Consider the following 57671-nt stretch of genomic DNA (forward strand, 5'->3'; position numbering starts at 1 on the left):
TATATAAGCAGCGTTTCAATAACCGCCCACCGCCGCCATTTCCCCACCCACAATTGCAACCCCCGAACTGCTGCCCAAACGCGTAGCCCCGGCCTCAATCATCTTCACCGCCGTCGGATAATCACGCACGCCACCGGAGGCCTTGACCCCAACCCCAGCGCCTACTGTCTTGCGCATCAGGGCCACGTCTTCAAGCGTGGCACCACTGCGGCTGAACCCGGTGGACGTCTTGACGAACGCCACGCCCAAATCCCGGCAGATTTCGCAGGCCTGGATCTTTTGTTCGTCGCTGAGCAGGCAGGTTTCCAGGATTACCTTCAATGGCACGGCGCCGCAGGCTTTATGCACCATGGCTATGTCTTCGCGCACGGCCTCAAGCAGGCCTTCCTTCAGCCAGCCGATATTGAGCACCATGTCGATCTCCCCTGCCCCGGCGGCTATCGCCCGTTCGGCTTCGAAGGCCTTGGTGTCGCTCAGGCCGGCGCCCAATGGGAAGCCCACCACCGCACAGATCACCACGCGATCGTCGGTCAGGCAGGACGCGGCGTAAGGCACCTGCCCCGAGTTCAGGCATACGGAATAAAAGCCGTGCGCCTGTGCTTCTTCGCACAAGGTGCGAATCTGTTCACGGGTGGCATCGGGGGCCAGCAAGGTGTGATCGATGTACTTGGCCAATGCTGCGGGTTGAAGCGTATTCATATAACGTGCCCTTGCCTGTATGTTGCCAATGGTGGTGTGCCGCGTGTTGCGGTGCTCACATTAAGCGTTACAATATTCACAATTAATGTTACTTAGTTAACACAAACAATCAAGCCCTGGAATGCCCGTGGACAGTAAAAAAGCCGAGCGACTCAAGCTTATCCAGCAAGCCCTGCAGGACCAGAGCGCCATTCACCTGCGGGAAATGGCGGCGCTGCTGGATGTTTCCGAGATGACCCTGCGCCGCGACCTCAGCCACTTCAGCGAGCATTTGCGCCTGCTCGGTGGCTACATCACACGGGTCGGCAGTGAGGCCGGTGATTACCGGGTCGCCGACCAAGGCACGCGTCACGTCGAAGAAAAACGCCGCATCGGCAAACTCGCTGCGCGGTTGATACAGCCCGGCGACACGGTATTTTTTGACTGCGGTACCACCTCGCCGTTTGTGATTGATTTCATCCCCGACGAGTTGGAGTTCACCGCGGTGTGCAGCTCGTTGAACGTGTTGCTCAAGCTGCAGAACAAGCCCAACTGCCATATCGTGCTGTGCGGCGGCACCTTTCACCGCAAGAACCAGGTGTTTGAAAGCAGCGCCGAAAGCAGCATTCTCGACAGCGTGCGCCTCACGTGGGCCTTTGTGACGGCGGCGGGCGTCAGCCAGGAATTTGGCGTGACCTGCTTCAACTTCAATGAAGTCGAGGTCAAGCAAAAGGTCCTGCGCCAAGCCCAGCAGCGCGTGCTGCTGGCGGACTTCAGCAAGTTCGACACGGTGCGCACTGCGCACTTTGCCAGCCTTGCAGACTTTCAATACGTGGTCAGCGACAAGAAAATCCCCCAAGCGTACAAAGAAGCCATCCAGGCCAGCGGCGCGCAATTGCTGGTTTAACCCAGCAACGTTTGGCGCTCCCGCGCATTCAAGTAGCCGGTGGTCACGCTGAACGAAGCGCTGGCCCCGGCCGCCAGCACACGCACATGACCTTTGGCTTTTTCGGCGTTATAACCTTCGGGTTCACAGGTTGACGGCAGTACGAACGCCGCCACTTGCTGGTCCGGTGAGTGCAGGATCCAGCGTGCGGCGTGCTCGAACTCCTTGGGGCGATAACGGGTGTAAAACGCCGCACCATTCGGGTGGTCCAGCAGAAAATGTGCATGGCCGCTGGCGTCTGTGCCCACGTCGTCGAAGAAAAACACGATTTCAGGGTCGTACAACGCCGGTGTGTCGAGACACGCCAACTGCGCCGGATGCTCGGCCAGTTGCGCCATATAGGCGCTCCAGTCCGGCGTGGGCTTGACGTGGTCCGGCACGCTGGTGCGCAGGCGCAGGCGCTGCATGCCCAGCGGCTCGACAAACCGCGCGCCGGCCACATAGGCGTAGTTCATATGGGCCATGTACATCAGTTCCATGGGCTTGCCGGCCAGGTTGGTGACGTCCATATCGATATCGAACAGGGCTGAATCCGCGCGCAGTGTCACGCTTGGGGTTGCCCTGTAGCGATCGCCAAAGCCCTTGGCATATTGGTAAGTGCCACCCAGGCGCAGGACGCCCTCGCCTATTTCCAGCCAAGCTGTGTCCATGGGCGCGCAGGGCATTTCGCCGTGCAAGGCATGGGTGTCATCCGGCGCCGGGCAACCGTTGCGCAGCAGGCCACTGTGAAACATAAAGCAGCCATAAGTATCAATGACGGTCGGGCTGGGCCTTGGCTGCTCGAACAGGTTGGTCATGGTCAGGTCGCAGCCGTCGAACACCGCCGACCAGATCATCTGCCCTTGATAAGGCAACACCACCAGGCGTCCACGGCTGTTCTCCAGGCCCACGGCCAGCACGCCGGACGGGTAAACCCAGGCGCTGACCTTGAAGTCTTCGGACTGTAGCAAGACCTTTTCCTGCTCGCTGAACAGCACCGGATACAACGGGATACGCGTGTTCATGAGGCCACCGCCGCCGCACCCGACGGCACGCTGTCCGACTGGCGCATGCACTTGAGCGCATACATCACGATCACGATAAAGCACAGCAACGGCACACTGTAGGCCAACTGCATGTTGCCACCGCTGGCGTCAGACAACAGGCCCTGGAAGATCGGAATCACCCCGCCACCGACGATGCTCATCACCAGTAATGAACCGCCGACACCGGTGTCCTCACCCAGGCCATCGATGGTCAGGCCGTAGATGGTTGGCCAGCACGGGCCGAGAAAAATGCTCACGCCAACTGCCGCATATACCGCGGAAATGTTCGGCACCAGGATGGTGTAGGCCAGCAGCACAATGCACAGCACGCCATAAATCGCCAATACCCGGGCCGGGTGCAGGCGGCGCATCAGCAGGTTGGCGATCATCTTGCCGACAAAGTAGGCGGCAAACGTGGTCAGCAAAAACCATGAAGCGCTGCGCTCATTCATGCCGCCCATCTGCATGGCCAGGCGAATGGTGAAACTCCATACGCCGACTTGCGCACCCACATACAGAAACTGCGCGAGTACACCAAAGGTAAAACGCGGGTTGCGCCACAGGCGGCCCAGGCTTTGGCGCAGGCTGCCGGATTTATTGTCGACGGGGTTATTGCCCTTGCAGGCCGGAAACCGGGTAATGGCGATCAGGATGAACATCAGCACCAGTACGGCGATCATCCATTTGTAGGGCAACAGCGTGGACTGGATCATCTGCAACTGCTGCACCGCCGCCTCGGAGGCGCTCATCTGCGTCAGTTGCTCGGTGGTGGCATCGGTGTCCTTGAACATCACAAAGCTGCCCACGTACACCCCGGCCATGGCGCCGAACGGGTGAAAGGTTTGCGAGATATTCAAGCGCCGCGTCCCGGTTTCCCGTGGACCCATCAGGGTTGAATAGGTATTGCACGCTGTTTCCAGGAACGACAGACCGGCGGCAATCACAAACAGGGCCAGCAGGAACATGCCGTACTTGGCGGTGGACGCCGCAGGAAAAAACAACAGGCAGCCCAGCATGTACAGCAACAGGCCGATCAGAATGGTGCTTTTGTAGCTTAAGCGGCGCACCACCATCGCGGCCGGAATCGCCACGAAAAAGTACCCCAGGTAAAACGCCGACTGCACAAAGGCGGTTTGGAAATCGCTGAGCAGGAAGGCTTTCTTGAAGTGCGCGATCAGCACGTCGTTCATGCTCGCCGCTGCAGCCCACAATGCAAAAATGCTGCACAGCAGGATAAACGCGAACCAGGGCGTGCGGTTCAGATAGAAGCCATCGGGTGTCTGTTGCAGCGCAGGTTTGTTCATTATTGTTCTCCGGGCTGGGTTGAGAGTCTTACCGCTGTTGCTGGAAACGGGCGAACGCTTCGGCGTCGGGATAGGAGGTCTGTGTACCCAGCTCTGTGACCGAACAGGCGGAATACGCCACCGCTTGCTCCATGGCCTGGCGAATAGCGCCGTCGCGGCTCCAGTGCTGGATGAAACAACCGATAAACGCATCACCGGCGCCAGTAGTGTCGCGGGCCACCACCCGCTGGCCGGGCACCTGGAACTCGCCCTCCGCGCCCACGTACAGCGCGCCGTGCTCGCCAAGGGTCACGATCACGTGGCGAATGCCGCTGGCCACCAACGTACGCGCGGCGCTGCGGGCCGAGTCCGGCGAGTCCACGACGCGACCGGTGATCAACGCCAGTTCCGATTCGTTGGGAATCAGGAAATCCAACTGCGCCAGGTGCTCGGCACTCAAGTCGGCCAGGGCCGGCGCCGGGTTGAGCAGCACCGTAATGCCATGGCGGCGGGCAAATTCGATGGCGTAGTAGACCGTGTCCAGGTTGATCTCCAGTTGCAGCACGATCAGCGTGCATTCACGCAGGTCGGCAGCGGCCGTCTCGATGTCCGCTGGCAACAAATGCGCATTGGCACCTTTGACGATCAAAATGCTGTTATGGGAATCGGCCCGCACAAAAATCGGCGCCACGCCGCTGGAGACGCCCGGCACACGCTGCACGTAACGGGTGTCGATACCAAAACGCTGGAAGTTGGCCAGGGTGTTGTCGGCGAACATGTCATCACCGACTTTACTCAGCATCAGCACCTGCGCGCCAAGCTTGGCCGCCGCCACCGCCTGGTTGGCGCCTTTGCCGCCACACCCCAGGGCAAAGCCCGGCGCTTCCAGGGTTTCGCCCTGGTCCGGCATGCGGTCGATGTAGGTAATCAAATCCACCATGTTGCTGCCGATGACTGCGATCTTACCCATTGCTATCTCACCTTGTTGCGGCACGACCAGGCGGGTCGTAGCGCTCTTGTTTTGTTATTTAAATAACATTAAGTGTGATTATTCAATCTTTATTTTATGAAGATCAGTCAAGCCGCAGGAAAATGTAGCGTCTGTGTAAGCATCATCTTGTGTGCCCAGGTACAGCTCACTAAGCTGGCCGATCTTTTGCTGTGACCCGGAACCCCCATGTCTCGAAGTATTGCCCACCTCGCCTTGTTGCTCGGGTTGATCACCGCCATCGGCCCTTTCGCCATCGACAGCTATCTGCCTGCGCTACCCACCCTGGGTGCCAGCCTGCAGGCGTCGCCGGCGGCCGTGCAGATGAGCTTGACGGTGTTCTTCATGATCATTGGCGTGTGCCAGTTGTTTTACGGGCCGATCAGCGATGTGTACGGTCGCAAGCCGCCGATTTACGCGGGCCTGGCGATTTTTGCGGTGGCCAGCGTCGGCTGTGCGCTGGCGCCGACGATTGAAGTGCTGATTGGTTTTCGTGCCCTGCAAGCCTTTGGCGCATGCGCCGGCATGGTGATCCCGCGGGCGGTGGTGCGTGACCTGTACACCGGCCACGAAGCCGCACGGTTGATGGCCCTGCTGATGCTGGTGATGAGTGTTTCGCCGATCCTCGCGCCCTTGGCCGGCAGCGTGGTGATTTCACTCTGGAGCTGGCGTGAAGTGTTCGTGGTGCTCGCAGTGGTTTCGCTGTTGTGCCTGGTGATGACCTTTGTGCAACTGCCCGAAACCCATCCTGCCGAACGCCGCCTGGGCAAGACCCTGGGCAGTGCGATCGGCAGCTACGGCGCCTTGCTGCGCGACCCGGTATTCACCGGCCTGTCGGTGGTGTGCGGGTTTGGCTTGGCGACGTTCTTTGTGTTTATCGGCAGCGCGCCGTTCGTGTACATCGAGTATTTCGGCCTGACGCCTACGCAATTCAGCCTGTGTTTTGCAGTAAACGCCGCGTCCTTCTTCGCCATGAGCCAACTGACCGCACGCCTGAGCGCGCGTTTTGGCCTGGCGCCGCTGATTCGCGGGTCGGTGATCGGCGTGGCGGTGGTTATGAGCGCGCTGGCCGTCACCACCTTGTGGAGTGACAACCTCGCCTTGATGATGGCACTGCTGTTTATCGGCTTCGGTTTTCTCGGCCTGTTATTGCCAGCCGCGGGGGTGTTGTCCATGGAAGATCACGGCGCAGTGGCAGGTTCTGCCTCGGCGCTGCTCGGTGCTATCCAGATGATCACGGCGGCCGTGTCCATGACGCTGGTTGGCGTGTTTGCCGACCATACGCCTGCGCCCATGCTGGTCGGCATCGCGCTGTGTGCGGTGGCGGCGATGCTGGTGACCTTATGGACCCTGCGTCGTTTGCCGGCTCACCTGGCGCGTGATTGACGCCATCCGTCGGGGGCGTAGCCCATCCATTACAACTATCGCGGGCGGCAAAACACCTAACTCCATAGCACCTTTGACGTTCTATGGAGTTAGACATGACTGACTACCCTCGCCCACCCTTCGCGCCCCAAGCCCAGTCCGTACCGGGCACCCAGAAGAAAATGGACCCGTACCCCGACTGCGGCGAGAAGAGCTACAAAGGCTCCGGCCGGTTGGCCAACAAGATCGCCCTGATCACCGGCGCCGACAGCGGTATCGGCCGCGCGGTGGCGATCGCCTTTGCCCGTGAGGGCGCCGACGTAGCCATCGCGTACCTGGATGAGCATGAAGACGCCCAGGAAACCGCACGCTGGGTCGAAGAAGCGGGCCGTCAATGCCTGTTGTTGCCGGGCGATATCGCGCAAAAAACCAACTGCCAGGCGCTGGTGGACAAGACCGTCGAGCAGTTTGGCCGCATCGATGTGCTGGTCAACAACGCCGCGTTCCAGATGACCCACGAAACCCTCGAAGAGATCGAGGATGAAGAATGGGTCAAGACCTTCGATATCAACATCACCGCGATGTTTCGGATCTGCAAGGCGGCCCTGCCGCATATGAAAGCCGGCAGCTCGATCATCAACACCAGTTCGGTCAATTCCGATATGCCCAAGCCAACCCTGTTGGCCTACGCCGCCACCAAAGGCGCGATTGCCAACTTCACCGGTGGCCTGGCGCAGTTGCTGGGTGACAAGGGTATTCGCGTCAACAGCGTGGCACCAGGGCCGATCTGGACGCCGCTGATTGTAGCGACCATGCCCGACAAGGATGTGCAGAGCTTTGGCAGCGAAACACCGCTCGGGCGGCCAGGCCAGCCTGTAGAGGTGGCACCGATCTATGTGCTGCTGGCCTCGGACGAAGCCAGCTATATCTCCGGCTCACGGTACGCGGTCACTGGCGGCAAACCGATTCTCTAAACCTCACATAGCCCTAATGTGGGAGCGGGCTTGCCCGCGATTGCGGTGTATCAGGCAGTCAATCTGTCACTGACACACCGCAATCGCGAGCAAGCTCGCTCCCACAGTTTTAATCAGTGTCTGACCTGGAAACTACAAATCAAACCTGTCCACCGCCCGGCGCCGCTCGTTGTCATCGCGCACGTCATAACTGGCGGTGGTCTGGATATTGGTGTGATGCGCCAGTTTCTGCGCAATCGACAGGTCGTGTTCTTCAATCACCCGCGTGATGAACGAGCGTCGGAAGTCATGGGGCATGATCTTCACGCCCACCTGCTCACCGCGTTGACGGGCGATGTAGTAAATCGCGTGCTTGGTGATGCGTTCACGGGTGATATGGCTGCCACGGCGAATACGATTGAACAGGAAGCTATCGTCCTGCTCACCTTCCTTGAGCTGCTCGCGACGAAACGCCAGCCAGGCCTGCAATTTGTCGAACGCCCAGGCTGGGGCGTACTTGATCAGTTCTTTGTTGCCTTTGCCAATCACACGCAAGCTGCGTTCATCGAAGTTGATCTGCGCCAGGTCCAGGTTGACCGACTCCGACTTGCGCATGCCTGAACCATACAAAATGCCGATCACGGCGGCATCCCGCAGGCCTTGAGGGCGTGGGTCGGCGGCACAGACTTCCATCATTTCGCGGATCAGGGTGCGGCGCAGGTTACGGCCCTGGCTGAGGCGTGTGCCCGGCGTGGCCTTGACCGAGCGCATCTTCAACAGGTGGTCCTGGCTGATCAGGCTCATTCGCCAGGCCTCGTTCATCACCCCGCGTACCGCATTCACATACAGCGAAGAAGTGTTCGGCGCGCAGCCGTCCTCGCGCAATGCGCCGACCAGCGCAATCACCTGTTCGGGTTGCAGCAGGTGCCAGTCGATCTCTTCCAGGTTGATATCTTCATAGCCCAGGCGGTCGGCGGCATCTTGCAGCACGTAGCGCATGGTCAGTTGGCTGGAGGGCGCCAAGCGGGTGAGGTAAAGGGTCAGTGGGTTGCGGATAGACTCAGTCAAGGTAGATCAGCCTTTGGATTAAATACCTCATTCAAGCCTTTGTTTAATCGAGGTATTTAGTGAATTGGCGGAGGTCGAGTCTAACTCAGGACCGGGCTTGGCACCAAATCACGGCACAACATCACGGCGCCGATTCGTCGTCCTCGGTCGGGTTTTCAGCCTGAGGTTGCGCCTGGGATTGGCTCCAGTCGGCATCCTGTTTGTGCATCAGTGCAAACCAGTGCTGACGCATGAACGCCAGGTAGCTGTCCGGCGCTTTGGCAAAGTCGCTTTCATCGCCATAACAGCCCGGCAGCGGCAACTCGGTGCCCTGCTCCTTGTACTGGCTGACCAGTGCCTGCTGTGCGGCAACGCTGCAGTCAGTAGGCAGCGGCATACCTCGCAGGGCACCGGCATCCTCGTCCCACCAGCTTGCACCGACGCGATCGACACCGCGCAGGCGGTACTTCTGGGACTTGCCGACATGCATGATCAGCTTGAACTCACGCGGGCTGACATCGCTGGTGCAGGTGCGCGAGTAACCCACCGTGGCCTGGGTAATGCCATCGCCGGCAAGGTCAGTGACCTTGGTTGCCGCCATATCAAAACGCAGCCCTGCATCGAATTCGCAATGCTGCACATCGTCATAGAGCATCCAGACACGCTTGGGGCGGTCGCCGCCGAGCAAATACTGGGCCGCGTAGACAAATGCCGACTGGGTACCGTCGTCATCACGCTCGCTGACTTGCTCGGCGAGTACCAGCAAGTTCTTGCCTTGGTGGTCGTCCCAGGTATAGGCCGCGACCTGTTTGCCGCGCACTTCCACGCCGTCCGGCACCTGCTCGATGCTGGTAAGCGCCACGCCATCGTCGGCTCGAACGGTGGTGACACAGGCCACCACCATCAACAAGCCCATCAATGCAGGCCGCAACTGGCCGTGCAAAATCCGCACACTATTCATCCGAGTACCCTGGCAAGAGATGGCTTACTTTACCGGCACTTGAGGGCCATTGCAGAGAAGTTTGTTGAATTACCTTGCGCGCCTGCGCAGCGGTGCAGAATCCGTCGCGGTTTTGCCTGCAGAACCAATCCCCAGGCGCTTCAGCGGTTTAGCTGAACCCTACCTGTCTACCTGTCAAATAAACGAGTTTTTCATCCGCCTTTCATATTCGTTCAACAATTTTCCGCTTAATCTTGACCGCAGGACTTGAGAACGAACCGCGTCTTCCCCGACTAACCTGTTGATTACGCTTTACCTTTCATAGTTTTCGTCTTTACTCTGCTAGCCCATGGAAGAAACCGTTGCCCGTCCTCAGGAAAGTCGAACGAATGCCGCACACCCACGCTACATTTAATCGGCCGGCGTTGTTGCCGACTGATTACTGCTGTTTTCACGCTCCAATTGTTCTAGCCCCGAGGTCATGAATCTTTGAAACCCTACCCTATTCATTGCGTGTCGATCGTTATCCCGGTCTACAACGAACAAGAGAGCCTGCCTGAATTGCTGCGTCGCACGACTGCAGCTTGCAAGCAATTGGCTTACGAATACGAAATCATCCTGGTGGATGACGGTAGCCGCGACAACTCGGCCCAATTGCTGGAAGACGCTGCCGCAGAAGACGGCAGCAACGTAGTGGCGGTGATCCTCAACCGCAACTATGGCCAGCATGCCGCGATCATGGCCGGCTTCGAGCAGTGCCGTGGCGAGGTGGTCATCACCCTTGACGCCGACCTGCAGAACCCGCCCGAAGAAATCCCGCGGCTGGTCGAGCAAGCCGCCCTGGGCTACGACGTCGTCGCCACTGTGCGTAACAACCGTCAGGATTCGGCCTTCCGCCGCTGGCCTTCGCGCCTGATCAACCTGGCCGTGCAACGCTCCACCGGCGTGGCCATGACCGATTACGGCTGCATGTTGCGTGCTTACCGACGCACCATCGTCGACGCGATGCTGGCCTGCCGCGAGCGCAGCACCTTTATTCCGATTCTGGCCAACGGCTTTGCCCGGCACACCACCGAGATCCTGGTGCACCACGCCGAGCGTGAGCATGGCGAGTCCAAATACAGCGCCATGCGCCTGATCAGCCTGATGTTCGACCTGCTGACCTGCATGACCACCACCCCGCTGCGTCTGCTGAGCATCGTCGGCTTCAGCCTCGCGGCACTGGGCATGCTGTTTGCCTTTGCGCTGGTGTTCCTGCGCTTGGTCTTCGGCGCCGAATGGGCCGGTTCAGGCATGTTCGTGCTGTTCGCGGTGCTGTTTGTGTTCACCGGCGGCCAATTCATCGGCATGGGCCTCTTGGGTGAATACCTGGGCCGCATGTACAGTGACGTGCGTGCCCGTCCACGGTTCTTTATTGAAAAGGTGCTGCGTAACCAACCCGCAGAGCCGGCTCCGGTCGTCGTGGTCGACGGCCTTACAACTTCCCACTCTCCTACTTCTCCTTCCGATCAGGTTTCGTCATGAATTCAAAAGCTGTTGTCTTCGCTTACCACGATATTGGCTGTGCAGGTATTGAAGCCCTGCTGACCGCCGGCTACGACATTGCTGCCGTGTTCACCCATGCCGACGACCCCAAGGAAAACAATTTCTACGGCTCCGTCGCCCAACTCTGCGCCCGCAACGGCATCCCGGTACATGCTCCGGAAGACGCCAACCACCCGCTGTGGATTGAGCGTATTGCCAAGCTGAACCCGGATTTCATCTTCTCGTTCTACTACCGCAACCTGCTGAGCGAAGCCCTGCTGGCCACTGCCAAAAAAGGCGCGTTCAACCTGCACGGTTCCTTGCTGCCTAAATACCGTGGCCGCGCTCCGGCCAACTGGGTGCTGGTCAACGGTGAAACCGAAACCGGCGTCACCCTGCACCGCATGGTCAAGCGTGCCGATGCCGGCGCGATCCTGGCCCAGCAAAAAGTCATTATCGACCGCACCGACACCGGCCTGACCCTGCACGCCAAACTGCGTGATGCGGCCACCAACTTGCTGCGTGATGCCCTGCCACAGCTGGCCCAAGGCAAATTGGCCGAAACGGCCCAGAACGAAAGCCAGGCCACCTACTTCGGTCGCCGCACTGCCGCTGACGGCAAGCTGGACTGGAAAAAACCGGCTGAAGAGCTGTTCAACCTGGTTCGTGCCGTGACCCAACCGTACCCAGGCGCATTCTGCGCTGTCGGCGAGCACAAACTTATCGTTTGGCAAGCTGAAGTGGTCAAGGGCAACGAAGGCCTGGCGCCAGGCCGTGTGATCAGCGTCAACCCGCTGCGCATCGCCTGCGGTGAAGATTCCCTGGTGGTCAAGTTCGGCCAGCGCAACGAAAACGGCCTGTACCTGGCCGGCCCTTCCCTGGCTGACGAACTGGGCCTGGTCGACGGTTCCGTGCTGCGCGGCGCCGAGTCCGGCCGCAAGCCACGTCGCACTCGTGTACTGATCCTGGGTGTGAACGGCTTTATCGGTAACCACCTGTCCGAGCGCCTGCTGCGTGACGACCGTTATGAAATCTACGGCCTGGACATCGGTTCCGACGCCATTGAGCGCCTGCGCAGCCACCCGAACTTCCACTACGTGGAAGGCGACATCAGCATCCACTCCGAGTGGATCGAGTACCACATCAAGAAGTGCGACGTGGTCCTGCCGCTGGTGGCCATCGCTACGCCAATCGAATACACCCGTAACCCGCTGCGCGTATTCGAACTCGACTTCGAAGAGAACCTGAAACTGGTTCGCTACTGCGTCAAGTACAACAAGCGCGTGATCTTCCCGTCGACCTCCGAAGTCTATGGCATGTGCCAGGACCAGTACTTCGACGAAGACACCTCCAATCTGGTGGTTGGCCCGGTCAACAAGCAGCGCTGGATCTACTCGGTCTCCAAGCAACTGCTGGACCGCGTGATCTGGGCTTACGGCGACAAGGGCCTGAACTTCACCCTGTTCCGTCCGTTCAACTGGATGGGCCCGCGCCTTGACCGTCTGGACTCGGCACGTATCGGCAGCTCCCGTGCCATCACCCAGCTGATCCTGAACCTGGTGGAAGGTACCCCGATCCGCCTGTTCGACGGTGGTGAGCAGAAGCGTTGCTTCACCGACATCGCCGACGGCATCGAAGCACTGGCACGCATCATTGATAACGACAACGATATCTGCAACGGCCAGATCATCAACATCGGCAACCCGGAAAACGAAGCCAGCATCCGTCAGCTGGGCGAAGAACTGCTGCGTCAGTTCGAAGCTCACCCGCTGCGCAGCAACTTCCCTCCGTTCGCCGGTTTCCGCGACGTAGAAAGCAAGGCGTTCTACGGTACCGGTTACCAGGACGTGGCGCACCGCAAGCCAAGCATCGAAAACGCCAAGCGCCTGTTGAACTGGGAGCCAACCGTTGAGATGAGCGAAACCATCGGCAACACGTTGGACTTCTTCCTCAAAGAAGCCATGCTCGAAATCGCGGACAAGAAGTAATGCAGGCAGGCTTGCGAATCGACGTCGACACCTACCGTGGCACCCGTGAGGGCGTGCCGCGGTTGCTCGAATCCCTGGATGAAGCCGGGGTAAAAGCGACGTTCTTCTTCAGCGTCGGGCCGGACAACATGGGGCGCCACTTGTGGCGCCTTATCCGCCCGCAATTTCTGTGGAAGATGCTGCGTTCCAATGCTGCCGGCCTCTATGGCTGGGACATCTTGCTGGCCGGCACCGCCTGGCCAGGCAAGCCGATCGGCCGTGACCTGGGGCACTTGATGCGCCAGGCCAAGGCCGCCGGCCATGAAGTCGGCCTGCACGCATGGGACCATCACGGCTGGCAAGCCAACACCGGGCGCTGGAGCGACGCACAGCTGGTCGAGCAGATCCGTCGAGGCGTGGACACCCTGAGCGACATCCTGGGTGAGCGCATCGACTGTTCCGCAGCCGCCGGCTGGCGTGCCGATGAGCGCGTGGTGCAAGCCAAGCAAGGTTTCAACTTTCGCTACAACAGTGATTGCCGGGGCACCAGCCTGTTTCGACCAACCCTGGCCGATGGCAGTGCGGGCACCCCACAAATTCCGGTAGACCTGCCGACCTTCGACGAAGTCGTCGGGCCGGTGGTGGCTGCCAAAGATTTCAACGGCTTCATTCTTGACCGGTTCGCCGAGTCGAAGCTGAACGTCTATACGATCCACGCAGAAGTAGAAGGGATTCTGATGGCTGAAGATTTTCGCCAACTGCTCGCCCAGGCCGGGCAGCGCGGCATTGACTTCAAACCCTTGGGCGACCTGTTGCCCGCGGATGTGACCACCCTGCCCCAGCAACAGCTGGTACGCGGCGCGCTCAGCGGCCGCGAGGGTTGGCTCGGAGTACAGCAGGCATGATCCGGCGCTGGGCATTGCCCCTGCTCCTGTTGGCGTTTGCTGTGTTCTACCTGTTGCCACTGGCCAGCCATGGCCTGTGGATCCCGGATGAAACCCGTTACGCGCAGATCAGCCAGGAAATGCTGCTGACCGGCAAATGGGCCTCGCCGCACTTCATGGGTATCCGTTACTTCGAAAAACCCGCTGCCGGCTACTGGATGATCGCGCTGGGCCAGGCGATTTTCGGGCAGAACCTGTTCGGCGTGCGCTTTGCGTCGGCCTTGAGCACCGGGCTGAGCATCCTGCTGGTCTATCTGGTCTCGCGCCGGCTGTGGAACAACCCGCAAAAAAGCCTGGTCAGCAGCGTGCTGTACATGAGCTTTGTCAGCGTGGCGCTGCTTGGTGGTTACGCCAACCTGGACCCGCAGTTCACCTTCTGGGTCAACCTCACCGGCGTTGCGCTGTGGTTCTGCTTCGACAGCACCACGCGCAACGGCCGCTTGGGGTCTTGGGCCTTGCTCGGCTTTGCCTGCGGCATGGGCTTCATGACCAAAGGATTTCTTGCCTGGCTGCTGCCAGTGTTGATCGCCCTGCCCTACGCTATTTGGCAGAAACGCTTTCGTGAATTGCTTGGCTATGGTGTGGTCGCTGTGGCCGTCGCAATTATCGTCAGCCTGCCGTGGGCACTCGCCGTGCACCTGCAAGAGCCGGACTACTGGAACTTCTTCTTCTGGCATGAGCACATCCAACGCTTTGCCGGCGATGACGCCCAGCATGCCGAGCCGTTCTGGTTCTACCTGCCGCTGATGGTTGCGTTCTCGTTGCCATGGATCGCCCTGCTGCCGTCCACGGTCAAACAGGCCTGGCTGGAAAAGCGCCTGCCCAAGACCGCGTTCCTGCTGCTGTGGCTGTTGATGCCTCTGGCGTTCTTCAGTTTGGCCAAAGGCAAGCTGCCGTCCTATGTCATGCCGTGCCTGCTGCCCTTGGCCCTGCTGATGGGGTCGACGCTCAGCGACAAGTTGGCCAAGGGCCATGGCCGCGCCTTGCGCATCAACGGCTGGTTGAACCTGGCTATCGGAATCGTGGCGTTGCTGGCCATCAGTTGGTTCCAATTGAAAAAACCGGTGTATGAGCCGGGTCAGGAGACTTTCAGCCTGGTGCTGGTGTTTACGTTCCTGTTCGGCTGGATCGTGGTCAACCTGCTGCAAGCTGCACGCCCATTGAAGCTATGGGCTGCGCCGGCCATCGGCAGTTGGTTGCTGGTGGCCCTGGTGCCGGCTGCCCTTCCGCATTCGGTGGTTTATAACAAGACCCCGGACCAGTTCATCATCGACCATTTGCCCGAACTGCAACCCACCGCGGCACTGCTCAGCAATGACCTTGGCGCTGCCTCGGCGCTGTCGTGGCGCCTGGGCCGCCCGGAGGTTGCGCTGTACAACACGGTCGGTGAAGTGAAGTACGGCATTGCCTATCCAGACACTGCCTATCGCAAGATCGGCACCGCCGACGTCCAGCAATGGATGAGCGAGGCGCGTAAAAAAGGCTCGGTTGGCGTCGTCATGCGGGTCAAGGGCGACGATGAAGTGGCCGAAGTGAACCTGCTGCCCCAAGACGGCAAGCGCTATGAGCAAGGCAATATCGTCATCCTGATCTTCCCACAGGCTGCGCAATGATCACCTTGCTTCTCCTGTTGAGCGCCTGTCTGCTCACCTGCATGGGCCAGGTTTCGCAAAAGTTTGCGGTAGAAAGCTGGCGTGACCAGCCCGACGGTTGGGCGCCGAAACTGCGCTCGCCGTGGCTGTGGTCGGCGCTGGTGTGCCTGGGCCTTGGCCTGCTGGTATGGCTGCTGGTGTTGCAGCGCCTGGAAGTCGGCATCGCCTACCCCATGCTCAGCCTCAATTTTGTGCTGGTGACACTGATGGCGCGGTTTGTCTTCCATGAGCAGATCGATGGCCGTCATTGGCTGGGTGTCGCGCTGGTGATTGGCGGCGTTGTGCTGCTAGGGCGTCACGTATGAGCCGCACACAAGGGTTTGCCCTGGCCTTGGGCAGTGTTGGCCTGGTCAGTGCTGCTCAATTGGGCATGCGCTGGAGCATGACGCGCCTGCCGTTGCCCACTGAGTGGCTCAATGCGTTTAACAGTCAATCGATTGATCTTGGCGCCCTGGGCGTGGTGATCCTGGCGATCATCGCCTATGCGCTGTCGATGCTGTGCTGGCTCGGCGCGCTCAAGCACTTGCCCCTGGGCCGCGCCTATTCGCTGCTAAGCATCAGCTACGCGCTGGTGTACCTGCTGGCGGCCAGCCTGCCGGTGTTCAACGAACATTTTTCGCTTTCAAAAACCCTGGGGGTGGCCTTGGTCATTCTCGGTGTTCTGGTTATTAACTCTCGTCGTGCTAGCGTTGCAAGCCCCAGGAATGCCCCATGAAAATCAGTGTATTTGGTAGCGGTTACGTCGGTCTGGTACAGGCCACCGTATTGGCCGAAGTCGGTCACGATGTGATCTGCATGGACGTGGACAAGAGCAAAGTCGAGTCGCTGCAAAAAGGCCACGTGACCATCTTCGAGCCAGGCCTGGCTGCGATGGTCAAGGAAAACCTGGAAAGCGGGCGCCTGCACTTTACCTATGATGAAAAACTCGCCGTAGAGCACGGTGAGGTGCTGTTTATCGCCGTGGGCACGCCGTCGGACGAAGACGGCTCGGCCGACCTCAAGTACGTGCTTTCGGTGGGCGATGCCGTATCCCGCCATCGCGTGGAACCGGTGATCCTGGTGGAAAAATCCACCGTGCCGGTCGGTACGGGCGACACCCTGCGTGCCCATATCGAAAAAAACCTGCACATTGCCGGTCGCCACCTGGAGTTCGATATCGTCTCCAACCCCGAATTCCTCAAGGAAGGCTCGGCCGTTGCCGACTGCCGCCGCCCGGACCGCATCATCATCGGCTGTGAACGCGAAGAAGTGCGCGAAGTGATGCGTGATTTGTACGCGCCGTTCAACCGCAACCATGACCGCATCATCTTCATGGACCTGCGCAGCGCCGAACTGACCAAGTACGCCGCCAACTGCATGCTGGCCACCAAGATCAGCTTCATCAACCAGATCGCCGAGTTGGCCGAACACTTGGGCGCCGACATCGAAGCCGTGCGTTTGGGCATTGGCGCCGACTCACGCATCGGCTACCACTTTATCTACCCGGGCTGCGGCTACGGCGGTTCGTGCTTCCCCAAAGACATGCGCGCCCTGATCCACAGCGCCAAGGAAGCCAACTGCTCCAGCGACCTGCTCGAAGCGGTCGAAGCGATCAACCAGCGCCAGAAGAGCAAGCTGTTCGAGCGTATCAATGCGTATTTCAAAGGCGAACTGCAAGGCAAGACCTTCGCCTTGTGGGGCCTGGCCTTCAAGCCCAACACCGATGACATGCGCGATGCCCCAAGCCGCGTGCTGATGGAAGCCCTGTGGGCGGCCGGCGCCAATGTCCGTGCGTTCGACCCCGAAGCCATGCAGGAAACCCAGCGCATCTATGGTGACGAGTCGCGTCTGACCCTGCTGGGCACGCCGGAATCGGCCTTGAGCGGCGCCGATGCGTTGATCGTGTGCACCGAGTGGCAGCAATTCAAGGCGCCGGATTTCGAACTGATCCACGCCCGCCTGAAAAACCCGGTGATCTTCGACGGTCGGAACCTGTACGACGGCGAGCGCCTGGCGCGCAAGGGCTTCAAATATTTCCCGATGGGCCGTGGCGACTCCTGCGAGCTGCCGATTCCACAGCAAAACTGGGTAGCGCCAGCCAAGGAAGACTAAAGACGTGAACAAAGCTCAATCGCCGCTGCTTACAGCAACGATCCGCAATCAGTCGCTGGGGCTCGGGCTCCTGGCGCTGGTGCTGTTTATTGTCGGCAACTGGCACCAGGCAATCATCGGCTTTGACTCGCGTTTCGTGGTGTTTGCCCAGGAAATGCTGCGCCATGGACCGAGTTTTTTCCCCACCACCTATGGCCAGCCTTACGCGGACTACCTGGCGACCTCGACCCTGCTGACCTGGCTGTTGTCCCTGCCGTTTGGCGAGGTCAGCAGCCTCACCGCGTGGTTGCCCACCTCCATCGCCTCGGCGGTGATCGTGGTGCTGGTGTATCGCCTTACGGCGCCCTACTCCACGCGCTGGGGTTTGCTCAGCATCGCGATGCTGCTGCTCAGCAGCACCTTCATCAGCGAAACCCGCGCGGTGTCGCTGGACCAGATGCTCGCGGCCATCGCCTTGACCGTGTTCTATCTGGGCTATGCCCATGACCACTTCGGGGCAGCCAAACGCTTGCATTGGCTGTTTTTGCTGCTGATCCTGGGCTTTGCGGTGCGTGGGCCAATCGGCCTGGTGATCCCCACTGGCGTGCTGTGCAGCTATTACCTGATCAACCGCCAATGGCGCCAACTGTTCACCTTCGGCTTTATCGCGCTGGCAGTGCTGGCGGCGTGTGTCGGCCTGTTGTTGCTGCTGGCCAAGCTCAGTGGTGGCGAAGACTTCATGCAGGACGTGATCCGCATGCAGTTCCTGGGGCGTATGGACGGCACCGAAGGTTCCAGCGGGGTTTTGTATTACTTCACCAGTTCCATGGGCAACTACGCGCTGGCTTATCCGCTGGCGTTGCTGGTGCTCCTGGCAATCGCCATCGGCGGTCGTCGGTCACCCGACCCGGCACTGAAACTGGTGCTGTATTGCGCGGCGGCAGGTTTGCTGGTGATGCTCGGCCTGTCGGTCCCTCAGGCGAAGAAGGCACGTTACATCCTGCCGATGCTGCCCATGGCGGCGATCATTGCGGCCTACCCGTTCCAGGTCACCCAGGGGCGGCTGTTCGCCTGGCTGCGCGGCTTGATGCTGGGCATCTGGACGCTGCTGCCAGCGCTGCTGGTGATCGGGCTGGTGGTGGCGCGCAAGCGTTACCCGGCACAGCTGGACAACCTGGGCGTGGTCTTCGGCGTGCTTGGCGTGCTTCAGGTCGTGTCGCTGCTGTCACTGCTCAAGGCGCGTCTACGCCCGCTGGGGTCGGCACTCGCGGCGGTGCTGGCGCTGTGGTCGACCTACATTGTGGTGGTCGAGCCATTGGAGCGTACGCTTTACGACACCCGCACATTCAGCCTTGGCGTCAAAGAACAGATCATGCAGCAACCGGCCCCCGTGGTGCTGCATGGCTTGGGCAAAGATGCAAAAGCCATCAAGTTCATGGTCAACTTCAACTGCGATAAGGTGCCGCTGTTTACCCAGTCGGCTGCAGACCTGGCGCCACTGCAAGGTCCGGCATGGCTGGTAATGAGCACGAAAGACTTCGAAAATCTGCAGGATCCGCGCTTGCGTTCGATCACCCCGACACTCACCGGGGAGTTCGACAAAGACCCGTATGTGTTGCTCCATCTAGAGAAAGTCAGCGCGCCGTAATTACGCTGACAGTGGTCTGACGGAAACAGCGCCCACTCCTTCAAGAGTGGGCGTTTTTCGTTATGACTGCCCGGAAAGCCCCTACATGGCTATGCGTAAACGCTGGCGCACTTTGCCTTTCGATGCCCGGAACCCAAATGTAGACTCCTTTGTCATGTGCGTTAACTATCTACTACCGGGCGCCGTCAGCCTTCCACGCACACAGACCTGCTTGATCAAAAGGGCAATGCCGTGCCAGAAGACCTGTTGCTTATCCCTGCGCCGAGGCTGGATCGCTTGATGGCGTTGCGCGATGCCTTGGTGGCATTGAAGGGGCCTTTGGCCGACGACCCTGCCTTGCGGGAGAACCTGCAAAGGCAGCTGTTCAACGAAGAGGCTGATAGCCGCGTGCTCGGACGCATCAGCACGCCGCTGCCGCAACCGACGCATCGCATCACCTATGACGAGGGTCACTAACTGCATTATTTTTGCATTTAACCCTCATTAATATGCATTGGCGCCATAGCATCAAGCTCGGCACACTGCACAGGTTCCTCCCCCAAATGTTGGAACGTTCAAAGGGCTTATCCGGGCAACCAGGCGAGCCTTTTTTTTCGTCTGCTGCTTTATGGATCGTGTCGATGCTCGCTCGCTGGTTACCCGCTGCAATCAATACCCGCCCCGTCGAATGGAGCCGCGCCGCCATTGGCATGGCCTTGGGCACGCTATTGAGTGTCTGGGTGTGTGCCCAGGTATTCGGTATGGAAGTCGCCTTGCACCTGCTCGGCCCGCTGGGGGCATCGGCGGTTTTGCTGTTTGCCGTGTCCTCCGGTGCGTTGGCACTGCCCTGGTCGATTATCGGCAGCTACTTGTGCGCTGCCATTGTGGCTCTGCTGGTGGCGCGGGTGCTTGGCCGCACGCTGGGCAGCGCATGCCTGGCTGCGGGCATGACCGTCGTGTTGATTTGCTGGCTGCGCTGCCTGCACCCGCCCGCCGGTGGCTTGGCCATGACGCTGGTGCTCGCCGATCCGGCCTCTATCGCCCTGGGTTGGCAGGAAGTGGGGCCGGTGATGCTCGGGGCTGGCGCGCTGCTGGCCGGTGCGCTGGCCTATAACAACGTGACACGCACGCTTTACCCCAAAGGCGCGATCGAATCGCCCGCCGTGGTCCTGGGCAGCACAGCGCCGGTGACAGATGCCGCCATCACGGCAGCCGATCTGAAACTGGCCCTGGCCGAGATGGAACGGTTCTTTGATGTGGAGCCGACGGAGTTGGAGCAACTGATTCACGCGGCTGAAGGGCATGCCCGGCGCCGCAGCATCGGTGAAGTGCTGGGTGGCCGCAGCGCTGCATAAATGCAAAAACGACCTGCATGATTCCGGGTTGTACTGGGCAAATTTGCACTGGTACGATCGCGAGATAGTTCGTGCGCGAACATCTTGATAAAGAACAATAAAAGCAGGGAGTTAGTGATGACTGCTCAGGTTTCATCCGAAGCAAGCCACACCAGGATTCTTCAGGGCGAGGTGCTGGCCGAAGTCCGTAACCATATTGGCCACCTCACCCTCAACCGCCCCGCTGGCTTGAATGCCATCACTCTGGAGATGGTCCGCAGCCTGACCACACAACTGTTGGCTTGGGAGAGCGATCCGCAGGTGTATGCCGTGGCCCTGCGCGGTGCCGGTGAAAAAGCGTTCTGCGCCGGTGGCGACATTCGCTCTCTCTACGACAGCTTCAAGCAGGGCGACAGCCTGCACCAGGACTTCTTCGTCGAGGAATACGCCCTCGACCTGGCAATTCACCATTACCACAAGCCCGTGCTGGCCCTGATGGACGGCTTTGTCCTCGGCGGTGGCATGGGCCTGGTGCAAGGCGCCGACTTGCGTGTGGTGACCGAGCGCAGCCGCCTGGCGATGCCGGAAGTGGCCATTGGTTATTTCCCGGACGTAGGTGGCAGCTATTTCCTCTCGCGCATCCCTGGTGAGCTGGGGGTTTACCTGGGTGTCACCGGCGTGCAGATTCGCGCCGCCGATGCGCTGTACTGCGGGCTGGCGGACTGGTGTATCGACAGCGCGAAACTCGCCGAACTCGATCAGAAGCTCGACCACCTGCAATGGCAGGATTCGCCGCTCAAGGACCTGCAGGGCGTATTGGCAAAGCTCGCGGTACAACAATTGCCCGATGCCCCGCTGGCCGCGCTGCGCCCGGTGATCGACCACTTCTTTGCGTTGCCGGATGTGCCGAGCATGGTCGAGCAACTGCAGCAAGTCACTGTCGCCGACAGCCACGAATGGGCGCTCAGCACCGCCGCCCTGATGCAGACCCGCTCGCCGCTGGCAATGGCCGTGACCCTGCAGATGCTGCGCCGTGGCCGGCGCTTGTCGCTAGAGCAGTGCTTCGCATTGGAATTGCACCTGGATCGCCAGTGGTTCGAACGCGGCGATCTGATCGAAGGCGTTCGCGCGTTGATTATCGACAAGGATAAAACCCCGCACTGGAACCCCGCGACGATCCATGAGTTGGACGCCAGCCATGTCGAGAGCTTCTTCAGTGACTTCAAGCAGAGTGGGAAATAAGCCATGCAAGATATTGAATACACTGAAGAACAAGTGATGATTCGCGACATGGCGCGCGACTTTGCCCGTGGCGAAATCGCCCCGCATGCGCAAGCCTGGGAAAAAGCCGGCTGGATCGATGACGCCCTGGTCGCGAAGATGGGCGAACTCGGCTTGCTGGGCATGGTGGTGCCGGAAGAATGGGGCGGCACCTATGTCGACTACGTGGCGTATGCCCTGGCGGTCGAGGAGATTTCCGCCGGTGATGGCGCCACCGGCGCACTCATGAGTATCCATAATTCAGTCGGTTGCGGGCCAATCCTCAACTACGGCACCGATGCGCAGAAACACACCTGGCTGGCTGACCTGGCCAGCGGCCAGGCCATTGGTTGCTTCTGCCTCACCGAGCCTCAGGCCGGTTCCGAAGCCCATAACCTGCGCACCCGCGCCGAACTGCGCGACGGCCAGTGGGTGATCACCGGTGCCAAGCAGTTCGTCAGCAATGGCAAGCGCGCCAAGTTGGCCATTGTGTTTGCGGTGACGGACCCGGAACTGGGCAAGAAAGGTATTTCTGCCTTCCTGGTGCCCACTGACACACCAGGCTTTGTGGTCGACCGTACCGAACACAAGATGGGCATTCGTGCCTCGGACACCTGCGCCGTCACGCTGAACCAGTGCACAGTACCCGAAGCCAACCTGTTGGGTGAACGCGGCAAGGGCCTGGCCATCGCCCTGTCCAACCTCGAGGGTGGACGCATCGGCATTGCCGCCCAAGCGTTGGGCATCGCCCGTGCGGCGTTTGAGGCGGCGCTGGCGTATGCGCGTGATCGGGTGCAATTCAACAAGGCGATTATCGAGCACCAAAGCATTGCCAACCTGCTGGCCGACATGCAGACCCAGCTCAATGCCGCCCGCCTGCTGATCCTGCACGCCGCACGCCTGCGCAGCGCCGGCAAGCCGTGCCTGTCGGAAGCCTCCCAGGCCAAGCTGTTTGCTTCGGAGATGGCCGAAAAGGTCTGCTCCTCGGCGATGCAGGTCCATGGCGGGTATGGGTATCTTGAGGACTACCCGGTGGAGCGCTACTACCGGGATGCGCGGATTACGCAGATTTACGAAGGCACCAGCGAGATTCAGCGGATGGTGATTGCCAGGGAGCTGAAGAACTACCCGCTCTAAAAGCCACACAAGACCAATGTGGGAGCTGGCTTGTCGAATCGTCGCACCGCTGCGATAGCATCACCTCGGTCTAACCGATAAACCGAGGTGTCTGCATCGCAGGCAAGCCAGCTCCCACATTTTGATCTTCAGTGTTTACGGCCGGGTTACTGGTCCTTGAACTCCGGCGCGCGCTTGGCCACAAACGCCGCCATGCCTTCCTTCTGGTCCTGGGTGGCAAACGCGGCATGGAACACCCGCCGCTCAAAGCGCACGCCTTCAGACAGGCTCACCTCAAACGCACGGTTCACGCTTTCCTTGACCATCATGCTGATCGGCACGGACTTGCCGGCAATCAAGGTCGCGGTTTTCAGCGCTTCTTCAAGCAGGTCATCGGCCGGCACAATGCGCGCCACAATCCCGCAGCGCTCAGCTTCAACGGCATCAATAAAGCGCCCGGTCAGGCACATTTCCATGGCCTTGGCCTTGCCCACGGCGCGGGTCAGCCGTTGGGTGCCGCCCATGCCGGGCAGTACGCCGAGGTTGATTTCCGGCTGGCCGAACCTGGCGCCGTCACCGGCCAGGATAAAGTCGCACATCAAGGCCAGTTCACAGCCGCCGCCCAGGGCGAAACCGTTGACCGCAGCAATGATCGGCTTGCGGCGGTTGGCGACGCGGTCGCTGTCGCTGAACAGGTCGTCGAGGTAGATCTGCGGGTAGGTCAGCTCGGCCATCTCTTTGATGTCGGCGCCGGCGGCGAAGGCTTTTTTCGAGCCGGTCAGCACGATGCAGCCGATCTGCGGGTCGGCTTCCAGGCCGTCCAGTGCCTGGTTCAACTCGCTGACCAACTGGGCGTTCAAGGCGTTCAGGGCTTGCGGGCGATTGAGGGTAATCAGCCCGACGCGGCCCTGGACTTCGAGCAAAAGGGTTTCGTAACTCATGTATCGGCTCCTTAAAGGTTGCGTGAGATGACCATGCGCTGAATATCGCTGGTGCCTTCGTAAATCTGGCAGACCCGCACATCGCGGTAGATCCGCTCCAATGGGAAGTCGCTCAGGTAACCGTAACCGCCCAGGGTTTGCAAGGCGGCCGAGCAGACTTTTTCGGCCATTTCCGAAGCAAACAGCTTGGCCATCGACGCCTCGACCAAGGCCGGCTTGCCGCTGTCACGCAGGGCTGCGGCGTAATGCACCATCTGCCTGGCCACCGCGATTTGCGTGGCCATGTCGGCCAACCGGAAGGCCACGGCCTGGTGTTCGATCAGCGCCTTGCCGAAGCTTTCGCGCTCACGGGCATAGTCACGCGCGGCTTCGAAGGCGGCGCGGGCCATGCCCACCGATTGCGAGGCGATGCCGACGCGGCCGCCTTCGAGGTTGGCCAGGGCGATCCTGTAGCCTTCGCCCTCCTCGCCCAAACGGTTGGCGACTGGCACTTTTACGTCTTCGAAGAGGATCTGGCAGGTGTCGGACGCATGTTGACCGAGTTTGTCTTCAACCCGCGCCACCGTGTAGCCCGGCGAGTCGGTCGGCACGATAAACGCGCTGATCCCACGCTTGCCTGCGGCCGGGTCGGTGACGGCAAACACAATCACGACTCCGGCGTTCTGCCCGGAGGTAATGAACTGTTTGCAGCCATTGAGCACGTAATGGTCGCCCTCAAGGCGTGCGCGGGTTTTCAGGCTGCTGGCATCGGAGCCTGCCTGCGGCTCGGTCAACGCAAAGGCACCGAGCATGGCGCCACTGGCCAGCGGCGTGAGGAACTGCTGTTTCTGCCGTTCGTTACCGAATTTGAGGATTGGCACGCAACCCACCGAGTTGTGCACACTCATGATGGTCGAGCACGCGCCATCGCCGGCGGCAATTTCTTCCAGGGCCATGGCGTAGGCCAGGTAGCCCGTGTCGCAACCACCCCACTGCTCCGGCACCAGCATGCCGAAAAAGCCCAGCTCGGCCATTTCGCCAATGGCTTCCTTGGGGAAACGGTGCTCGCGGTCCCATTCGGCGGCGAAGGGTTTCAGGCGTTCCTGGGCAAATTGCCGGGCCGCTTCGCTGATTTGCAGTTGTTCGTCATTGGGTAGCATGTTGAGTCCTTAATACAGGCATTCGACGGCCATGGCCGTGGCTTCACCGCCGCCGATACAAATGGCGGCAACCCCGCGCTTGAGGCCTTTCTGGCGCAGGGCCGAGAGCAACGTCACCAGGATGCGCGCACCGGAAGCACCAATTGGATGCCCCAAGGCACAGGCGCCGCCGTGAATATTGACCTTGCTGTGGGGGATTTCCAGCTTGCTCATGGTCACCAGGCTGACCACCGCGAAAGCTTCGTTGATTTCAAACAGGTCAACGTCGCCCAGGTTCCAGCCGGTCTTGCTCATGAGCTTGCGAATCGCACCCACGGGCGCCACCGGGAACAGCCCCGGCTCGTCGGCAAAGGCCGCATGCCCGTAGATCACCGCCAAGGGCTTGAGGCCACGCTGTTGCGCCTCGGACTGGCGCATCAACAGCAACGCCGCCGCACCATCGGAAATCGAGCTGGAGTTGGCCGCCGTCACCGTGCCGCCCTCGCGGAACGCCGGTTTCAGGCTGGCGATCTTGTCCAGCTTGGCCTTGGGCGGTTGCTCGTCATGCAGGATGGTCTTTTGCTCTTTGCCGACGGTGACCTGCACCGGGACGATCTCAGCAGCAAAGCTGCCATGGGTGATGGCCTCTTGCGCGCGGGTCAGCGAGGCAATGGCGAAGGCGTCCTGGGCTTCACGGGTGAAGCCATTGTGCTCGGCGCAGTCTTCGGCAAAGGTGCCCATCAGGCGGCCCTTGTCGTAGGCGTCTTCGAGGCCGTCGAGGAACATATGGTCAAGCACCTTGCCGTGGCCCATGCGGTAGCCGCTGCGCGCGCGGTCGAGCAGGTACGGCGCGTTGGACATGCTTTCCATGCCGCCGGCGACCACCACGTCGACACTGCCGGCCAGCAGCGAGTCGTGGGCGAGGATGGTCGCTTCCATGCCCGAGCCGCACATCTTGTTCAAGGTGGTGCAGCGCGTGGCCTTGTCCAGCCCGGCGCCCAGCGCCGCTTGACGCGCAGGCGCCTGGCCCAGGCCCGCGGGCAGCACGCAGCCGAACAGCACTTCGTCCACGGCATCCGGGGCAATCCCGGCGCGTTCGACGGCGGCGCGGATCGCTGCAGCGCCCAGTTGCGGCGCGGTCAGGCCCTTGAGGTCGCCCTGGAAGCCGCCCATGGGTGTGCGCACGGCGCTGACAATAACAATCGGATCGTTCATGGGGTGTTCTCCTTACTTGGCTGCCATACGCAAGGCGCCGTCGAGACGGATCACCTCGCCATTGAGCATGCTGTTTTCAATGATGTGGCGTACCAGCGCGGCGTACTCGGACGGTTTGCCCAGGCGTGGCGGGAATGGCACACCCGCGGCCAGGGAATCGCGCACTTCGGGGGTCATGCCGGCCATCATCGGCGTTTCGAAAATGCCCGGGGCAATAGTCATCACGCGGATGCCAAAGCGCGCCAGTTCGCGGGCAGCGGGCAAGGTCAGGCTGGCGATGGCGCCTTTGGAGGCGGCATACGCCGCCTGGCCTATCTGCCCGTCAAAGGCGGCTACCGACGCGGTGTTGATGATCACGCCGCGCTCACCGTCGGCGTTCGCCGCGGTTTCAGCGATGGCGGCAGCCGCCAGGCGCAACAGGTTGAAGCTGCCGATCAGGTTGACGTTGATCACCTGGGCAAAGCTGGCCAAGGCGTGTGGGCCATTTTTGCCGAGGATTTTTTCGCCGCGTACCACCCCGGCGCAGTTCACCAGGCCGTGCAGGCCGCCAAAGGCTGCAACGGCGGCGTGTACGGCCGCTTCGGCGGCGGCTTCCTGGCTGATATCGGCCACAGCGCTGCGGGCGTTATCGCCCAGTTGCTTGGCTTTGGCCGCCACAGCGTCGGCGTTCAGGTCGACCAGCATCACCTTGGCACCAGCGGCAATCAACATCTCAGCGGTGGCCGCGCCGAGGCCCGAAGCACCGCCGCTGACCAGGAATACCTTGTTTTCAATCTGCATCATTGTTTCCTTAAAAGTGGATCAGGCGATGGCCTGTGCCTTCGCAATTTCCTGATTACGCAAAATAAAACGTTGCAGCTTGCCGCTCGGGGTCTTGGGCAAGTCGCTGACAAATTCGATTTCCCGTGGGTAGGCGTGGGCCGCCAAACGCTTGCGCACGTGCAGACGCAACTCCTCGGCCAGCTCGGGCGTAGCGCGGTACTGTTCGTTGATCACCACAAAGGCTTTGACCAGCTCGGTGCGCTCCGGGCAGGGTTTGCCGACCACAGCGGCTTCGATCACGGCCGGGTGCTCGACCAGTGCGCTTTCGACATCGAATGGCCCTACGCGGTAGCCCGATGTGGTGATCACATCGTCACTGCGCCCGACAAAGCTGATGCTGCCGTCCGGGTTGAGCTCCACGGTGTCGCCACTGAGGTAGTACTTGCCGACAAACGCCTTGGTCTTTACGCCGTCGTAGCCGGCGAACCAGCACATCGGCGACTGTTCACGGTCGATGGCGAGAATACCGGGCTGGCCTGCCGGCAATTCCTGGTTCTGATCATCGAGCACCACAATGCGGTGGCCCGGTGAGGCAAAGCCCGCAGAGCCGACATGCACGGGGTGTTCCAGGCCGTGGTGGTTGCACAGCACCATGCCCAGTTCGGTCTGGCCGTAATGGTCATGAATGGTCACGCCCAGGTTGTCGGCAAACCAGCGGATCACTTCCGGGTTCAGCGGCTCGCCGGCGCTGCTGACGATACGCAGCTTGCCCTTGATAGCGCGCGCGAACTGTTCGCCACCAGCAATCAGCAGGCGGTAAGCGGTGGGCGAACCGGTGAGGTTGGTAATCCCATATTTATTGATCACCCGGCAGGTGCTTTCTAGGGTGAACGGCCCATCGTAGAACGTAATCGGGTGGCCCATGGACAACGGCCCGGTCACGCCAAAATAGATGCCATAGGCCCAGCCCGGGTCGGCGACATTCCAAAACGCGTCTTCGGGACGCAAATCCACCGCGTCGCGGGTGTAGCTCTGGAAGGCGACAATGGCCTTGAGCGGCACCGACAGGGCTTTTGACGGGCCGGTGGTGCCCGAGGTGAACATCAGCAGGAACGGGGCTTCTGCGCCCAGCAGCACCGGTTCGCAGGTATTCGAATAGTTCGGCAGTTCAGCCCAGAAGCTGTAGTCGCCGCGCACGATGCCTTCGCCCTTGTCCCCGGCCACCGTGACGATGGTCGGGCAGCCTTCGACTTCAGCCAGCTTGGGGCGGTTGACCGCATCCGTGACCACCAGTACGGCGCCGGAGCTGTTCAGCCGATGCTCGATGGCCTTGGGTCCGAAGGCGGTAAACAGCGGCTGATACACCGCGCCGATACGCCAGGTGGCGAACACCACCACCAATAACTCTGCCGTGCGTGGCAGCAGCCCCGCCACCTTGTCACCCTGTTGCACGCCTTGGGCCAGGAGGAAATTGGCAAAGCGCGCCGCCTGGTCCTGCAATTGGGTGAAGGTCACACTGGCGCTGCGCCCATCCTTACCTTCCCAAAACAACGCAATGCGCCCCGGCAGCGCGTGGCGATCGCAACACTCCACACAGGCATTCAGGGCTTGCAGGTTGCCGGACAGGGCGGCGTTGACGGTGTGCTGGTAGTCGAAGGCAGTGGTGGCAGCCAAATACTCACGCATGGTTCCAAATCCTTGTGTGTTTTTATTTTCAGGACATTTTTCACGACGAGAATCGCTGAAATAGTCGCTCTAGAGCGCTTTGGCGGCAATGGTCAAAGCCTTCAACTTGGCTGACTGGTTTGGCCAATCATTGATCCGGCTTATCAGCCGGTCAGCCGCAGTGATTGGACGCTCTGGGCGCAAACTCCTAATCTCCAGGCCTGCGCCGCCAAAGAAGCCGTGTCCCGATGATCGTCCGCCCCAAACCCAACCTAATGGGTATCCTGTTTTCCCTTAAAGGTTCGATTGCCAAGCGCATTGCCTTGCGCAGCCTGATGGTCACGTTGCTGGCTTCAGTGATCGTGCTGGTGGAGACCCTGCACCCGGCCTACTTCTCCAAGGTCAATGCCACGCCGTTCACCTTGCTCGGGTTGTCGTTGTCGATCTTCATGAGCTTTCGCAACAACGCCTGCTACGACCGTTGGTGGGAAGGCCGCAAGCAACTGGGGCAGATGATCATTGAGGTGCGCTCGCTGATTCGCGAAACCCAAGTGCTGGGCAACTCACCCGAGCGCGCCAGCCTGCTGCGTGGGGTGTGCGGGTTTGCCCACGGCCTGGTCGCGCACCTGCGCCGTGAAGACGAGGCCCGCGTTATCACACCCTGGATAACTGTTGACCGGGCGCATCCCAATCTCCCCGACAACGTGCTGCAACAACTGGGCGCGCGCTTTTCGCGGCTGGCCGAACAGGGTGTGATCAGTGAATGGCGCTACACCCAGCTGGAAACCCGGCTGGTCAGCCTCAGCCTGGTGCAGGCCGCCTGCGAGCGGATCAAGAGCACGCCACTGCCCTTCCCTTACACGCTGCTATTGCACCGCACCATCTACCTGTTCTGCATTTTGCTGCCGTTCGCCATGGCCGAACCGCTGGGCTGGTTGACGCCGGTGTTCACCGCCATCGTCAGCTACACGTTCTTCGGTTTGGATGAAATCGGTGATGATCTGGAAGACCCGTTCGGTTTTGATGAAAACGATCTGCCCTGCAATGCGATAGTGCGCACCCTGGAGCGCGAGATTCTCGCCGCCCTGGGCGAGATCGATCTGCCTCCTGCCCTGGAACCAGTGGAATACGTGCTCGGCTGATACGGGTTTGACACTCGTCGTGGTCTGACCGAAGCTTGAGGCTTTGCGATTAGCTGCCCCCAGCTTTTGGACGCCTGCATGTCAAAGTCACGCCGTTACTCCATCGTCGGCCTGTGCGCCCTGTTGTTGCTTGTCTTGGTCACCTGGTTTTTCTCCCGCTCCACTCCGGTGGCCGTGCCGCCGGCGATCGCCCATGGTTACGCCAAGGCGTTGAAGCAAGCACGTAACGGCGAACCCGGCGCCGCCCGTGTGCTGTATCAACAGCTAGGCCGCCCGGACCTGTCACCTGAACGCCGCGCGGCGCTACACGCCGAACTGCCCAATTACCCAAGCCCTCAGGCGTTGAAGCTGGCGGATAAAGACCTGGCTGATGAGTCGCCGTTGGTTCGTGAAGCTGCGATTCACAGTATTGTTGGCCTGGTGCCCAGCGGCCAACGCACCTTACTGCTTGGCCCGGCACTGGACGATCCTGAACAAGCCGTGCGTTTTGCCGCCGCCAACGCCCTGCTCGGCCTGTCGCCGGATACCCTGGGCCTGTATTTCGGGCCTTTGCAGCAAGTGCTCGATGAGTTTGTGAAAAAGCTCAAGGCTGAGCCCGAAACCGCCGAAGGCTGGATTCAGCTCGCGCGCTTGTACATCCACAGCGCCCTGCTGCCGGACGCGCAACATGCACTGGAGCAGGCCATGCGCCTGCAACCGGACAACCTGCAAGCTGTGGTCGCACAAATCGAATTGCTCGATAAGCAGGGCAAGACCGATGAGTCCCGCCAGTTGCTGGCGCGGCAATTGGCGGCACATCCGGAGTCGGCCTACCTGCAACACGCCCTGGGCATGTGGCTGTTGCACCATGGGGAGCGGCCATACGCGTTGCTTGGCCTGTCCAAAGCCGTGGAGCTTGAGCCTGACAATCAGGATTACCGCTTCGACCTCGCCACCACGCTGCACGACCAGGAAGAGGTGGACGCCGCCCAGCGTCAGCTGGAAGAAATCGTCCAGCGCCACCCCGCCAATCGCAAGGCGCGTGTGTTGCTGGTCAGCTATTGGAAGGAAACCGGGCAGTTGCAGAATGTGCAGGTGCTACTGGCGCAGCTGGAGCAGCAGAATCCGGATGATCCGGCATTGCAGCAAGGGCTTTAGTTTCGCGCGCTATGTGGGAGCTGGCTTGCCTGCGATGCAGACACCTCGGTCTGACAGATAAACCGAGGTGATGCTATCGCAGGCAAGCCAGCTCCCACACAAAAGCAGCGCTTTGGCGCAGGTCACAAATCCACCACGATTTATACGACAGGTTGAACCGCCACAACCCGCTACGGTCAAGTAAATATGGCGCGTCCAAGCCGACGCGCCTCCCTTTACTTGTACGTGACCCGAGGGCACTTCTTGTCTACATCCAAAGAGCTGTTCAGTGAAAAGGCGGCCACCGGCATCGAAGGTCTTGATGACATTCTTTCCGGGGGGCTATCACGCAGCCACCTGTTCCTGCTGGAAGGCGAACCCGGCACCGGGAAAACCACCGTAGCGCTGCACTTTCTGCAAGCCGGCGCGAAAAACGGTGAGCGATCCTTGTACATCACCCTGTCAGAAACCGAACGCGAGTTGCGTCAGGGCGCCAAGTCCCACGGCTGGGACCTGGACGACAACATTCACATCTTCGAGCTGACCCCGCCAGAAAGCCTGCTCAACGCCGAGCACCAGCAAAGCCTGCTGTATTCCTCCGACCTGGAACTGGGTGAGGCAACCCGGCAGATTTTTGAAGTGGTGGAACGGATCAAGCCCACCCGCGTGGTGGTCGACAGCCTTTCGGAAATCCGCCTGCTGGCCCAAAGCTCGCTGCGCTATCGCCGCCAGATCCTGGCGATCAAACACTACTTTGTGCGCTACGACGCCACCGTCCTGCTGCTTGACGACCTGACCACCGAATCCCTGGATAAAACCGTGCACAGCGTGGCCCACGGCGTAATTCGTCTGGAAGAGCTGACGCCCACTTACGGCGCTGAACGCCGCCGCATCCGCGTGGTGAAGTACCGTGGCCAGAAATACCGTGGTGGCTTTCACGACTTCACCATCATGCAAGACGGCATCCACGTGTTCCCACGCCTGGTGGCCGCCGAGCATCGTGGTGGTTACGTGCGTCAGACTTTGAGCAGTGGCATCCGTGAAATGGACGCCTTGATGGGCGGCGGCGTAGAAACCGGCTCCAGCACGCTTATCCTCGGCCCGGCCGGTACCGGCAAATCGTTGATCTCGATGATCTTTGCCGCCGCCGCAGTGTCGCGTGGCGAAAAAGCTGCGCTGTTTATTTTCGATGAAGAGCTGGGCCTGTTGTTCGAACGCATGAAAAATATGGGTATCGACCTCGCCGCGCTGCAAGACACCGGTAACCTGCTGATCGAGCAGGTGGACGCGGCAGAGCTGTCGCCAGGCGAATTCTCCCACCGAGTCAGGCGTTGCGTCGATGAACGCGGGATCAAAACCGTGGTCATCGACAGTATCAACGGCTACCAGGCAGCGATGCCTGAGGAAAACTCTCTGATCCTGCATATGCACGAGTTGCTGCTGTACCTGAACCGTCGCGGCGCGGCGACGTTCATGACGGTGGCCCAACATGGGTTGGTAGGCGACATGCAGGCCCCCGTCGATATTACTTACCTGGCTGATACCGTGATCCTGTTGCGTTATTTCGAAGCACTCGGCAAGGTCCGCCGGGCCATTTCGATCATCAAGAAACGTACCGGCAGCCACGAGTCCACCATTCGTGAATACCGTATCGGCGGCAGTGGTTTGACAGTGGGCGAGCCGCTCGACAACTTCCAGGGCGTACTGCGCGGTATCCCGACTTATATGGGCGCCGGTTCCCCACTGCTCAAGGAAGAGGGCGTGTGACCGGCCTTTCTCCCCTCTCCGAGCGCGCAATTATTCTCGCGCCACTGGGCCGTGACGGCTCCCTGGCGCTGATGATGCTCAAGGAAGCCGGCTACACCGGCATGGTTGCCGGGAACCTGACTGAACTCTGCGAAGCACTTGGGCAAGGCGTCGGTATGTTGGTGATTGCCGCTGAAGCCCTGCGCGGTGTCGATCTGGAGCCCCTGCTGCATTACCTGCATGAGCAGCCGGCCTGGTCCGATTTGCCCATCGTGCTGATGACCCACCATGGCGGCCGTGAACAGAACGGCTCATCCCACCTGAGTGGCCTGCTGGGCAACGTGACCTTCCTGGAGCGCCCTTTCCATCCAGTAACCCTGATCAGTCTGGTGAGCGCGGCCCTGCGCGGCCGGCGCCGGCAATACGAAGCGCGTGACCGCCTGATCGACTTGAGCGAGAGCGAGTTGCGCCTGCAACGCACCCTGGAAACCCTTGAGCAGCAGGTTGAAGAGCGCACGGCGCAACTGCGCAACAACGAAGATGCGCTGCGCCAGTCACAGAAAATGGAGGCCGTCGGCCAGTTGACCGGCGGTATCGCCCATGACTTCAACAACATGCTCACCGGCATTATCGGCAGCCTGGAGCTGCTGCGCAGGCGGGTGGCCCGCGGCAAGTTGGACGACCTGGACAGCTTGATCGACTTGGGCGTGACCTCGGCCAACCGCGCTGCCGGCCTGACCCACCGCTTGCTGGCGTTTTCACGGCGCCAGTCGCTGGACCCCAAACCCGTGGAGATCAACCAGTTGGTCAGTTCCATGGGTGAACTGCTGCAACGCAGTATCAATGAAAGCATCGCCTTGGACATGCGTCTGGCCGATGAACTCTGGACCGCCGAGGCCGACCCCAATCAGCTGGAAAGCGCCCTGCTCAACCTGGTGATCAATGCGCGCGATGCCATGCCCAGCGGCGGTAGCCTGACCGTTGAGACCACCAACCGCCACCTCGACAATGTGTTCACGGCCGCCTATGGCACCTTGCTGCCAGGCGATTACGTGGAACTGAGCGTCAGCGACACCGGCTGTGGTATTCCCGAAAGTCTGTTGGGCCGCGTCTTCGACCCGTTCTTCACGACCAAGCCGATCGGCCAGGGCACCGGCCTCGGCTTGTCGATGATCTACGGCTTTGCCCGCCAATCCCATGGCCATGTCACCATCCATAGTGAAGTCGGCAAGGGCACGACAGTCAGCCTGTTCCTGCCGCGTTTTATCGGGGAGCGCGTCGCGGACGCCGTCACCAACCCGGCACTGCTGCCATTCGCCAATGCCGGTGAGACGGTATTGATCGTCGAAGACGACGCCGCCGTACGCGTACTGGTCAGCGCAGTGCTCAAGGAATTGGGCTATGCCTTTGTCGAGGCTGGCGATGCCAATACCGCCGTGCCGATCATCGAATCCGACCAACGCATTGACCTGTTGATCAGTGATGTGGGCTTGCCCGGCATGAACGGGCGGCAGCTGGCAGAAATCGGGCGGCAATTGCGCCCGGAGCTCAAGGTATTGTTTATCACTGGCTACGCCGAGCATGCGGCGGTGCGCGGCGGGTTCCTGGACCCAGGGATGCAACTGATCACCAAGCCGTTCACCTTCGACCTGCTGACGGCCAAGGTGCGTGAGATGATCAAGCAATAGGGCTGCTGCGAGGCAGCCCTATTGCTTCAGGCCAGCAGGCGCTGGATATGCTCTTGCAAGGTATCCAGATCAAACGGCTTGGCCAGGATTGGCGCGTTGCGCGTGATCGGGCTGTTGCAGTCGAGTATTTCTTGCGGGTAACCGCTGATAAAGATCACTTTCAATTCAGGTCGCAGCTTGATCGCAGGCTCAGCGATCTGCACCCCGGAAATCCCGCCCGGCAGGCGGTAATCCGTGACCATCAGGTCCAGGTGCGGCTTGGTCGCCAGAATCTCGAAGGCCTGCTCCCCATCGATCGCCTTCAGCACCCGGTAGCCCAGGCCTGCCAGGTATTCACCCAGCACAAACATAATGGATTCGTCGTCTTCGACGATCAGTACGACATCTTGTGCATCTTCACTCATGGGAAGCCTTTGTCCGGTCAGTTGCTGCAAGTACGACCATGGGGTCACGCAGAGGTTGCGTCGAGGCGACGATTGATTTCATTGCGGCTCGCCAAGTGGCAGGCACACCCTGAACAACGCGCCCTCGCCTATCTGGCTTTCCACCTCGATGGTGCCGCCATGGGCCGTCACGATCTGCTCGGAAATAAACAGCCCCAAGCCCAGGCCTGCCGCTACATGGCTGGCCGAAACGCGTTCGAATTGCTGGAAAATGCGCTTCTGGTTGTCTGCGCTGATGCCGATGCCACGGTCACGCACCTCGACGCGCGCCTCACCGTGCTCGGTGTACACACGCACATCCACTGGGCTTTTGGCACCGTAACGCAAAGCGTTGGTGAGCAGGTTGGTGACCACTTGCTCAATACGGAACTCATCCCAATTGCCCTCCACAGGTTCATCGGCAACCAGGTGCATCGAAGAACCGGCGGATGCCACTTGCGGGGCGAAGTTTTTCACCAGGTTGCGCACCAGTTGCGCCAGGTCAAAGCGCGCCGGGCGAATCGACAGTTTGCCGGTGCGGATGCGCGACACGTCGAGCATGTCCTCGATCAGGCGGATAAGGCTCTGGATCTGGCGCTCGTCGCGGTCAACCATGGCGTGCATCTTGTCCAGGGTAAACGCGGCGGCGTTATCCCGAGCCAGGTGCATCTTGCGCAGCTGCGTTTCCAGGATCAGCCCGTTAAGCGGTGTGCGCACTTCGTGAGCGACGATCGACATGAAGTCGTCACGCATGCGCACGGCCTGCTCAAGCTCCGCCTGGGTGGCCTGCAGGCGCGTCAGCAGCAGCTCCTGCTCGCGGCGGCTGCGCTCCAGGGCTTCGACCTGCTGTTTCATGGCCTTGCTCTGGCGGTACAAGTCGACGAACACATTGACCTTGCTTTTCACCGCATGGATATCCAGCGGCTTGTGCAAAAAATCCACCGCACCGCTTTCATAGCCTTTGAAGGCATAGTTGAGTTCGCGGCCGGCGGCGCTGACGAACACAATCGGGATGTTCTTGGTCTTTTCGGTGCCGCGCATCAGTTCGGCCAGCTCGAAACCGTTCATGCCGGGCATCTGCACATCGAGAATCGCCATGGCGAACTCATGCTCCAGCAACAGTGACAAGGCCTCGTCAGCGCTCAAGGCCTTGAAAACCTGCCGATCTTCGCGCTTGATCAGCGCCTCAAGGGCCAGCAGGTTTTCCGGCAGATCGTCGACGATCAGCAGTTTGGCCTGGACAGTACTTAACATGGGGAAGATTCCAGGGAAGCCAGCAGTGAGCCAATCCGGCTCAAGGTGAGAATATGATCAGGTGTGTGCAAGGCCAGCGCCGCCAAGGGCATCACGGCGATACGTGCTTCTGTGGGCTCTTGGACGATGGTGGTGCCTCCCGAGTCTTTGACGTGGGCAAGGCCACGCGCGCCATCCTGGTTGGCGCCGGTCAGCAGAATCGCCAGCAGGCTGTTGCCGTAGGTGTCGGCAGCCGAGGCGAACAGGTAATCGATGGCCGGCCGCGAATGGTGCACGCGGTCTTCCTGGCTCATCGACAGGCTACGGTCGCTTTCTACCGACAGGTGATAGCCGGGGCCGGCGAAATACAGGGTGCCTGGCGTAATCGTTTCCTTGTCGCGTGCTTCTTGCACCGGAATGCTCAGGCGCCGCGCAAAGACTTCGGCCAGCTGGCTGCGGCGCTCATCCGGCAGGTGCAACACGGCAATAATCGGCAAACTGAAGGTGTCAGGCAACGTACCAAAAATCGTCAGCAACGCCTCAACACCGCCGGCGGAGGCGCCGACGACGATGGCTTCAATCCCGCGTGGCGGGTTAGTTGCGGCCTCGCTCATGATTTTCGGTAGATCCGTTCCTGTTTGACCAAGGGTTCGAATTGCTTGCTGTAGGCGGAGAAATCCAGGGTTTCCTTACTGCCCAGCACCAGGAAGCCGCGATGGCACAGCGATTCATGAAACAACCCAAACGCTCGATCCTGTAACTTTTTATTGAAATAAATCAATACGTTACGGCATGAAATTAACTGAGTTTCTGAGAAGACGCTATCGGTTGCCAGGCTGTGATCGGCAAAGGTCACGTTCTCGCGCAGCGTCTTGTCGAAGATCGCGTAATCGTAAGCCGCTGTGTAGTAGTCGGCAAATGAACGTTGGCCGCCCGCCTGCTGATAATTGGCAGTGTACGCACGCACGTTCTCCAGGGAGAAAATCCCTTGCTTGGCTTTGTCCAGGGACGCCGGGTTGATGTCCGTGGCGTAAATGATGGTGCGCTCCAGCAAACCCTCTTCGCGCAGCAGGATCGCCATGGAGTACACCTCCTCGCCCGTGCTGCACCCGGCGATCCAGATTTTGATCGACGGGTAGGTCTTGAGCAGCGGCACCACTTCCCGGCGAATCGCCAGAAAGTGCGACGGGTCGCGAAACATCTCGCTCACCGGGATCGTCAGAAACTGCAGCAACTGCATGAACGCCGTCGGATCATGCAACACCCGCTCCTGCAGCGCAGAAATGGTCGCGCAATCGAACTGGCGCAGTGCGTGGGCCACGCGGCGCTTGACGGACGCGCCGGAATAGTCGCGAAAGTCGTAGCTGTACTTGAGGTAAATCGCCTCAATCAGCAGGCGCAGCTCAATGTCGCTGCTTTTTTCCAAGAAAACTTGCTCCACTTAAATGCGTTCCATCTTCGGCAGCCATACGCGAATCAGCGAGAACAGCCGGTCCAGGTCAATCGGCTTGGCCAGGTAATCGTTGGAGCCCGCCGCGAGGCAGCGCTCCTGATCATCCTTCATGGCTTTGGCCGTCACTGCAATAATCGGCAGTTTCTTCCAGCGTGGGTCCTGGCGGATCAAGGCAGTCGCCTCGTAACCGTCCATCTCCGGCATCATTACGTCCATCAGCACCAGGTCGATGTCCTCGACTTCATTGAGTTTGTCGATGGCTTCATGACCGTTACGCCCGATCACCACCACCGCGCCTTTGTGCTCCAGGGCACTGGTCAGGGCGAAGATGTTGCGCACATCGTCGTCGACCAGCAGGATCTTGCGCCCCTCGAAGACCTTGTCGCGGCTGCGGGCGGTCTTGAGCATCTTCTGGCGGTCATGGGACAGCTGGGATTCAACTTTGTGCAGAAACAGTGTCACTTCGTCCAGCAAGCGTTCAGGTGAGCGCGCGCCTTTGATGATGATCGAGCGCGAATACTTGCGCAGCTCGGCTTCTTCATCGCGGGTCAGGTTACGCCCGGTGTACACGATCACCGGCGGGAACGAGCAGATATCCTCGGTGGCCATGCGCTTGAGCAGCTCATTGCCGAGCATGTCCGGCAGCTTGAGGTCGATGATCATACAGTCGTAGACATTAGTGCGCAGCAGGTCCAAGGCGGCCTGCGCGTAGCCGACGTCGGTGATTTCGATGTCATCGTCGCCGATCAGGCGGGCAATGCTGTCGCGCTGCAGGTCATCGTCCTCCACCAGCAACACGCGCTTGACCTTCTGGGTCAGCTTGGCTTCCAGGCGCGCAAACACGTCCTTGAGCTCTTCGCGGGTGGTCGGCTTCACCGCATAACCGATGGCGCCCATGTGCATGGCGGCTTCGACGCGGTCTTCAACGGAGATCACATGCACGGGAATGTGGCGGGTATTGGCGTGCTCCTTGAGGCGTTGCAACACGGTCAGCCCGGAATGGTCGGGCAGGCGCATGTCCAGCAGAATCGCGTCCGGGATGTACTCCTCGGCCAGACTGTAGCCTTCATCTGCGCCGTGGGCGACCAGGCAGTTGTAGCCCAGTTCGTGGGCCAGGTCGTAAAGGATGCGGGCGAAATTGGGTTCATCTTCCACCACCAGGATGCAGCGGGTAGCGAACGGTGCCTTGTCGCGGTCGTCGGCAAAGCGCGGAATCTGCTTGGCATCGCCCACCGGCAGCGGTGAGATCGCGATGGGCTTGGGTGCAGGTGCCGCCACCACTTGGCGCGGCGGCTCGATCGGCGCGGCACCTTCCTCGCGCTCTACATATTGCTCCGGCAGTACCAGGGTGAATACGCTGCCCTTGCCCGGTTCGCTGGTCACGCTGATATAGCCGCCGAGCAAGGTCGCCAGATCACGGGAGATCGACAGGCCCAGCCCGGTGCCGCCGTAACGGCGGTTGGTGGTGCCATCGGCCTGGCGGAAGGCTTCGAAGATACTTTCCTGCTGGTCTGGCGCGATGCCAATGCCCGAGTCGCGCACGGTAAAGGCTACGCCCTCCCCTGGTGCACGGGATACCGACAGGCTGACATCACCCTGCTCGGTAAACTTGACCGCGTTGGACAGCAGGTTCTTGAGGATCTGCTCCAGGCGCTGGCGGTCGGTGAACAGCATCGGCGGCGCATCCGCTTGAATGTCCACCTGGAAGCCCAGCTTGCGGTCAGCCGCCAGCGGCTCGAACATCCCGCGCAGGCCATCGACCAGGCGCGCCACGCTGGAGTTTTCCGGGCGCATTTCCAGCTTGCCGGCTTCGACCTTGGAAATGTCCAGAATATCGTTGATCAGGTTCAACAGGTCGTTGCCCGCCGAATAGATCGACTCGGCAAACTTGACCTGCTCGGTGCTGAGGTTTTCCTGCGGGTTCTCGGCGAGCAATTTGGCCAGAATCAACGAGCTGTTGAGCGGCGTGCGCAGCTCGTGGGACATGTTGGCGAGGAATTCGGACTTGTACTTGCTGGAGCGCTGCAGCTCGTCGGCACGGTCTTCCAGTTCCAGTTGAGCCTTGTTCAACTCGACGTTCTTGCGATCCATGGCGTCACGCTGTTCGGCCAGAGTCTGGGTCTGTTCGGCCAGTTGCTCGTTGGTCTGCTCAAGCTCAGCCTGCTGGGTTTCCAGATGGGCCTGGGACTCCTTGAGGATACGTGACTGTTCTTCGAGCTCTTCGTTGGCGGTTTTGAGTTCTTCCTGCTGCACTTGCAGCTCTTCGTTGAGCTGCTGGGTTTCGGCGAGCACTTCCTGCAGGCGTTGGCGATAGCGCGCCGCTTCGATGGAGGTGCCGATATTGCCGGCAATCAGCTCCAGCAGCTCGACGTCACGATCATCCAACGGGCGCAGGAAGCCGAGTTCGATCACGCCGTTGACGCGATCATCGTCGCTGGTCGGTACCACCAGTACGCTGCGGGTCGAACCTTCGCCCAGGCCGGAACTGACCTTGAAGTAATCCACCGGCACATCATCCAGGCGAATCAGGCGATCAAGCTGGGCGGCCTGCCCGACGATGCCTTCGTCGCTGTAGATCGCCTGCTCTTTTTGCTCCTGCTCGCGGGAAAACCCATAGGTGGCCACGCGCTTGAGGCCGCCGTGCTCTTCGCGCACATACAGCGCCGCTACCGCCGAGCCCATGTATTGGGCGAAAAACTGCAGGATATTGCGCCCAAGCATGTTCAGCGTCAGTTGGCCGAGCACCTGTTCGGCCAGTTCGGTCTGGCCGTTACGCAGCCAGGCCTGTTGCTCCAGGCGCCGGGCGATCTTCTGTTGTGACGCGAGGTTTGCGCTGTAACTCTCTGACAATGCGAGTAAATTCTTTCTACCGATGTAGGCCAGAAAACCGCTCAGTCCAAGCACGAAGGCCAGGTACAAGGTCACGCTGATGATCGTGGTGCGGGTGACATCGGCATTGCGCGTGACACGGAACGCTTGCTCCATCGCCACCGCATCCGTGTATTCGTTGCGAATCGCGTCGGTCAGGCTCTTGCCGCGGCCGGCCTGCACCGCCCCGCGGTAATCGCCACTGCTGCGCTGCAAGTCGATCATCGATTGGGCGTACTTGTTCCACTCGTATTGCATCGACTCCAGACGCTTGAGGCGGTCGACCTGCTGTGGGTTGTCCGCCACCAGCTCCTGCAGGTTGCGCAGGTCACCAATGATGCGGGGCTTGGCCACTTCGTAAGGGTCGAGGAAATGCTCGTCGCCAGTGATCAGAAAGCCACGCAGGCCGGTTTCCAGGTCCACCGTCAGCTTGGATGACTCATTGAGGTTATTGATAACCCGGTCGGTGTGCTCCACCCACTGGATAACCGACAGCAAATAAGTGATCAGGCAGACGAAAAACACCGCGCTGAGCACGCCGACGCCCAAGGGTAACGCGACGTTTCGGCTCAACAGGGTACGGAAGCTCTTTTCATCGACGGACGACGCGGGAGTCATGGGCATGCCTTGGCCAAGTGCGGAAAAAGGGGGAGTTTGCCCGAATATCAGGGGGCAAGGCTATGTTTGTGCGTTGTTTTGAAGCGCTGGCCTACAGGCTGCGAGTGAGTTACACGCCAATTCGGGCCGGTTTCATCAGACCCCTTACATACGTGCATACAGATGCGGCGGAACGTAGGTGAAGGGTTGCGGCACTCAGGACAGCGCCTCACGAACACGGAAGATCTTTTGGAAGGCGTCTTTTTTGCCCCCCAAGGTACCCCCAATGAGCATAACCGCCCCTACCCGCACACTTGCAGACAACCCCAGCGCCTTTGTCGTCGAAGCTCCCGCGCCGGTTGCGCAAGACGCTTCACACACGTTCACTACGACCGCCTCAGATTCCCCACGCGTGGTTCAAACACCTGCCCCCGCCACCTTGCGCACACAACTGGCAGACCAGCAGAACCTGCGCAACCTGGCCGAGCAACTGCGCGGCATTGATACCCGGACGTATGGCAAGCCCGTTACCCCGGACAATGTCTCATTCGGGTTGAACAATAGTCGTCTGACGCCCCATAAAGACTCGGCGTACGCCCACGTGCAGCCGACAGCGCAAACCCTGGCGACAGTGATCACGCACTTGGGTTTTGAACTGCCGCGCACGGTCTATGAGATGGCGGCACTCGCGCAGAAACTGGAGCAAAAGGCCTTACAGCACCCCCTGGGTGATTTCGGTGGCGCTCTCACCTGGCCAATGCCCATGGCGAAGGCGGACCAGCACAGCATTCGCGCCTTCCTCAAATCCGACACAACAGGTTTGCCAGGTTTGCCGTTGCCACCCCATGGCAATGGCGTACTGACCTATCTGCTGAGCGGCAGTTCAGTCAGCCAAAGCGACTTGCAAGACCCGACCGTGACGATACAAAAGCTGCTCGACTCGCCTAAGGCCCGAGCACTCGGCCTGGCTTTGCAGGCCCACCTGCAGGGCGCGGCCACGGACAACAGCCTCTACGACTACGTATTAGCGGCGATTCACCTGGGGCTCGACCCGGAGTCACTCAGGGCACCTGAGCGCAACAAAATCGCCGAATGGCCTTTGCATGCCCCTGATCACTGGGGGCAGCGACCCTCAGAGGTTACCGCGTGTTTGAGCCGTCATCTTGAGAAAAATGGCCGCGCCAATTCCAGCACGGTCAAACTCGCTACCCATCTGTTGCTGTCCAGGGTAGCGCCGCAGTTTCTGATTAAAGATATTCCCGACAGTGTAAAAATCGGCAGCGTGGCGTGGTTCAACCTGACGGTTGCGGCCGCGGCTATCGAAGCCGAGCGGCCAGGTACCGTCGCCAATATGACCTTTGCCGAGGTCATGTGCGATGCACAAAAATGTGCACCATCGGCTGCGAATGCGCACGCTCAGACCCGCGCACTGGTGGATTGGGGAGTCGCCAACGGTGTATTCGTTGCAAATGCAGAGGACAGCTATAGCCCCGAACGACTCAATACCCTCAAGGATGAATTCAACAGACAAGTCAGCAAGCGGTTGGTTGCCAGCCAGACATTGGACAAAGCACTACCCACGCGAGAAGGTATTGCGCGGACCAAGCTCATCGAGCGATTTGGCGACCTCGGAGCGCTTTTCGACTTGAAGGTGCTCGGTACAGACCCGTATCGCGGGGAGCCTGGTCAAGTCGGGCTGGGCGGCATGCATTCGCTATTGGACATCGCCATGATGGACATGCCGAATCCGCGCCCCTTTATGTCAACTGACCCGCGTATCCCATTGGAAGCCTTGAACAGTACCCCAAGGTTTGGCGTCCAGGAGGCGTTCGATCAGCAATTTGCACGCGCAATCGCTGATAAAAAGGACGCGGTCGCTACGACCGTTCAGCACATGATCTCCCAACTTCTCTTAGAGGACCGAGAAAAATTCGATTTCGGGAAGCTCGAGTTTTTTTATGAGCGCACATCCAGGCTGTCGACCGGCTTCTGGGGCAGCACGCCAGATAAAAATCAACCGGAACTGTTGGTCAAGGTTGAGCTGGAGGGGCAGATAACCACCTACGAAATCGACCTGAACCGCGGCACGATTGAAGGGGTGCCGCTGTCCAGGATCACGCAACCCAAGCCAATGATTGCCAACAGGGTATTTACCGTCAATCAGGTCAAGCTCGAGGGGGCAGACAGTCGTCTGAGCACGGAGCAACCGGTAAAGGACGGCCCCTTGGATAGCTTCAATAGCGAGCGCTCCCATCGCATAGGCACAGTATTTGCCGAACACCTTGAACTCGACGACCCCGCGATAAAAGAACTGGCGCGCGGCCAGACTACCCTGGATACATTGCAGGGCGGGCCAAAACCACTGAGTAATTTCCTGTTAAATCTGATTCCTTTCAGATCAGCTGTCATCAACTTTCAGAACGGCAACTATGGCGATGGAATATTCGACCTGACACTGGATATCTTCGGGTTCCTGAGTGCCGGTGCCGCCACCGCAGGAAAATTGATCAAGATAGGCGGCTCGGCTCTTTCCACGGGCGCCAAGGGGTTAAAGGCCGTCCAGATTATCGGCGCCTCCACGCTCGGCCTGCTCAACCCCGTGAGTGGTTTGGGTGATTTGGCGGTTGGAGGCCTCAAGCTATTGGGTAAAGGCGGCAATTACCTGTTGTCCAAAGGTGCCGATGCTATCAGCGCGCTCAAGGCAGCCAGTAATACCCACGGCATAGTGGCGACGGGGACCTTCAAACGTGCAGGGCGGGCTGTTGAAGAGGCGGCGGTGTTTCAAAAGGGCAAGTGGTATAGCTATAACCCTGGCACGCAACAACCGTATGGTACCGGGCTCACCGATTTCAAACCTGTAACCGTCGCGGCCAATGGTGAAATAAACAACAACTTCATAGATTGGCTGGCCACTTATGTCGCTCCCGTACCAAATGCAACCGGAGATCAGTTCAGGCAAGCCTTACAGGCAGCGCAACAAAGCAACCCAGTTGCTTACGCTCGAGGTCTTTCCGGGGTTGTCGACGATATCCCGGGCTATCACTCGAGCATGAGGGTCTCGCAGATAAAAAGCTTGGCCGTCAGCAAGGCCGGGAATCCCGAAGCCATCGGCACATTGGCCAAAGAGATAGAAAAGCGCATGGCGATCCAGAGTCTTGAGAGCTTCAAGACGTTTGAAGCGGAAGTACTGGCCGAAGGTGGCAAGGCCTACATCATGCCGCAGAACTTCTATCTCAGCCAAACTGACCTGGCGTCCAATGGTGAGTGTGCAGCCCTGGTGAATACGATGGCGCTGGCCATTCTTAACAACCGCAGGGACGCCTTCATCAATAACTTTTTCAAAGCCGCCAGGAATGCTAACGACACCAAGGTTCAGGCCTTTCGCAAAGAGCTGAACGAAATGCATCAGGTGCTCCGCGAACAGTTTCACGGTATTCAACGCGTCAGCCAAGTGCCGTATACCGACGTTGCTGCGCGTTTAAGTACCGCAAGCCCTCCCACGCTCCTGAAGATCAGCACCCAGAACCATGGGCTTCTGGCGGGCGTCACGCTCGATAAAAACAACCAGAAGGAATGGTTTTTCTTTAATCCAAACTTCGGTCTTGCAACTTTTCCAAATGAAGCCTCAATGCGAAAAGGCTTGGAAGTCTCCTTGAACAGCGGGAAGACGGCGGGCACCCTTGATCCAGTGGCGGTGACCAAAGGTGTGCCGGAGTACCACATCAGCGAATTCAGTGATGGAGACTTTGTTATGACGGTGCCCTACAACAAACCGTATGCCCTGTTTAACACCACACTTTGACTTTCGCTTGACCCCCTGGTGTCAATGGCCCGCTTGTAGCGTGTCATTGACGCATTGCCCGCTCAGCACACCGCCTGCATGCCACGCGACATTTGCCCCCTTTCCCTTCACAATGCCCCACCAATGGAACTTGCCGAGATGGCCGTGACTCAGTAGAGAACGGTCTTACAACCGACAGACACCTGCCCTTCCATTTTTCAGGAATTCCCCCTATGTGCGCTGCCCCCTCCACCATCCTTGTAGTCGAAGACGACGCCATCGTGCGCATGCTGATCGTCGATGTACTCGAAGAGTTGGAGTTCTCGGTGTTTGAGGCTGCCGATGCCGAACAGGCCCTCAAGATGGCTGAAGATGCCGATCAGCATATCGACCTGATGATGACCGATATGGGCCTGCCAGGCATGAGCGGCAAGGATCTGGCCACCCAAGTACGCGTGCTTCGCCCTAGCCTGCCGATCCTGTTCGCCAGCGGCTATGCCGAAAACATCGACGTACCCGCAGGTATGCAGGTAATTGCCAAGCCGTTCTCCATTGATCAACTGCGTGACAAGGTCAAATCGATGTTGCCTGCCGCTTGAGGGCACTGCCTCACAGGCAATGCCCACAACTGCGGCACTCAAAACCGTGAACACCCCCACATCCACTACATTCCCATCGACTGGGCACGGGCACGGCCTGGAAAGCCGGCAGTCATATCCTTGGCGCTTTTGTCGAACCGCCATGGACAGTGGCACGCAAGGCCGACGGAGTCACTCAGTTCACGTTGTTTGCAGGGATTAACGTGACGTTCGGCCAATAAAACAGGAAACTCTGGGCTTTGATCCCACGCCCTCTAAAAAGCACTCAGGAAGGACGCAACAACATGATTGGAAAACCGACGCGCCTGCTGTTGGCGAGCCTCTCGATACTCATGAGCACCGGCGCCTGGGCCGATTTCACGGCGACCCCGACTGAAGCCCGGGCCATTGCCAAGGAAGCCTACCTGTATGGCTACCCGGTAGTGGAGATGTACAAGACGCTCTACACCCAGGCCGTTGATAAAGGCGGTGCCAACTACAAGGCACCGTTCAATCATATCGGCAACACCGCCCAGGTGTTCACACCCAGGGACACCGCATTCGTCACCCCGAACTCGGACACACCCTACTCTTTCGTGTGGATGGACCTGCGCAAAGAGCCGTTGGTGCTGACCCTGCCCAAGATTGAAGACAACCGTTACTACTCGGTGCAGTTGATCGATCTATACACCCAGAACATCGCCTACCTGGGCACCCGCAGCACCGGCAACAATGGTGGCCACTACATGATCGCCGGGCCGGACTGGAAAGGTCAGCAACCTGTCGACGTCGATCGCGTGATCTACAGCGAAAGCAACATTGCCTATGCGCTGTACCGCACGCAGCTGTTTGATGAAAAGGACTTGAACAAGGTCAAGCAGATCCAGAATGGCTACAAAGTGCAGCCGCTGAGTGCCTACGTGAAACAGCCTGCGCCGGCCAAAGTAGCGAAGATCGAATGGCCTAAACCCATGGCAACCATGACCGAAGGCCCGCAGCTGTTTCGCTACCTCAACTTCATGCTGGCCTTTGCCGCGCCTCAGGACAGCGAGAAAGACCTGATGACGCGCTTTGCCAGGATCGGCATCGCCCCCGGCGCGCCCTTCAAGGTCAAAGACCTGACCGCTGAACAGCGCAAAGCCCTGGAAGATGGGATTGCCGATGGCCGCGCTGAGTTCGCCGCGTTCAAGAAAGACAAAATCGACACTCACCAAGTCACCAGCAGCGACCTGTTCGGCAGCCGTGACCGCCTGAAAAACAACTACTTGTACCGCTATGCCGGCGCAAACATGGGGATTTTCGGCAACTCCACCGACGAAGCCATCTACATGAGCTACTTCGTCGACAGCGAAGGCAAACCGGCCAACGGCGCACGCCACAGCTACACCGTGCACTTTGCCAAGGACCAACTGCCACCGGCCGAAGCGTTCTGGTCGCTGACCATGTACGACGCCAAAACCAAGCTGCTGGCGCCCAACCTCAAGAAGCGCTACCTGATCAACTCAGCGATGCTGCCCAACCTCAAACTGGACGCCGACGGTGGCCTGACCTTGGCCTTGCAGCATCACGAGCCGCCAAAGGCTGAACAGAGCAACTGGTTGCCGGCCCCGCCCGGTCCGTTTTACGCCGTACTGCGGATTTACCTGCCCAAGCCTGAGGTGGGGAATGGCCAATGGAAGCTGCCGCCACTGACCCCGCTTAAATAATGCTCGGGTGAAAGCAGCGTGCCCGTGCGCAAGGGCGGGCACGCGCCTGAAGACATCAGGCCGACAAGGGTGCTTGCGCCCTTGCCACAGTTAGTAGTCAGGGCTTTTTGAGCTTCACAAAGGACTGATGCAAGTCCGACGCCCAGCCGTCAATCACGCTTTTTACATCATCGGCCTTCATCACCTGCGAGTCGTTGGACAGCGGCTTGCCGGTGCCTTTGCGCACCACCTGGGCAATTACTTTGCCGCTGCCACCGTCGAGGAACTGCGCCTCAGTGCCCAGGGTGGTTTCCTGGTCACGAATGCCGGTGCCGGTGCTCACTGCAGCAGCCACCAGCGCTACAGGGACATACTCGTAGGGCTTGAGACTTTCGGTCTTGCTGCTGACGGCGGTAATGGCCGCACGCACTACGATCACACCTGGGCCTGGCGCGTTGGCCAGCGGCAGCGATTTGGCCAGCTCACGCTTGAGCGCCTGGTTGTAATAGGTGTTGATGCCGTTGAGGGTGCTGTCGGGAATTTTCGCGGTAGCTTGGGGTTTGGGGTAAAACTGCGTCGGTTCGATGAACACCGCCGTGAAGTTATTCAGACTCAGCTCGGGATCAACCCAGCGCATCACCTCGGCCCCTGAAGGCGACTTCGCCTCTTTGAGGTGGCTGTAGTCCGCGAGAAAACCTGAATATTCGTCCGGTTGCGTTACCTTGCTGGCACAGCCGAGCATTGCGATTGCAACGCACAGCGTGCTGATCATTAGCCTTGATTTCATCATTGAACTCCCTGGCAGTCATCGTCGATGGCCCTGAACTGTAGGTATAGCCCACTTATCCATTGATCGAAGGCGACCTGATTGCCGATTACGAGGGTAAATTGTGGGAGCGGGTTTGCTCGCGAATGCGGTGGGTCAGTCTACACGTCCTTCTCTAGATACTCCGCTTTCGCGAGCAAGCCCGCGCCCACAAGGGTTATGTGTAGGTCTGGGGATCTAAGGGTCCAGCACACCGCCGCTGTAGCTGTCCGACAACCGTGTGCCGGTGAATTTGGCCACCACCGCCCCCTGGGCCACCCGGCGCTCACGGTGGCGTGTCACCATGCGGCCGGTTTGCGCTGCCTGCAAAAACACTTCCGAAGACGGGTCGCCAGGGCAGCCTATAATGCGCGCGAAACGCTCGCCCTCTTCAACCAGGTCACCCAGGCTTTTTTCAAACACCAGCACGCCGGCGCAGGGCGCGAGGACGGTTTCCATGCAGCCCATGTCCACCACTTCGCCCTGCCATTCGCTGATCGTGGCGACTTCATCAATCACGCCATTGATGCACAGCCACGCCCACAGCCCGTCGGCGTCTTGTTGCGCGAGCGCATCGCTGACATCGGCCTGCCCGCGCAATTCGACAGTCGCGGCCAAGCGCGGCGCGCCATGGTTGATGATGGTTTCTTCAAAAGAGCCGTCACCGCCTTCATCCCAGACAATCACCACCTCGACCTGCAACGCGGCCGCCAATGCCAAGCCTTGTTCAGGCCAGAAACTGCGATGAACGTAAAGGTACGGCAAGGCCTCATCGTCGGTATGCAGGTCCAGCACCAGGTCGGCGTCGGACGCCAACTGCACTAAACTTTTTTGCCAATGCGCCAGGTTGCTCGCCGGGCGTTCCATGGCCAGGGAATGATCGAACGCACGGTTGAAATTCTGCCCGGTGGCCTCATGAAAACGCCCGAGCAATTTGCCCTGGCGAAACTGGCCAATGCCAAAGGGGTTGGCCTGGGGCACCACGGTCACACTGCCGCGCAGGCGGCCCTGGGCCTGACACGCCTGCAAGCGCGGCAGCAGTTGGTGCAGCACCAGCATTCCGGCGATTTCATCGGCGTGTACACCCGCTTGCAGGTGCACCTTGGGGCCACTGCCGTCGCCTTCAAAGCGCCAGGCGCCGATGTGCAGTGTGTTGCCGGCATCACCTGGCACCTGCCACGAAAGGTCTTTTGCCATGCCTTGCCCTCCTCTGATCATTTAATCGCTAGAGATTGAACACACGTTCAATTAACCTGAGCACCCTGGTCTTTTATCAAAGGCATGCCCGTGACCATCGACCCTCCCAAACTGCGCCGCGCCGACCCCGATGAACGCCGCGACTTATTGGTTGCCGCGACCCTTACCTGCCTGGCCCGTGACGGCCACGCCGGGATTTCCGTGCGCCGCATTGCCGCCGAAGCCGGCGTTTCGGTGGGTTTGCTCAACCACCATTTCGGCAGCATCGACGCGTTGATCGCCGAGACTTACCACAAGCTCGCCAATGAGCTGACCAGCGCGTTATGGGCGCAAGTCGAGCTGGCCGAAGGCGCCGCTGCGCGCCTGGACGCGTTTCTTAGCGCGTCGTTTTCGCCACGGGTGATGGACCCCGACCTGCTCGGCGTGTGGGTGGTGTTCTGGAGCCTGATCCGCCACTCGCCCCACGTAAACCAGTCCCACGAAAACAGCTACCGCGCCTACCTGGCGCTGATCCAACAGCTGCTGGACGACCTGGCCCGCAGCGAAAACCTGCTGATCCACGACAGCCACCTGGCCGCCATTGGCCTATCGGCGATGCTCGACGGGCTCTGGCTCGAGGGGTGTCTGAACCCCGGTACTTTCAGCCCCGCCAACGGGCTGCACATCTGTCGTTGCTGGGTACAGGGGTTGCGTTACGGAGCATTCGGCGCCGACCACATCTTGTGATTCCGAGTGGCGGGCGCTGAGCATGGCCAGGGTGCCGCTGACCGCGATCAACACGGCGCCGATGATCAGCGACACATCCATTGACGTGCCCCAGATCAGGCTCGAGAGCAAAAACGCCCAGATCAACCCGGTGTATTCGAACGGCGCCAGCAAGGTCGCCGTGGCCCGGCGGAAACTCGCAAACAACAGGAACTGACCTATGCCGCCGACCAGACCTGCGGCCAGCATCCCCAACCAGGCCGGGGTCGGCGCTGGCGTGTGGGTCCAGGGCAAGGTCAGCGCCATACAAACCACGAACACCACATTGGTGATCAGCATCTGCTCCAGCACCGAGGTTGCCGGGTCGACCTGGCGCAGCTGGATATAGGTGAACGCCCAGCACAACGCGGCCGCCAGGGTCAGCGCGATAGGCACTGGATCGAGCATGTTGCTGGGGCGACAGGCGATCACCACACCCACAAACCCGATGATCAGCGCCACCCATTGCCCACGGCTCGCACGTTCCTTGAGGATCAGCGCGGCCAGCAGCGTGACCATGACCGGCGCGGAGAAATACAAGGTGGTCATTTCCGCCAGGGTCAGGTCCTTGGCGGCGGTGTAATACAGCAACCACGCCAGCAGCGAGAGCAGCCCACGAATGATCAGCAGCTTGCGGCTCACCGAGCTCCACACCCGACGCAACAAGCCCATGCGCCCGGCGATCACGCACGCACCGACCACCACCAGGCTGCGCCAGAACAGAATGCTGAACACCGAATAATCGGCCACCAGCCATTTGATCACCGCGTCCTGCAACGCCAGAAACGCGTAGGCCAATGAGCACAGGGCTATCCCTTGCAGCGCGCGGTCCTGTTTCATCCCGCCGACCTGCGCAGCGGCGTGCCGCGCCGTTCGGCGATGGCGTAGACGCCCTCGATGAGGAAGGTCAGGCACAGGTAAACACCGGCCACCAACAATAAGGGTTGATAGATCTGCAAGGTCTGCGCACGTACGACGTTAGCCGCGCCCAGCAGGTCGACCACGGCGATGGTCGATGCCAGCGCGGTGGATTTGAGCAGCATCACCGTCTCACCGGCCAAGGTCGGCAACAGCAGACGCATCGCCCGTGGCAAGCGCACCCGCAGCAGGGCCTGGCGCGGGGTCATGCCAAATGCCGAAGCGGCTTCCATCTCGCCCTTGGGCACCGCCAGCAGGCCACCGCGAATCACTTCACCGACGTAGGCGCCCACCGACAACACCAGGGCGAACACGATGTACCAGTAGCCGTCACGCAGGAACGGCCACAAAAAACTGCCCCGGATCATCGGGAACTGGGCAAACAGGCTGCCCAGGCCGTAGTAGAAAATGTAGATCTGGATCAGCAGCGGTGTACCGCGCAGCACACTGGTGTAGGCCAGCGCACCGCGCGCCAGCCATTTGCGCCGTGATAACCGCGCCAGGGCCACCAGCACCGCGAGGGCAAAACCCAGCACGGCGCTGATCAACAGCAATGACAAGGTGGTCTGCAAGCCCTTGGCGATCAGCCCGGCGTAGTAACTTATCCACTCAGGCATGCGCGCCTCACTCGACAACCGGCATCCAGCGACGAATACGTCGTTCCAGGCGTCCGGACAGGTAGTTGGAAGCCAGCGTCACCAGGTAATACAAGGCGGCGGCCGTGAGGTAGAACAGCAAGTAATGACGGGTGGAACCCGCCGCCTGCTTGGCGGTGTACAGCAGCTCATTGGTACCGACCACGCTGATCAAGGCACTGTCCTTGATCAAGTTGATCCACAGGTTGGACATCCCCGCCAGCGCATACGGCGCCATGATCGGCAAGGTCACCCGGCGAAACAGGCCAAAGCCGCTCAAGCCAAAGGCCCGCGCCGCTTCGATCTGGCCGTGGGGAATCGCCAGGATCGCCGCGCGGAAAATCTCTGACGCATAGGCGCCCTGTACCAGCCCTAATACCAGGATCGCCACCAACGGCCCGCTGATGTTGACCTGGGCAAAACCCAGCCACAGCATCAACGCGTTGAGGCCCATGGAGCCTGCGTAATACAGCAGCAGGATCAGCAGCAGTTCCGGCACCGCGCGAAACACCGTGGTGTAACCACGCATCAACAGCGCAATCGGGCGCGGCGCACTGAGCTTGGCGCAGGCCACCACCAGGCCGATCAGCAAGCCCACGGCAAACGCGCCAACGGAGATTTGCAGGGTCATCCATAACCCTTTGAGCAGTGCGTTGCCCCATCCTTGGTCACCAAAGCTGAGGAGATCGAGCATTATTCGGTCTTCTGGGCGATTTGCTGATAGGGGCTGTCACAGGTCTTGCTCACAAAGGCCGGCGTGTCACCGCGCTTGCACGGGCTGACCGACAGGCCGAAATAGTGCTGGGACAAGTCGTCATAGTCCTTGCTCACCAGCAGTTCGCCGATGGCTTTGTCCAGGCGTGCCTTGAGCGCGGTGTCTTCCTTGCGCAAACCAGCGCCGACGCCACGCCCGATGATCGGGTCGTAGGGCACGCTGGCGATATGCGCCAGGCCGCTGGCTTCCGGGGTCTTGACCATCATGGCGATGGCGGTGTCGTCGGCCATCATGTAGTCGATACGCCCGGCGATCAGGTCGGCGTTGGCCGATTCCTGGGTGTCGTAGTACTTGAGGTCAGCAATGTTCTCGTAGTACTTCTTCAGGTAGTTGGCGCTGACCGTGGAGATCTGCACGCCGATCAACTTGCCCTTGAGGCCTTCGGGGGTGATGTCCACCGTAGCGCCTTTGGGGCCTGCCACGCCCAGCAGTGAATCGTAATAGGCGCGGCTGAAGGCGATTTGTTTTTCACGTTCATCGGTGACCGACATCGAGGAGAAAATCACGTCGATTTTCTTCGCCAGCAACGACGGAATGATGCCGTCCCACGCCACTTCCTTGATCTGACATTCGGCTTTCATGCCTTCACACAGCTTGTGGATCAGGTCCACTTCAAAGCCCGACCACTGGCCGTTACCGCCTTTTACGGTGAACGGCGGATAGGGTTCGGCCGCCACCGCGAACACGATGGGTTTTTCTACCGCCAGGGTAAAACCTGCGGTCAACATCAACACTGCACTGCCCAACCACGTTGCCATGCGTTTGCATTTCATGATTTGCCCCGTCTTTTTCTGGAGTTAGCGAGTTTGATGCGCGTTGACGAACTGTCGGCAACGCTCACTGCGTGGGTCGAGGAACACCGCGTCCGGCGTGCCGGTTTCTTCGATCAAGCCTTGGTGCAGAAAAGCCACTTTGGAGGACACATCCCGGGCGAAGGCCATTTCATGGGTGACCAGGATCATGGTGCGGCCTTCTTCGGCCAGGGAGCGGATCACACGCAGCACTTCGCCCACCAGTTCGGGGTCGAGGGCTGAGGTGGGTTCGTCGAACAGCATGACTTTGGGGCGCATGGCCAACGCGCGGGCAATCGCCACACGCTGCTGTTGGCCGCCGGACAGGAACGCCGGGAATTCATTGCGTTTGGCGGCCAGGCCAACGCGGTCGAGCAAGGCTTCGGCGCGCTCGATGGCCTCGGCACGGCTTTCGCGCAGCACCTGGGTGGGCGCTTCGATAAGGTTTTCGAGGACGGTGCGGTGCGGCCACAGGTTGAAGTTCTGGAACACCATGCCCAGGGTCGAGCGGATGCGTACCAATTGCTTGGCATCGGCCACCAGCGGCGCGCCGGGCATGCCGTAGTTGAGCTTGATGCTTTCACCGTCGACATGGATGCTGCCCTGGTCGGGCACTTCAAGCATGTTGATGCAGCGCAGCAAGGTGCTTTTGCCTGAGCCGCTGGCGCCGATCAGCGAAATCACCTCACCTTCGTTGGCCGTGAGCGAGATGCCTTTGAGCACTTCGATATTGCCGAAGCGCTTGTGCAGGTCGATCACCTCAATCATCTTGCGCGCTTCGACAGGCGGCAGCACGTCGATCTCAGGCGTCGGCGCCACACGCGGCTCGCCCGCAAGCTTGGCGACGAACCTGGCGATACGCTGGCAGGCTTCGGCCAGGCGTGCTTCGCCCAAGGTGAACGACAGCCGCACAAACCCTTGCGCCGGCTCGCCAAACGCCGCGGCATCCAGCACCGAAACACCCGCCTCGCGGAACAGGCGCCAGGCAAAATCCAATGAGCCCAAACCCGTGCCGCGCACGTCCACCAGCACAAACATCCCGGCTTGCGGCGCTTGTACCTTGATGCCGGGGCACGCACTCAGGCCGGCCACGACCAGGTCACGGCGGCGCCGGTAGATGTCGCGCATGCCCACCGTCACTTCGTCATGGGCCAGCACGGCTGCTGTGGCGGCTTCCATCACAAAACCCGGCAGGCCGTAGAGCATGCTCAGCACCAGGGTTTCGGCGTGGGCGATCATTTCCGGCGAGGCGATCAACCAGCCGGTTCGCCAGCCGGTCATGGCGTGGGATTTGGACAGGCTGCCAATCACGATGCAGCGCTCGGCCATGCCGGGTAACGCGGCGAGGCTGTGGTATTGGCCGTCAAACACCAGGCTTTCGTAGACCTCATCCACCACCACCCACAGGTCGTGGGCGGTAGCCAGGTCGGCTATCGCTTGCAGTTCCTGCGGGTTGAGCACCACGCCGGTGGGGTTATTGGGGTTGGAGAAGAAGATGGCGCGGCTGCGCGGGGTGATGGCGGCAGCCAGGCGTTGTGCATCCAGGCGAAACCCGGACTCCGGCGAGCACGGTACGCGCACCAGGGTGGCGCCACTGGCTTTGAGCGTGGCTTCGTAGGTGACGTACATCGGGTCGAGCACCAGCACTTCATCACCGGCTTGCAGCAGGCACAGGGAACTGATGAACAACGCGTTCTGTGCGCCGGGCACGATGATCACGTTGTCGGCGTTTAGTGAGCGTGCCAGGGTCTTGCTGTAGCGCGCCGCCACAGCCTCGCGCAGGGCGGCGCGGCCGGGGATTTCGGTGTAGTGCGTGTCACCGCTGTGCAACGCGCTGACTGCGGCTTCGGTGATGAAGGCCGGCGTGGCGAAATCGGGGTCGCCGACGCTGAGGATGATGATGTCTTCGCCCTGGCTGGCAGCCTGGAACGCGGCGTGGTGGATGTCCCAGGCGGCGACGCCCTGCCCTGCAATTCGTTCGACGAAGGGGGAAAACCGCATGCCAGAGCCTCTCGTTCAAGAAGAAAAAGCGCGAACCCGGTTGTGTGCAAACGGGTGGATGCGGTCAACATAGTGCAAACTGAACAGTCGTTCAATGGGTATGTTTGAGGGGGTGTCGTTTATCGAGTGAACAGGTCGTGAATAACATTTGCGGGGGAGTTTGAGTGTGGCGGATGAGTGCATATCCGTTATCGGGGTAACGGCGGCTAAGGGTTGCGCCCTGACGGCGGTTCACCTTGGCAACAGCAGAGCTACACACGATCAAATGTGGGGGCTGGCTTGTCGAGCCAGCACCCACACATGGAGCAGCAGGCAGATCAGATCAGGATAAAAATTAGCGCCAACCCAGCGAAAATCGCCCATTTTTCCAGGTAATACCGCGCACGATTACGCTTTTTCAGTTCCTTGCCACGCAAACGAATCTTGTACAACCGCGTAAACGCGCGGTTCAAACCACCGGTCTTGTCCCCCTCATCATTAGGCGAACCCGCAGCCGCCATTACATTACGGCTGAACCAACGGTTAAACGCCGCCGCCCAGCGGTACTTCATCGGGCGCTCAATGTCACAGAACAGAATGATGCGGTTCTGCTGCGTAGTGTTTTCCGCGTAGTGAATGTAAGTCTCGTCAAACATCACCGGCTCACCGTCCCGCCAGTAGTAACTCTCGCCATCCACATTGATGTAGCAACCCGGATCGTTCGGCGTGTCCAAGCCCAGGTGGTAACGATAAGAGCCTGCATACGGGTCACGGTGGCGCACCAGCTTGGAGCCCGGCGGCAGCTCGGCAAACATCGCCGCCTTGATCGAGCCAATGCCTTGCACCAGCTCAGTGGTACGCGGGCACAGCTTCATCGCCGAAGGGTGACTGTCGCCGTACCACTTAAGGTAAAAGCGCTTCCAGCCCGACTTGAAAAACGAGTTGAAACCCACGTCATTGTATTGGTCCGAGCGCTTGATCTCGCCCGCGCGCATCAGGTTCTGACCTTCCTGGCGGATTTCCTCCCAGTGCTCCTGCAGCGGGCTCAGGTCCGGAAAGTCGCTGGGCGACAGAAACGGACGGCTTGGCTGCCTGGAAAACAAGTAGAGGAAACAGTTGATCGGCGCAAGGAACGTCGAGTGATCGCTAAGCTGGCGACCCAGCTTGTGTCGCACTCTGCCACGCAGGTGAACATACGCAATGGAGGCAACGTAGAGAACAACAATGATGAGTTTCAAGGGATTCGTCACAAGTTAGAAGAGAACAGGCTGCTCCTGCATGCCCACAACGGCCGAGGATAAATAAGCAGCACCTGAAATCACGATTACATAGTGGCGGCTGGCCGGACGAGTCACTTCCTAAACCACGCCTTAGACCTTTATTTAGCCACAGTTTGTAACCAAAGGTTAACTAAGAATTGTGAAAAGCTGTCTACGCAACGCGTAGGACTCACGTGCGCCTGCCTGGATGCAAGCCCAGAGTGAGGCTATTTACAGCGCAGGCGGTTGCGCTGGCAACCCACAAAAAACTCGGCACCCAACCAGGTTCAATCCCCTTTCAGTTATCATCGCGCCAATCAATCTCCAGCAAAAGGAACTTGCATGAAACTTCAACCAGACCCGGACTTCACCGCGCTTCAGGGCGCCTGGGAGCAGACTTCCCTGGAAGACAGCGGCGTACTCAACCCTGCGGACGCACACAGCGCGCCAGGCGCCATTACCACGATTGAGGGTGATCAGTTCGAAGTCCGAACCGTCGCTGGCAACGTATTGCTGGCTGGCCGGTTTTCCCTGGACAGCAGCACCACGCCCAAACGTATTACCTGGGTAGATTCCATGGGCGATGACGCCGGCAAAGCGTTACCCGCCAGTTATCGCCTCGAAGGCGATAATTTTGTGTTTATCGCAGCGGATGAAGGCATGCCCCGCCCAACGGTCTTCAGCACCGGGCCAGGGCAAACCATGCGCGCCTTCGTGCGCCGCACCTGAAAACCGCATGCCATCCGAAACGCCGACATGCTTTTCACACGGTGTTTACTTCCTGGCCTTTAGCGTAAGGCCACCTACTCCAGTGAATCACTTGGCCCGCCTCTTCTGTCGCGGGCCTTTTTTTGTGCGCGAAAAACCCGCTCAAACAGCGCGCTTGATGGCCGTCAGGGTGAAACACAACGGCAATTGGGCCGACTGGTGCTCGTACTGGTCATACAGCTCCTCGCGGTTGGAGTGCGGATACTCCTGCAGATGCTCGATCTGCAAGTGCGCCGCAATCGCCGCGGTGACGACGCTGCCCAGGGTATGCACATACCAGTAGGACGTCGGCCCAGGCACCTCTGTCAGCCCTTCATACACAATTGACGCCTGCAACACGAACGGATCGCGTTGAAAATACGAGCTGTCGGGCAAAAACGGGTTGCTGGCCTGAGGGGCGAAGACTTCCAGGAAAGGGTGAGTCTCGTAGATCACCAGGGTGCCGCCGGGCTTGAGGGTACTGGCCACGTGCTGCATGAACAGCGCCACATCCGGCATCCAGCCGAGTACGCCAATCGTCACCAAGGCAATATCGAACCGGCCAAGCAAACGCTCAGGCAGGTGATGGATATCGGCTTCGATGAATTGCGGGTTATGCGGGGAAATATCAGCCAACTCCCGAGCTTGCGCCAGAAAGGCTGTCGATTGATCGACACCCACCACCTCGCGCGCGCCCAGGCCAAACAGCGACAGGCTTTCACGCCCGTTGTTACAGCCGACTTGCACCACCGACTTGCCGGCAACGCCGACAGTTTGCAACAACGCGGTGATGGTGGGATCGAGGCAGGAAAAAGCCGGCTCAACGACTGATTGCAGCAAGGTATTCCAGGTCGCAGTATCTTTGTGCAGCGCGGCAGAGGCGTCCCAGGCGGCCTTATTATCGGCGATTGCCTGTTGGGCTGAGGGCATGTCCATTGCGTCTCCAGGGAGTCATTTCAGCGGGCTACGGAAAATAATCCAAACGCCCGTCAGATGAAACCCTCAGCGGCAGCGAAACTTCTGTTCAGGCCCACGGGTCACTAGCCCAATGAGTGTCCAGCCCCTGAACACCCTTTGCGAAGACAACGCCG

At 60.0% G+C, this 57671-nt stretch carries 49 protein-coding genes and 1 pseudogene (1 of these 50 running past the window's edge); 25 read left to right on the forward strand and 25 right to left on the reverse strand.

Features of this window, described 5'->3' with window-relative positions:
* Positions 1-15: 15 nt before the first annotated feature.
* A complete protein-coding gene (gene deoC / locus GIW28_RS15885) occupies positions 16-699 on the reverse strand; it encodes a deoxyribose-phosphate aldolase (protein WP_236459044.1) in 684 nt (227 codons plus the stop codon).
* Positions 700-826: 127 nt separating this feature from the next.
* Here deoC and deoR point away from each other — a divergent pair, with 127 nt between their 5' ends.
* A complete protein-coding gene (gene deoR / locus GIW28_RS15890) occupies positions 827-1585 on the forward strand; it encodes a DNA-binding transcriptional repressor DeoR (RefSeq protein ID WP_017135707.1) in 759 nt (252 codons plus the stop codon).
* Here deoR and GIW28_RS15895 read toward each other — a convergent pair.
* The 3 genes from GIW28_RS15895 to rbsK are packed head-to-tail and all read right to left on the reverse strand — an operon-like array spanning position 1582 to position 4902.
* Positions 1582-2628, reverse strand: coding sequence for an aldose 1-epimerase family protein (locus GIW28_RS15895; RefSeq protein ID WP_099549756.1), 1047 nt, complete (start codon positions 2626-2628; stop codon positions 1582-1584). The genes deoR and GIW28_RS15895 overlap by 4 nt on opposite strands.
* Entirely contained in the window at positions 2625-3953 is a 1329-nt protein-coding gene (fucP, locus tag GIW28_RS15900; RefSeq protein WP_099549755.1) for an L-fucose:H+ symporter permease, read from the reverse strand. The genes GIW28_RS15895 and fucP overlap by 4 nt, the downstream gene beginning before the upstream one ends.
* Before the next feature lie 28 nt (positions 3954-3981).
* A complete protein-coding gene (rbsK, locus tag GIW28_RS15905; RefSeq protein WP_236447728.1) occupies positions 3982-4902 on the reverse strand; it encodes a ribokinase in 921 nt (306 codons plus the stop codon).
* A 207-nt stretch (positions 4903-5109) separates the two neighbouring features.
* Here rbsK and GIW28_RS15910 point away from each other — a divergent pair, with 207 nt between their 5' ends.
* The gene (locus tag GIW28_RS15910) at positions 5110-6306 is read left to right on the forward strand and encodes a multidrug effflux MFS transporter (protein WP_017135711.1); all 1197 of its coding nucleotides are present in this window, start codon (positions 5110-5112) and stop codon (positions 6304-6306) included.
* A gap of 95 nt (positions 6307-6401) precedes the next feature.
* Complete coding sequence (locus tag GIW28_RS15915; protein WP_017135712.1) at positions 6402-7259, forward strand: SDR family oxidoreductase; 858 nt, start codon at positions 6402-6404, stop codon at positions 7257-7259.
* Positions 7260-7391: 132 nt separating this feature from the next.
* Here the strand turns inward: GIW28_RS15915 and GIW28_RS15920 are convergent, their stop codons facing one another.
* Entirely contained in the window at positions 7392-8306 is a 915-nt protein-coding gene (locus GIW28_RS15920) for a site-specific integrase (RefSeq protein WP_099549753.1), read from the reverse strand.
* Between the two features lie 121 nt (positions 8307-8427).
* Positions 8428-9246, reverse strand: a complete 819-nt coding sequence (locus tag GIW28_RS15925; protein WP_099549752.1) for a M949_RS01915 family surface polysaccharide biosynthesis protein — start codon at positions 9244-9246, stop codon at positions 8428-8430.
* A gap of 468 nt (positions 9247-9714) precedes the next feature.
* Here GIW28_RS15925 and arnC point away from each other — a divergent pair, with 468 nt between their 5' ends.
* The 12 genes from arnC to GIW28_RS15985 all read left to right on the forward strand — a co-directional run bounded on the left by arnC (position 9715) and on the right by GIW28_RS15985 (position 22740).
* On the forward strand, positions 9715-10749 hold the full coding sequence (arnC, locus tag GIW28_RS15930; protein ID WP_099549751.1) for an undecaprenyl-phosphate 4-deoxy-4-formamido-L-arabinose transferase: 1035 nt from the start codon (positions 9715-9717) through the stop codon (positions 10747-10749).
* On the forward strand, positions 10746-12737 hold the full coding sequence (arnA, locus tag GIW28_RS15935) for a bifunctional UDP-4-amino-4-deoxy-L-arabinose formyltransferase/UDP-glucuronic acid oxidase ArnA (protein ID WP_017135715.1): 1992 nt from the start codon (positions 10746-10748) through the stop codon (positions 12735-12737). The genes arnC and arnA overlap by 4 nt, the downstream gene beginning before the upstream one ends.
* Positions 12737-13621, forward strand: a complete 885-nt coding sequence (arnD, locus tag GIW28_RS15940; protein ID WP_099549750.1) for a 4-deoxy-4-formamido-L-arabinose-phosphoundecaprenol deformylase — start codon at positions 12737-12739, stop codon at positions 13619-13621. The genes arnA and arnD overlap by 1 nt, the downstream gene beginning before the upstream one ends.
* Positions 13618-15273 (forward strand): lipid IV(A) 4-amino-4-deoxy-L-arabinosyltransferase, encoded by a 1656-nt coding sequence (gene arnT, locus GIW28_RS15945; RefSeq protein ID WP_176992203.1) that lies wholly within the window; start codon positions 13618-13620, stop codon positions 15271-15273. Before arnD ends, arnT begins: the two co-directional genes overlap by 4 nt.
* Positions 15270-15617, forward strand: coding sequence for a 4-amino-4-deoxy-L-arabinose-phosphoundecaprenol flippase subunit ArnE (arnE, locus tag GIW28_RS15950; protein WP_017135717.1), 348 nt, complete (start codon positions 15270-15272; stop codon positions 15615-15617). Before arnT ends, arnE begins: the two co-directional genes overlap by 4 nt.
* Entirely contained in the window at positions 15614-16027 is a 414-nt protein-coding gene (arnF, locus tag GIW28_RS15955) for a 4-amino-4-deoxy-L-arabinose-phosphoundecaprenol flippase subunit ArnF (RefSeq protein ID WP_017135718.1), read from the forward strand. The genes arnE and arnF overlap by 4 nt, the downstream gene beginning before the upstream one ends.
* Positions 16024-17403: a UDP-glucose dehydrogenase family protein gene (locus GIW28_RS15960; RefSeq protein ID WP_017135719.1), complete on the forward strand. Its 1380-nt coding sequence runs from the start codon at positions 16024-16026 to the stop codon at positions 17401-17403. The genes arnF and GIW28_RS15960 overlap by 4 nt, the downstream gene beginning before the upstream one ends.
* 4 nt (positions 17404-17407) lie before the next feature.
* Positions 17408-19030, forward strand: a complete 1623-nt coding sequence (locus tag GIW28_RS15965; RefSeq protein WP_236447791.1) for an ArnT family glycosyltransferase — start codon at positions 17408-17410, stop codon at positions 19028-19030.
* Positions 19031-19297: 267 nt separating this feature from the next.
* Complete coding sequence (locus GIW28_RS15970; protein ID WP_256349256.1) at positions 19298-19486, forward strand: type VI secretion system contractile sheath small subunit; 189 nt, start codon at positions 19298-19300, stop codon at positions 19484-19486.
* A gap of 164 nt (positions 19487-19650) precedes the next feature.
* A complete protein-coding gene (locus GIW28_RS15975; RefSeq protein ID WP_236459042.1) occupies positions 19651-20364 on the forward strand; it encodes an HPP family protein in 714 nt (237 codons plus the stop codon).
* Between the two features lie 117 nt (positions 20365-20481).
* Positions 20482-21585 (forward strand): enoyl-CoA hydratase/isomerase family protein, encoded by a 1104-nt coding sequence (locus tag GIW28_RS15980; RefSeq protein WP_236447793.1) that lies wholly within the window; start codon positions 20482-20484, stop codon positions 21583-21585.
* Positions 21586-21588: 3 nt separating this feature from the next.
* Complete coding sequence (locus GIW28_RS15985) at positions 21589-22740, forward strand: acyl-CoA dehydrogenase family protein (protein WP_236447794.1); 1152 nt, start codon at positions 21589-21591, stop codon at positions 22738-22740.
* 146 nt (positions 22741-22886) lie between these two features.
* Here GIW28_RS15985 and GIW28_RS15990 read toward each other — a convergent pair whose 3' ends face one another.
* Genes GIW28_RS15990 through GIW28_RS16010 form a run of 5 tightly spaced genes read right to left on the reverse strand, consistent with a single transcriptional unit; the run spans position 22887 to position 28441 of the window.
* Positions 22887-23660: an enoyl-CoA hydratase gene (locus GIW28_RS15990; protein WP_017138783.1), complete on the reverse strand. Its 774-nt coding sequence runs from the start codon at positions 23658-23660 to the stop codon at positions 22887-22889.
* A gap of 11 nt (positions 23661-23671) precedes the next feature.
* Entirely contained in the window at positions 23672-24799 is a 1128-nt protein-coding gene (locus GIW28_RS15995) for an acyl-CoA dehydrogenase (protein WP_236447575.1), read from the reverse strand.
* A gap of 9 nt (positions 24800-24808) precedes the next feature.
* On the reverse strand, positions 24809-25993 hold the full coding sequence (locus GIW28_RS16000; protein WP_099549744.1) for an acetyl-CoA C-acyltransferase: 1185 nt from the start codon (positions 25991-25993) through the stop codon (positions 24809-24811).
* A 12-nt stretch (positions 25994-26005) separates the two neighbouring features.
* On the reverse strand, positions 26006-26773 hold the full coding sequence (locus GIW28_RS16005; RefSeq protein ID WP_099549743.1) for an SDR family NAD(P)-dependent oxidoreductase: 768 nt from the start codon (positions 26771-26773) through the stop codon (positions 26006-26008).
* Positions 26774-26794: 21 nt separating this feature from the next.
* Positions 26795-28441, reverse strand: coding sequence for an AMP-binding protein (locus GIW28_RS16010; protein WP_017138788.1), 1647 nt, complete (start codon positions 28439-28441; stop codon positions 26795-26797).
* A 227-nt stretch (positions 28442-28668) separates the two neighbouring features.
* Between GIW28_RS16010 and GIW28_RS16015 the strand changes: the two genes are divergently transcribed.
* The 4 genes from GIW28_RS16015 (at position 28669) to GIW28_RS16030 (ending at position 34112) form a co-directional block, all read left to right on the forward strand.
* Positions 28669-29562: a bestrophin family protein gene (locus tag GIW28_RS16015; protein ID WP_099549742.1), complete on the forward strand. Its 894-nt coding sequence runs from the start codon at positions 28669-28671 to the stop codon at positions 29560-29562.
* Between the two features lie 78 nt (positions 29563-29640).
* Positions 29641-30699, forward strand: a complete 1059-nt coding sequence (locus GIW28_RS16020) for a HEAT repeat domain-containing protein (RefSeq protein ID WP_017138790.1) — start codon at positions 29641-29643, stop codon at positions 30697-30699.
* 243 nt (positions 30700-30942) lie between these two features.
* Positions 30943-32445, forward strand: coding sequence for an ATPase domain-containing protein (locus tag GIW28_RS16025; RefSeq protein WP_017138791.1), 1503 nt, complete (start codon positions 30943-30945; stop codon positions 32443-32445).
* A complete protein-coding gene (locus tag GIW28_RS16030; protein WP_017138792.1) occupies positions 32442-34112 on the forward strand; it encodes an ATP-binding protein in 1671 nt (556 codons plus the stop codon). Before GIW28_RS16025 ends, GIW28_RS16030 begins: the two co-directional genes overlap by 4 nt.
* A 26-nt stretch (positions 34113-34138) precedes the next feature.
* On the opposite strand, the gene GIW28_RS16035 is transcribed toward GIW28_RS16030, so the two are convergent.
* The 5 genes from GIW28_RS16035 to GIW28_RS16055 form a co-directional block, all read right to left on the reverse strand.
* Entirely contained in the window at positions 34139-34516 is a 378-nt protein-coding gene (locus GIW28_RS16035; protein WP_003217591.1) for a response regulator, read from the reverse strand.
* A gap of 78 nt (positions 34517-34594) precedes the next feature.
* Positions 34595-35788: a hybrid sensor histidine kinase/response regulator gene (locus tag GIW28_RS16040; protein WP_017138793.1), complete on the reverse strand. Its 1194-nt coding sequence runs from the start codon at positions 35786-35788 to the stop codon at positions 34595-34597.
* Positions 35782-36381 (reverse strand): chemotaxis protein CheB, encoded by a 600-nt coding sequence (locus GIW28_RS16045; protein WP_017138794.1) that lies wholly within the window; start codon positions 36379-36381, stop codon positions 35782-35784. The genes GIW28_RS16040 and GIW28_RS16045 overlap by 7 nt, the downstream gene beginning before the upstream one ends.
* A complete protein-coding gene (locus GIW28_RS16050) occupies positions 36378-37208 on the reverse strand; it encodes a CheR family methyltransferase (RefSeq protein WP_017138795.1) in 831 nt (276 codons plus the stop codon). Before GIW28_RS16050 ends, GIW28_RS16045 begins: the two co-directional genes overlap by 4 nt.
* Positions 37209-40706, reverse strand: coding sequence for a response regulator (locus GIW28_RS16055; protein WP_236459041.1), 3498 nt, complete (start codon positions 40704-40706; stop codon positions 37209-37211). It lies immediately after the preceding gene.
* Between the two features lie 265 nt (positions 40707-40971).
* On the opposite strand from GIW28_RS16055, the gene GIW28_RS16060 reads away from it, so the two are divergent.
* The 3 genes from GIW28_RS16060 to GIW28_RS16070 all read left to right on the forward strand — a co-directional run bounded on the left by GIW28_RS16060 (position 40972) and on the right by GIW28_RS16070 (position 46750).
* On the forward strand, positions 40972-44487 hold the full coding sequence (locus GIW28_RS16060; protein WP_236459040.1) for a hypothetical protein: 3516 nt from the start codon (positions 40972-40974) through the stop codon (positions 44485-44487).
* A 212-nt stretch (positions 44488-44699) separates the two neighbouring features.
* On the forward strand, positions 44700-45065 hold the full coding sequence (locus tag GIW28_RS16065) for a response regulator (protein ID WP_017138798.1): 366 nt from the start codon (positions 44700-44702) through the stop codon (positions 45063-45065).
* Positions 45066-45349: 284 nt separating this feature from the next.
* Entirely contained in the window at positions 45350-46750 is a 1401-nt protein-coding gene (locus tag GIW28_RS16070; RefSeq protein ID WP_099549738.1) for a DUF1254 domain-containing protein, read from the forward strand.
* A 97-nt stretch (positions 46751-46847) separates the two neighbouring features.
* Here GIW28_RS16070 and GIW28_RS16075 read toward each other — a convergent pair whose 3' ends face one another.
* Both GIW28_RS16075 and GIW28_RS16080 read right to left on the reverse strand, forming a co-directional pair.
* Positions 46848-47516 carry a DUF3313 domain-containing protein gene (locus tag GIW28_RS16075; RefSeq protein WP_099549737.1) on the reverse strand — a complete coding sequence of 223 codons (669 nt, stop codon included), beginning with the start codon at positions 47514-47516 and terminating at the stop codon, positions 46848-46850.
* A gap of 216 nt (positions 47517-47732) precedes the next feature.
* Positions 47733-48731 carry a succinylglutamate desuccinylase/aspartoacylase domain-containing protein gene (locus GIW28_RS16080; protein WP_099549736.1) on the reverse strand — a complete coding sequence of 333 codons (999 nt, stop codon included), beginning with the start codon at positions 48729-48731 and terminating at the stop codon, positions 47733-47735.
* An 84-nt stretch (positions 48732-48815) separates the two neighbouring features.
* Here GIW28_RS16080 and GIW28_RS16085 point away from each other — a divergent pair.
* Positions 48816-49361 (forward strand): annotated as a pseudogene (locus GIW28_RS16085) (TetR/AcrR family transcriptional regulator); the annotation flags it as partial.
* Here GIW28_RS16085 and GIW28_RS16090 read toward each other — a convergent pair.
* The 6 genes from GIW28_RS16090 to lpxO form a co-directional block, all read right to left on the reverse strand.
* Entirely contained in the window at positions 49317-50315 is a 999-nt protein-coding gene (locus tag GIW28_RS16090; protein ID WP_236459039.1) for a DMT family transporter, read from the reverse strand. The pseudogene GIW28_RS16085 and the gene GIW28_RS16090 overlap by 45 nt on opposite strands.
* Positions 50312-51010 carry an ABC transporter permease gene (locus GIW28_RS16095; protein WP_017138806.1) on the reverse strand — a complete coding sequence of 233 codons (699 nt, stop codon included), beginning with the start codon at positions 51008-51010 and terminating at the stop codon, positions 50312-50314. Before GIW28_RS16095 ends, GIW28_RS16090 begins: the two co-directional genes overlap by 4 nt.
* A gap of 7 nt (positions 51011-51017) precedes the next feature.
* Positions 51018-51722 carry an ABC transporter permease gene (locus GIW28_RS16100; protein WP_099549733.1) on the reverse strand — a complete coding sequence of 235 codons (705 nt, stop codon included), beginning with the start codon at positions 51720-51722 and terminating at the stop codon, positions 51018-51020.
* Positions 51722-52576 carry a transporter substrate-binding domain-containing protein gene (locus tag GIW28_RS16105; RefSeq protein WP_236447852.1) on the reverse strand — a complete coding sequence of 285 codons (855 nt, stop codon included), beginning with the start codon at positions 52574-52576 and terminating at the stop codon, positions 51722-51724. The genes GIW28_RS16100 and GIW28_RS16105 overlap by 1 nt, the downstream gene beginning before the upstream one ends.
* A 24-nt stretch (positions 52577-52600) precedes the next feature.
* Positions 52601-54595, reverse strand: a complete 1995-nt coding sequence (locus tag GIW28_RS30665) for an aminotransferase class I/II-fold pyridoxal phosphate-dependent enzyme (protein ID WP_026013822.1) — start codon at positions 54593-54595, stop codon at positions 52601-52603.
* 317 nt (positions 54596-54912) lie between these two features.
* Positions 54913-55812, reverse strand: a complete 900-nt coding sequence (gene lpxO, locus GIW28_RS16120) for a lipid A hydroxylase LpxO (protein ID WP_017138809.1) — start codon at positions 55810-55812, stop codon at positions 54913-54915.
* A gap of 363 nt (positions 55813-56175) precedes the next feature.
* Between lpxO and GIW28_RS16125 the strand changes: the two genes are divergently transcribed.
* A complete protein-coding gene (locus tag GIW28_RS16125; RefSeq protein WP_017138810.1) occupies positions 56176-56562 on the forward strand; it encodes a TIGR03067 domain-containing protein in 387 nt (128 codons plus the stop codon).
* A 141-nt stretch (positions 56563-56703) separates the two neighbouring features.
* Here the strand turns inward: GIW28_RS16125 and GIW28_RS16130 are convergent, their stop codons facing one another.
* Complete coding sequence (locus GIW28_RS16130; protein WP_236447853.1) at positions 56704-57516, reverse strand: class I SAM-dependent methyltransferase; 813 nt, start codon at positions 57514-57516, stop codon at positions 56704-56706.
* A 154-nt stretch (positions 57517-57670) separates the two neighbouring features.
* Between GIW28_RS16130 and GIW28_RS16135 the strand changes: the two genes are divergently transcribed.
* Position 57671: a 1-nt sliver of an MFS transporter gene (locus tag GIW28_RS16135; RefSeq protein WP_176992311.1), read on the forward strand. Its footprint extends 1238 nt past the window's final position; only 1 of the gene's 1239 nt is visible here; only part of the start codon is in view: it crosses the right edge, with 1 base visible at position 57671; the stop codon falls past the right edge of the window.

The sequence above is a fragment of the Pseudomonas sp. PA-5-4B genome (assembly GCF_021606215.1).
Lineage (GTDB): Bacteria > Pseudomonadota > Gammaproteobacteria > Pseudomonadales > Pseudomonadaceae > Aquipseudomonas > Aquipseudomonas edaphica.

What these genes read in the sequence shown, in the direction of transcription:
- deoC (WP_236459044.1), bottom strand. Translation starts at nt 699, where the DNA reads ATGAATACGCTTCAACCCGCAGCATTGGCCAAGTACATCGATCACACC.
- GIW28_RS15895 (WP_099549756.1), bottom strand. Translation starts at nt 2,628, where the DNA reads ATGAACACGCGTATCCCGTTGTATCCGGTGCTGTTCAGCGAGCAGGAA.
- fucP (WP_099549755.1), bottom strand. Translation starts at nt 3,953, where the DNA reads ATGAACAAACCTGCGCTGCAACAGACACCCGATGGCTTCTATCTGAAC.
- rbsK (WP_236447728.1), bottom strand. Translation starts at nt 4,902, where the DNA reads ATGGGTAAGATCGCAGTCATCGGCAGCAACATGGTGGATTTGATTACC.
- GIW28_RS15910 (WP_017135711.1), top strand. Translation starts at nt 5,110, where the DNA reads ATGTCTCGAAGTATTGCCCACCTCGCCTTGTTGCTCGGGTTGATCACC.
- GIW28_RS15915 (WP_017135712.1), top strand. Translation starts at nt 6,402, where the DNA reads ATGACTGACTACCCTCGCCCACCCTTCGCGCCCCAAGCCCAGTCCGTA.
- GIW28_RS15925 (WP_099549752.1), bottom strand. Translation starts at nt 9,246, where the DNA reads ATGAATAGTGTGCGGATTTTGCACGGCCAGTTGCGGCCTGCATTGATG.
- arnA (WP_017135715.1), top strand. Translation starts at nt 10,746, where the DNA reads ATGAATTCAAAAGCTGTTGTCTTCGCTTACCACGATATTGGCTGTGCA.
- arnD (WP_099549750.1), top strand. Translation starts at nt 12,737, where the DNA reads ATGCAGGCAGGCTTGCGAATCGACGTCGACACCTACCGTGGCACCCGT.
- arnT (WP_176992203.1), top strand. Translation starts at nt 13,618, where the DNA reads ATGATCCGGCGCTGGGCATTGCCCCTGCTCCTGTTGGCGTTTGCTGTG.
- arnE (WP_017135717.1), top strand. Translation starts at nt 15,270, where the DNA reads ATGATCACCTTGCTTCTCCTGTTGAGCGCCTGTCTGCTCACCTGCATG.
- arnF (WP_017135718.1), top strand. Translation starts at nt 15,614, where the DNA reads ATGAGCCGCACACAAGGGTTTGCCCTGGCCTTGGGCAGTGTTGGCCTG.
- GIW28_RS15960 (WP_017135719.1), top strand. Translation starts at nt 16,024, where the DNA reads ATGAAAATCAGTGTATTTGGTAGCGGTTACGTCGGTCTGGTACAGGCC.
- GIW28_RS15975 (WP_236459042.1), top strand. Translation starts at nt 19,651, where the DNA reads ATGCTCGCTCGCTGGTTACCCGCTGCAATCAATACCCGCCCCGTCGAA.
- GIW28_RS15980 (WP_236447793.1), top strand. Translation starts at nt 20,482, where the DNA reads ATGACTGCTCAGGTTTCATCCGAAGCAAGCCACACCAGGATTCTTCAG.
- GIW28_RS15985 (WP_236447794.1), top strand. Translation starts at nt 21,589, where the DNA reads ATGCAAGATATTGAATACACTGAAGAACAAGTGATGATTCGCGACATG.
- GIW28_RS15990 (WP_017138783.1), bottom strand. Translation starts at nt 23,660, where the DNA reads ATGAGTTACGAAACCCTTTTGCTCGAAGTCCAGGGCCGCGTCGGGCTG.
- GIW28_RS15995 (WP_236447575.1), bottom strand. Translation starts at nt 24,799, where the DNA reads ATGCTACCCAATGACGAACAACTGCAAATCAGCGAAGCGGCCCGGCAA.
- GIW28_RS16000 (WP_099549744.1), bottom strand. Translation starts at nt 25,993, where the DNA reads ATGAACGATCCGATTGTTATTGTCAGCGCCGTGCGCACACCCATGGGC.
- GIW28_RS16005 (WP_099549743.1), bottom strand. Translation starts at nt 26,773, where the DNA reads ATGCAGATTGAAAACAAGGTATTCCTGGTCAGCGGCGGTGCTTCGGGC.
- GIW28_RS16010 (WP_017138788.1), bottom strand. Translation starts at nt 28,441, where the DNA reads ATGCGTGAGTATTTGGCTGCCACCACTGCCTTCGACTACCAGCACACC.
- GIW28_RS16015 (WP_099549742.1), top strand. Translation starts at nt 28,669, where the DNA reads ATGATCGTCCGCCCCAAACCCAACCTAATGGGTATCCTGTTTTCCCTT.
- GIW28_RS16020 (WP_017138790.1), top strand. Translation starts at nt 29,641, where the DNA reads ATGTCAAAGTCACGCCGTTACTCCATCGTCGGCCTGTGCGCCCTGTTG.
- GIW28_RS16035 (WP_003217591.1), bottom strand. Translation starts at nt 34,516, where the DNA reads ATGAGTGAAGATGCACAAGATGTCGTACTGATCGTCGAAGACGACGAA.
- GIW28_RS16040 (WP_017138793.1), bottom strand. Translation starts at nt 35,788, where the DNA reads ATGTTAAGTACTGTCCAGGCCAAACTGCTGATCGTCGACGATCTGCCG.
- GIW28_RS16045 (WP_017138794.1), bottom strand. Translation starts at nt 36,381, where the DNA reads ATGAGCGAGGCCGCAACTAACCCGCCACGCGGGATTGAAGCCATCGTC.
- GIW28_RS16055 (WP_236459041.1), bottom strand. Translation starts at nt 40,706, where the DNA reads ATGACTCCCGCGTCGTCCGTCGATGAAAAGAGCTTCCGTACCCTGTTG.
- GIW28_RS16060 (WP_236459040.1), top strand. Translation starts at nt 40,972, where the DNA reads ATGAGCATAACCGCCCCTACCCGCACACTTGCAGACAACCCCAGCGCC.
- GIW28_RS16065 (WP_017138798.1), top strand. Translation starts at nt 44,700, where the DNA reads ATGTGCGCTGCCCCCTCCACCATCCTTGTAGTCGAAGACGACGCCATC.
- GIW28_RS16070 (WP_099549738.1), top strand. Translation starts at nt 45,350, where the DNA reads ATGATTGGAAAACCGACGCGCCTGCTGTTGGCGAGCCTCTCGATACTC.
- GIW28_RS16075 (WP_099549737.1), bottom strand. Translation starts at nt 47,516, where the DNA reads ATGAAATCAAGGCTAATGATCAGCACGCTGTGCGTTGCAATCGCAATG.
- GIW28_RS16080 (WP_099549736.1), bottom strand. Translation starts at nt 48,731, where the DNA reads ATGGCAAAAGACCTTTCGTGGCAGGTGCCAGGTGATGCCGGCAACACA.
- GIW28_RS16090 (WP_236459039.1), bottom strand. Translation starts at nt 50,315, where the DNA reads ATGAAACAGGACCGCGCGCTGCAAGGGATAGCCCTGTGCTCATTGGCC.
- GIW28_RS16095 (WP_017138806.1), bottom strand. Translation starts at nt 51,010, where the DNA reads ATGCCTGAGTGGATAAGTTACTACGCCGGGCTGATCGCCAAGGGCTTG.
- GIW28_RS16100 (WP_099549733.1), bottom strand. Translation starts at nt 51,722, where the DNA reads ATGCTCGATCTCCTCAGCTTTGGTGACCAAGGATGGGGCAACGCACTG.
- GIW28_RS16105 (WP_236447852.1), bottom strand. Translation starts at nt 52,576, where the DNA reads ATGAAATGCAAACGCATGGCAACGTGGTTGGGCAGTGCAGTGTTGATG.
- GIW28_RS30665 (WP_026013822.1), bottom strand. Translation starts at nt 54,595, where the DNA reads ATGCGGTTTTCCCCCTTCGTCGAACGAATTGCAGGGCAGGGCGTCGCC.
- GIW28_RS16125 (WP_017138810.1), top strand. Translation starts at nt 56,176, where the DNA reads ATGAAACTTCAACCAGACCCGGACTTCACCGCGCTTCAGGGCGCCTGG.
- GIW28_RS16130 (WP_236447853.1), bottom strand. Translation starts at nt 57,516, where the DNA reads ATGGACATGCCCTCAGCCCAACAGGCAATCGCCGATAATAAGGCCGCC.